Origin of the sequence: Xanthomonas cannabis pv. cannabis (assembly GCF_000802365.1) — a bacterium.
GTDB lineage: Bacteria > Pseudomonadota > Gammaproteobacteria > Xanthomonadales > Xanthomonadaceae > Xanthomonas > Xanthomonas cannabis.
In genome coordinates, this window is the sequence record NZ_JSZE01000018.1 from 1 (window position 1) to 57,671 (window position 57,671).

Below are 57,671 nucleotides of genomic sequence, written 5' to 3' on the forward strand. Positions count from 1 at the left end.
CCGGCGATCTGCGTCAGCGTCTTGTCGCGTCCGGCACCGTACACCAGGGTCGGACGCAGCACGGTGGCAGTGGCACCGCGCGCCTGCGCTGCGGAAAACAGCGCCTGTTCGGCATGGGCCAGTCGCTGCGCCACGTCGCGCTCGGCCGCATCGATGGAATGTTCCTTGACCTCCACGCTGGTGGAGCCAAACGCCACGATGCGCGGTGCAACCACCGGGTTTTCTGCATACCAGCGTGCGAAATGGTCCAACGGCCCGCAGCTGAAGATCACCTCGAACGCCTCGCCCGCGGCGGCCGGCATCGCCAGATCGCCTTGTCTCCAGATCAATCCAGCGCGCGCGGCGCGCGGCTGACGCGACCAGGCGGTGACCTGCCAGCCGCGACTCAGCAGACGGGTCAGCAGGCGCTCGCCAATCTGCCCGCTGCCACCGAACACGAGGGCGCGCGGCGCAGAAACGGCAGTGGTCGGAGCGGGATGGGGAGCGGTCACGGGGCAACGGCGCAGGCGGGCATGACGGCAGCATACCCAGTACACCGCGCAGTTGCGTAGCCATCTGGCGGCCCATCCGCGCGTGATGCAGCACCGGCGTTGACACGGACGTCAGTCAACGGTTTGTTAAGCTCTCTGGCCTGCTCGCGAATCTTGTGTTCCCTGCATGCCTTTTTCGTTGGAAATTCTGCTTGCGCTGCCATTCCTGATGGCGGCCGCCGTTGCGCTGTTCCGGCGCGCGCCGCGTTCGATCACCGCGTGGTTGGCTGCGGCCGCGCCGTTGGCGGGGTTGCTGGTGCTTGCTACACTCACGCCGGCAGTGCTGCGCGGTGAGGTGATTGCCAGCGAGCATGCATGGTTGCCGCAGATCGGCTTGCTGTTTTCGCTGCGGCTGGATGGCCTGGCCTGGATGTTTGCGCTGCTGGTGCTCGGCATCGGCGCCCTGGTGGTGCTGTATGCGCACTACTACCTGAGCGCACGCGATAGCGCATCGCGTTTTTTTGCGTATCTGCTGCTGTTCATGGGCGCGATGCTCGGCATGGTGCTGTCGGGCAATCTGCTGCTGTTGATGGTGTTCTGGGAACTCACCAGCATCAGCTCCTTCCTGCTGATCGGGTTCTGGTCGCATCGCCAGGATGCGCGCGAAGGCGCACGCATGGCGTTCGTGTTGACCGCCGGTGGCGGGCTTGCCCTGCTGGGCGGGGTCTTGATGATCGGCCGCATCGTCGGCAGTTTTCAGCTGGACGCGGTGCTGGCCGCCGGCAATGTGATCCGCGCCAGCCCGCTGTATCCGTATGCATTGGGCTTGGTGCTGCTGGGCATTTTGACCAAGAGCGCGCAGTTTCCATTCCATTTCTGGTTGCCGCACGCGATGGCGGCGCCCACGCCGGTGTCGGCGTATCTGCACTCGGCCACGATGGTCAAGGCCGGCGTGTTCTTGCTGGCGCGGCTGCACCCTGCGCTGGCCGGCAGCGACCTGTTTTTCTATACGGTTACCAGCATCGGAGCGATCACGTTGTTGGTGGGCGCGTGGTACGCGATCTTCCAGCACGATCTCAAGGGCGTGCTGGCGTACTCGACCATTTCACACCTTGGCCTGATCACGATGTTGTTCGGCCTGTCCACGCCGATGGCAGTGGTGGCTGGCGTGTTCCACATCCTCAACCACGCGGTGTTCAAGGCCTCGTTGTTCATGGCTGCAGGCATCATCGACCATGAAACCGGCACGCGCGACATGCGCAAGCTGGGCAATCTGCGCCGTTTGATGCCCGTCACCAGTGCGCTGGCGATCATCGCGTCGCTGGCCATGGCCGGCATTCCGTTACTCAACGGATTTTTGTCGAAGGAAATGTTCTTCGCGGTGGCGCTGGAAACCGAAGCGCCGCAGCTGATGCGCATCCTGGCGAGCATCGCCGCCTTGCTGGCCGGCGTGCTTGGCGTGGCCTACAGCCTGCGCTTCGTGCACGACACGTTCTTTGGCGATGGCCCGCTCGATCTGGACACCACACCGCACGAGCCGCCGCGCTGGATGCGCATCCCGGTGGATGTGCTGGTGCTGATTTGCCTGGCGGTGGGCATCGTGCCGGCCTGGACCGTGGCGCCGGTGCTGCGCGCCGGTGCCGGCGCCATTCTCGGCGATGCACTGCCCGAATACAGCCTGGCGCTTTGGCATGGCGTCAACTGGCCGCTGGCGATGAGCATCGCCGGCATGATCGGCGGGGCGCTGCTGTACGTTGCGATCCGTCGCATGCTGGATCTGTACGCGGTGCAGAACCGCTCGCCCGGCAAGGCCCTGTTCCACTGGAACCTGCGCACCTTGTTCAGCGCCACCGCCCGCATGACCGATGCGGTGACCAACGGCAACCTGCAGCGCATGCTGATGCTGCTGGTACTGAGCGCGGTGGTGGTGGCACTGGTGCCGTTCCTGCAAGGGGGCGCGCTGCCGGAGTGGCCTGCGCCTACGCCCATGCCGCTGCTGGGCTGGACGGTGTGGCTGCTGTTGATCGCGTGCGCGTTGGGCAGCCTGTTCCTGTACAAGCAGCGCCTGCTGGCGGTGCTGGTGCTTGGTGGCACCGGCCTGGCGGTCAGCCTGACCTTCGTGTTCCTGTCCGCACCGGATCTTGCGTTGACCCAGCTGTTGGTGGAGATGGTCACGCTGGTGCTGATGCTGCTGGCGATGAACTACCTGCCGGAGCGCTCGTTGCCCGAGCGCGCGCGGCTGCGCAAGTGTCGCGATGTCGCCATCGCAATCATTGGCGGCACCGGCCTGGCCGCGCTGGCGTATACCCTGATGACGCAACCCACCCACACCGTGGCCGGCGAGTTGCTGCAACGCGCGTTGCCCGAGGCGTATGGGCGCAACGTGGTCAACGTGATCCTGGTGGATTTCCGCGGCTTCGATACCTTCGGCGAGATCACCGTGTTCGCGATTGCCGGGCTGGTGGTGCATGCGCTGCTGCGACGCTCGCGGATGGCACCGGAGCGCACCATGCCGGGGCCGGCGATCCGGCTGCCGGTACCGGCGGATCTGGCGCAGATCATGTTCCCGCTGACGCTCACCGTGTCGCTGTTCCTGTTCTTGCGCGGCCACAACGCGCCTGGCGGTGGCTTCATTGCCGGCCTGGTGCTGGCGGTGCCGTTGTTGATGCAGTACGTGATCCAGGGCACCGCGTCGGTGGAGTCGCGCTTCGGCTTCGACTACATCCGCTTGATCGGTATTGGCCTGTTGTGCGCATTGCTGAGCGGTGCCGGTTCGCTGCTGTTCGGGCTGCCATTCCTGAGCAGCGGCCATGTCGATCTGCCGCTGCCGCTGCTGGGCGAGCTGGAGCTGGCCAGCGCCTTGGGCTTCGACGTGGGGGTGTACCTGGTGGTGTTCGGTGCGGCGATGCTGATGCTGTCGATGATGGGCACGATCAAACCGTCGCGCACGCGCAGTTCGCAACGCGGCGAAATCGATCCCACCCAACGTTCGACACGCACCGCGGAGCAGCATTGATGGAATTGGCATTGGCAAGCGCGATCGGCGTCCTCACCGCCCTGGCGATCTATCTGCTGTTGCGTGCGCGCAGCTTCGATGTGATCCTGGGGATGACCTTCCTGTCGTATGCGACCAACCTGCTGATCTTCGCCGGCGGACGGCTGCGCGCCGGTCAGCCGCCGGTCTTGCGCGACGGCGTGCCGGTGGATCTGGAGCACTACACCGACCCGCTGCCGCAGGCGCTGGTGCTGACCGCGATCGTGATCGCCTTTGCGATGACCGCGGTGAGCCTGGTGCTGGCGATCCGCAGCCGCAGCGACAATGGCAGCGACCACGTGGATGCGCATGAAGATGCCGCCACCGGTGTCGATACGCGGCAGGCGCGGCGATGAACCATCTGCTGATCCTGCCGATCCTGATCCCGATACTGGGGGCGTCGGCGTCGCTGTTTGTCGAGCACCGCCGCTACGGGCCGCGCGTGCAGCGCAGCGTGGCCTGGGTGAGCATGGGCTTGCTGGCCGCCGCGGTGCTGGCGCTGTTTGCCCGCGCTGCCGAGGGCAACGTGCTGGTGTACCTGCTGGGCGATTGGCCGGCGCGGTTGGGCATCGTGCTGATGGGCGACCGGCTGTCTGCGTGGATGCTGTTGACCACGCTGGTCCTGGGCACGGCCTGCCTGCTGCATGCCTGCGCCGGCTGGGACCGCCGCGCGCCGCACTTCCATGCGCTGTTCCAGTTCCAGCTGATGGGCTTGAACGGTGCGTTCCTGACCGGCGACATCTTCAATCTGTTCGTGTTCTTCGAAGTGATGCTGATCGCCTCCTATGGGTTGTTGCTCAGCGGCGGACGTGGCCTGCAGATGCGTGTGGGCCTGCATTATGTGGTGTTCAATGTGTGCGCCTCGACCTTGTTCCTGATCGGGCTGGGGCTGCTGTTCGGCGTGTTCGGCACGCTCAACATGGCCGAGCTGTCGCAGCGCATCGCCGAGCTGCCGGCGCAGGATGTGCCGATGGCCAAGGCCACGCTCGGACTGTTGCTGCTGGTGTTCTGCAGCAAGGCCGCCTTGTTGCCACTGTACCTGTGGCTGCCGGAGACCTACTCGCGCGCACCGGCGGCGGTGGCGGCGCTGTTTGCGATCATGACCAAGGTGGGCCTGTACGCGGTCTTGCGCGTGTCGAGCCTGTGGTTTGGCGCCGGTGCCGGGGCCTTGCACGGCTTCGGCCGGCACGCGTTGCTGTGGCTGGGCATCGGCACGCTGCTGATGGCCGCATTCGGGGTGATGGCCGCCTCGCGGCTGCGGGTGATGGTGTCGTATCTGGTGGTGTTTTCCGCGGCGACCCTGTTCATCGCCTTCTCGCTCGACGACGCAGGCGCGCTCGGCGCGGGCCTGTATTACCTGCCGCACAGCAGCTTCGTGGCCGCGGCGCTGTTCATGGTCTCGGACCTGATCCGGCGGCGGCGTGGCAGCGCCAGCGACCGCAAGGAAGTGGTGGCACCGCTACCGGGCCGCGCCATTCCGGGCACCATGTTCATGATCGCTGCCGTGGCCGTCGCCGGCCTGCCGCCGTTGTCCGGCTTCCTGGCCAAGGCCGCGCTGCTGCAGCACGTGCCCGCAGGCCTGGTGGCGCCGGTCTGGGGCGCGGTCCTTGGCAGCAGCCTGCTGGTGGTGATCGGCCTGACCCGCGCCGGCGTGCGCCTGTTCTGGCGCGTGCCGGCGGCGGTGGAAGACACGCCCGAGCTGCAACCGCAGCGCCGTGGCCGCATGCGCCCGGTGGAAACGGCCGCCACGTTGCTGCTGCTGAGCGGGCTGGTGGCAATGACGGTCTGCGCCGGACCGCTGATGCGCTACACCGACGATGCCGCCGCGCAGCTGCGCGACCCCGGCCGCTATGTGGAACAGGTGCGCGCGACCACCCCGCAACGGAGGCAGCCATGAGCGCACGCGTGCCGTGGCGGCGCCGGCTTTTTCCATCCGCGCCGTTGAGCGTGATGGTCTTCGTGTTCTGGCTGCTGCTCAGCGACAGCTTCGGCCCGCAGCAGTGGGTGCTGGGCGCGCTGCTGGGCGTGGTGGTGCCGATCTTCGCCGCACGGCTGGACCGCGAATTCGCCCGCATCGGCTCGCTACGCTCGGTGCCGCGCATGCTGCTGGTGGCCGCAGGCGACATCGTGCGCTCCAATATCAAGGTCGCGGTGCAGGTGCTCGGGCCGGAGTCGCGTATCCATCCCGGCTTCATCTGGGTGCCGCTGGATATCGCCAACATCCATGGCATTGCCGCGCTGACCAGCATGATCACGCTCACGCCCGGCACGGTGTCGGCTGCGCTGTCGGACGACCGCAAGTACCTGCTGGTGCATGTGCTGCATCTGGACGATCCGGACTCATTGATCGCCGAGATCAAGGCCCGCTACGAAAAGCCTCTGATGGAGATCTTTCCATGACCGGTCACATGTTCATCGAATCGACCATCGTCATCTGCATGCATGCGGTGGGCCTGGCCATCCTCATGGCACTGTGGCGACTGCTGCGCGGGCCGACGGTACCCGACCGCATCCTGGCGCTGGACACACTGTCCATCACCGCCATCGCCGAGTTGATGCTGCTGGGCATGTACCTGGATTCGCCGATCTACTTCGAGGCCGCGCTGGTGATTGCGATGCTGGGCTTCGGCAGTACCGTGGTATTGAGCAAGTACGTGCTGCGCCGGGACATCGTCGAATGATCGCGCTCACCGAATATCTGCTGAGCGCGCTGCTGCTGGTCGGCACCTTCTTCATCCTGATCGGCGCCTTCGGGCTGGTGAAGCTGTCGGACTTTTTCAAGCGCCTGCATGCGCCGACCAAGGCCAGCACCCTGGGCGTGGGCTGCGTGCTGCTGGGCTCGGTGGGCTATCACCTGTTCCTGGGCGTGGACCCGCAGCCGCGCGAGTTGCTGATCACCGTCTTCCTGTTCATCACCGCACCGATCAGCGCCCACATGATGGCCAAGGCCGCGCTGTCGCTGATGATGGAAGATCGCCCGGAAGTGCCCAATCACGGCGAGATGGAAAACGAAGGCCTGCCCACGCCGGCCAGCGACGGCGATATCGGCGAGAACGAGCAAACCGCCAGGCAGCACGAGCGGCCGTCGTCCGAGCCGCGCTGAGCGTGCGGCAGCGGCAGCTAGGGCTAGGACTAGGGCGCAGTGTTCTTGCTGCGCGTGGCATGCCGGAGTGCGCACGGCGACTGAGTCGGATCGCACACGCACACGCACACGCATCGTTGCAGGTGCGTCGCCGCCACGTTGTGTGACTGGCACGCATTGTTGTAATTGAGGCAACGCCCGCAGGTCGCGTGCCACGCGTCTGACCGATGGCGCCCCCTGCTCGCACGCAGGCGGCTAACCGCAGCCCTCGACGTAGTCCACCTGGGGCGGCTGCCCGACTCGCCAGCTGCTCACCCTGCCCTCGGCATCGGTCTCAAATATCAGCGCCGACGAGGTGGCGGCATCGGTATGCCGCAGCGTCTGCGCGCCCGGCAGGTATTTGTGCGGCTGCGCTTCAAGCCCCTGCGGATACAACGCGCGCAGCTGCGCCAGCGTCATGCCGACCTTGCCGCCCCCTGGCGCAACTTCCTTGGGCTCAGTGGTCTGGTAACGGACCAGGTGATCGCCTTCGAACATGAAACCGAATTCCCGTGCATCCTGGGCCCATTGCGGACGCAGCAGGTAGCAGCCGCCATCGCTGGCTGCACTGCCGCGCAGCTCGCCACCCCACGCCGTGCGCGCCTGCGTGGCATCCATGCCCAGGCGCAGGTCGCCGTAGCCATCCATCCGCGCAAGCGTGGTGGGCTGCGGCCGCACCTGCGGTGGAAACGTGCCCACCGGCGCCGTGGCCGGCGGTACCGCGTCCGCAGGCTGGTCGTTGGCGGACGCCACCGGCGTGTGGGCCGCCTCGGCCGGCGCTGCTGCGGCCGGCGTGTCGTCCGCGCGATGGCAGCCTGCAACGACCAGCACCATTCCCAGCAAGCCAGACAATCTGGATGTCATCGATATGCTCCTGTGCGTTGGCCAAGCGTACACAGCGCGCAGGGTGGCAATGTGGAGGTGGAGGTCATTGCCACCGATGTTGGCACTGGCATGTACGGTGCAAGGTGTCGCGCCAATGTCATCGGCGTTTCATTGGCAACGCTCACCCTGCCGGCTTCGCAGGATCGCCGCCATGACCCCACGCAAGACCGCACTCGCCCTGACTGCGCTGCAGTCGCATCGCAGCCCGCTGACCCTGCTGCAGCGCCGTGCGTTGATCCTGGCCGATGGCCAACGTGACTTGACCGCACTTGCGCAGTTGCTCGGCGACAACGGCGCCGCGCTGGTGCAGACGCTGTGTGCAATGGGCTATCTGACGCCTGCCGACGACAGCGCGAAGGCAGCCGTGCCCGAGACCGCTGCACGTACCGCAGCTTCCTTGATTGCAACGGCGCCCACGGTGGTTCAGACCCTGCAAGCGATGCCCACCGCCGACGACCTGCACCGCCAGCGCCGGCGCGCGGCCACAAACGCCCGGCTGTATCTGCTGGACATCCTGCAATTGCAACGCAACCCGGCCGCCGCAGCGCTGCATCGCCAGCTGCAGGCGGCGCGTGCGGACGACGAGATCGGCATCGCCATCGGCGTGGCATTGCAGGAGCTGCCGCAGTTCACCTCGGCCTCGTACGCCGAACGCGTGCGGGCGCGTATCGGCGAACTGCTTCCGGAGGCATTGCAGGCCGCCTGATTGCAGCCCGCTTGTCGATGCGTGGCGGTTGACGCAAGGACAGGGTCACTGGCGATCACGTGCTTGATCGCCTCTACGCCTCTGCGCCAGTTGGCGCGATCTGCATTCCCTGCGGCGCTGCTCAGTCCGTGGACGGATTGGTGAATGCAGCACGCAGCCCGGACCAGCACTGCTGATAGTCGCCCTGCCGATGACTGGCCTGCAGCGCCTGTTGGGTGGGCCGCAGCACCGCACGGGTTTCGAACATGAACGCCATGGTGTCTGCAATGACGTCCGGACGCGTGAGGTCCGCCTGCGAAGCCTTCTCGAACGTCGCCGCATCCGGGCCGTGCCCGCTCATGCAGTTGTGCAGCGATGCACCGCCGGGTGCGAACCCCTCGGCCTTGGCGTCGTAGACGCCCCGCACCAGGCCCATGAATTCGCTGGCCACATTGCGGTGGAACCATGGCGGGCGGAAGGTGTGCTGCGCCACCAGCCAGCGCGGCGGGAAGATGGCAAAGTCCATGTTTGCGGTGCCGTGCGTGTCGCTGGGCGAGGTCAGCACGGTAAAGATGCTGGGATCGGGGTGATCGAAACTGATCGAACCGATGGTGTTGAAGCGACGCAGGTCGTAGCGATACGGCGCGTAGTTGCCGTGCCAGGCAACCACATCCAGCGGCGAGTGGCCAATGTGGGCACGCCACAGATGACCCTGGAATTTGGCGACCAGTTCGAGCGCGCCTTCGCGTTGTTCGAAGGCCGCATGCGGCGTTTCGAAATCGCGCGGGTTGGCCAGCCCGTTGGAGCCGATCGGCCCCAAGTCGGGCAAGCGCAGCAGGCCACCGAAGTTTTCGCACACGTAGCCGCGTGCGGTGCCATCCAGCAATTCAACGCGAAACCGCACGCCGCGTGGAATCACGCCGATCTGCTGCGGCTCCAGGTCGAGCACACCCAGCTCGGTGCACACGCGCAGCCGGCCCAGCTGCGGCACCAGCAACAACTCGCCATCGGCGTTATAGAAGAACCGCTCGCGCATGGAGGCATTGGCGGCATACAGATGCACGGCCACGCCCGTCATCGCTTCGGGGCCGCCATTGCCTGCCATGGTGTACAGGCCATCGACAAAATCGGTGGGCACGGCTGGCAGCGGCAACGGGCTCCAGCGCAGCTGATCCGGCGGCACCGGGCCGATGCCGAAGGCGTTGTGCACGTGCGACTGCTCGATGAACGAGAAACTGCCATGCACGGCGGCCGGACGAATCCGATACAGCCAGCTGCGCCGGTTCTCGCCGCGCGGCGCGGTGAACGCGGTGCCGGACAACTGCTCGGCATACAGCCCATGCGCCACGCGCTGCGGCGAGTTCTGCCCGACCGGTAGAGCACCGGCAACGGCTTCGGTGGCGAACTCGTTGCCGAAGCCAGTCATGTAGCGCTGTAGGTTGTGCATGGCATGCGTCCGAATGAGCCCCAAGGAGGCTGGGATTTAAGCCCCTCTCCCACCGGGAGAGGGGTTGGGGTGAGGGTACGGGGTAGCGACTATTATGAAGATCGCCTCAACCACCGCAGAAGGCTGGGCTTGGGGTGGATCAAGCCCCTCTCCCGTCGGGAGAGGGGTAGGAGTGAGGGTACGGTATAGCGACTGTTTTGAAGATCGCTTCAACCACCGCGTCCAGCGAAAGCAGTACATCGTTGTTCCAAAAGCGCAGCACTGTCCAACCCTTCGATTGCAGCCATTGCGTTCTTGCTTGATCGCTGACTTCCTGATGTTGCGATCCGTCCAACGCAACAATCAACATTGCGTCGACACAACAGAAATCTGCGATGTACGGCGGAATCGGATGCTGCCGTCGGAACTTGAAGCCTCGGAGCTGATTCGCACGCAGACAGCGCCAGAGCGCGCGTTCTGCGTCGGTCATTGCTGTTCGTAACGCGCGCGCATTGGTGAGTCCAACGGTGGGTAATGGCGATTTGATTCGCATCGCTCCACCGTACCCTCACCCCAGCCCCTCTCCCGTCGGGAGAGGGGCTTTAAGCACGTGCGGTTTCATTGGCCTATGTTGTCAGGCAACCGCGTTACGGAGTGCGGGGGCTCCACTACGTGCCAATGTGCAGCTGACCCGAATCCCGAATCACCAATATCCAATCCCTGCCCTCAAAGCACCCCACGCTTGATCTGGTCGCGCTCGATGCTTTCGAACAGCGCCTGGAAATTGCCTTCGCCGAAGCCTTCATTGCCCTTGCGCTGGATGATCTCGAAGAAGATCGGGCCGATGCAGTTGGTGGTGAAGATCTGCAGCAGCTTGCGTTGCTTGGTATCCGGATCGGCGTCGATCAGGATCTTGTTGCGGCGCAGGCGTTCGACATCTTCGCCATGCTCGGGAATGCGCAGGTCCACCACGTCGAAATAGGTGTCCGGCGTATCCAGGAAGCTCACACCAGCCGCGCGCATCTTCTCCACGCTGGTATAGATGTCGTCCGTGAAGCAGGCGATGTGCTGGATACCTTCGCCCTGGTAGGCGTCCAGATACTCGTTGATCTGGCTCTTGGGATCGGACGATTCATTAAGCGGGATGCGCACGATGCCATCCGGGGCGGTCATCGCCTTGGACACCAGGCCGGTCTTGGCGCCCTTGATGTCGAAGTAGCGGATCTCGCGGAAGTTGAACAAGCGCTCGTAATAATCCGACCAGCGCTGCATGTTGCCGAAATACAGGTTGTGGGTGAGGTGGTCGATAAAGGTCAGCCCGAAGCCGGCCGGGTGCTGGTCGGCGCCTTCGATCGGTTCGAAGTCGGCATCGTAGATGCTGCCCGCCTCGCCGTAGCGGTCCACCAGGTACAGCATGCAGTCGCCGATGCCCTTGACCACCGGCGCTGGCACCGCGCGGGTGTCGGGCTTGTTCTGCACCGCTTCGCCGCCGTTGCCCAGCACCGTCTGCAGCACCGTGTCGGCCGGCGTGCGGAAGCGGATGGCAAAGCCGCAGGCGCAGGGGCCGTGCGCGGCGGCGAAATCGGCCGCAAACGAATCGGGGTCTTCGTTGAGCAGGAAGTTGACCCCGCCCTGGCGATAGACGGTAATGGGGCGGCTGCGGTGACGCAGCACGGCGCTGAAGCCCATCGCGCGGAAATAGTCGTGCAGCTGTGCCGCCTGGCCTGCCGGTGCGGCGAACTCGACGAATTCGAACCCGTCGATGCCCATCGGATTGTCGAAGGTGGTGACCTGCATACCCGGATCCGGGCGGGCTACAGTGGTGTTCGGTTGTGCGCTCATCGTCGTTTCTCCACGCTGGGGCGTCGCAGGGCTATGCGGACTAGCAGAAGACCCGCGAGAATGCGCAGGCCACCCTCCGTTTGTAGTTGCAAATGAAACCAAAATCAAGACACAGTGCAACATGAGCGATCACGACGCCCCCCATCCGCCGCAACACCCCGTGCTGCTCAACCTGGAGCAGTTCCTGCCGTATCGGCTGAGCGTGCTGTCCAACCGCATCAGCAGCAACATCGCCAAGGTATACGGCGATCGTTACGGCATGGCCATTCCGGAGTGGCGGGTGATCACCATCCTGGCGCTGTATCCGGGTTCTTCGGCCAGCGAGGTCTCCGACCGCACAGCGATGGACAAGGTGGCAGTGAGCCGCGCAGTGGCCCGGCTGCTGGAGCGCGGCTTCATCCGCCGCGAAACCCATGGCGACGACCGCCGTCGTTCGATGCTGGCACTGTCGCCGGCCGGGCGCCAGGTCTATGAGACCGTCGCGCCGCTGGTCAACGAGATGGAACAACGGCTGATGTCGGTGTTCAGCGACGAGGAACAGCAACTGCTGGAACGGCTGATCGACCGGCTGGCCAAGGATGGGCTACCACGCATGGCCGGCAAGGACTGAGGGCAGGCTTCGCTCGCCCCCATCCGCCCTGCGGGCACCTTCCCCCGCAAGCGGGAGAAGGAAGCGCTCGGCCGATGCGCTTCCAACCACGCTCCCTTTTCCCGCTTTCGGGAGAAGGTGCGCTCCGGCCAATGCGCAACCAACCACACTCTCTTTTCCCGCGCGCGGGAGAAGGCGCCAGGTTTACGAGACCGTCGCTGCGTTGGTCAGCGAGATGGACCAGTGGCTGATATCGATCTTCAGCGCCGATGGGCAGCCGTTGCTGAAGCACCTGATTGTTCGGCTGGCCAGGGACCGGCTGTCACGCATGGCCGGCAAGGACTGACGGCAGGCTTCGCTCGCCCCCATCCGCCCTGCGGGCACCTTCCCCCGCAAGCGGGAGAAGGAAGCGCTCCGGCCAATGCGCATCCAACCACGCTCCCTTTTCCCGCTTGCGGGAGAAGGTGCGCTCCGGCCAACGCGCATCCAACCACTCTCCCTTTTCCCGCTTGCGGGAGAAGGTGCGCTCCGGCCAACGCGCATCCAACCACTCTCCCTTTTCCCGCTTGCGGGAGAAGGTGCGCTCCGGCCAATGCGCAACCAACCACACTCCCTTCTCCCGCTTGCGGGAGAAGGTGGCGCAACGCGCCGGATGAGGGGCCGCTCCTCGGCGCATCCTCGCAGACACTGCCCGGCCACACGCTTGCGCACGCAGGCCGCACCGTGAGGCGCGCTCAGGCTTCCGGCGGTGCCCACTGCTTGAGGAAATCGAACAGCTTCTTGCGATCGAAACCCTCGCCCTTGCGCAACTCCGGGCCGGCCTGGGTGGTCAGCAGCTTGCCGTCGTTGTCCAGCACCAGCAGCGACGGGTAGTCGTTGAGCTGGGCAAACTGCGACAGGAACGCGGCGTTTTCATTGGCCGCATCGCGATTGACCTTGACCACCACGAAATGCGCATCGCGGAAGCTGCGCAGCTCGGCGTCGCCGCCCATCAGCTCGTCCAAGGCCTTGCACGGCTCGCAGGCGGCGTTGCCGACATTGAGCACGATGCGCTTGCCGCCGCGCTTGGCCTCGACCTTGGCGGTTTCCAGATCCGCCGCCGGATCGCGCGAGGGGTCGTACTGCGCGTTGAGTGCGGCCGCCGCGGCGATATCGGCCGCGGTCGGCGTGTTGCCCGAGGACACCGGCTGGCTGGGGTCGGCGCTGGGGGGTTTCTGCATCGACGTATCCAGCGGCCGTGGCGCCTCCTGTTGCTCGGTGGGCTGCCCGCAGGCGCTCAACAGGCCCGTCAGCAACAGGCCACAGACCAGGGGTTTGATCGGCATCGCTTTTCTCCTCACTTCACACCATGCATCAGTTTGTTGATCAGCGGCGCGATCAGGAACAGCAGCGCGCCGGCGCCCACCAGCGCCCAGAACCCGAAGGTATATCCGCCCAGCGCCGACGCCACGCTCATGCCTTCGCTTCCGCTGACATGCCCGGCAAAGATACCCGACAGGTTGTTGCCGATGCCGGTGGACAAAAACCAGCCACCCATGCCGAAACCGACCAGGCGCACCGGCGCCAGCTTGGTCACCATCGACAGGCCGATCGGCGACAGGCACAGCTCGCCCACCGACTGGATGACGTAGACCATGAACAAGGTCCAGAACGGGATCTTGCCGGCATCGCTCACCAGGCTGGACAGCGCGAACATCAGCAGCAGGAAGGCCAGGCCGTTGAAGATCAGCCCCAGGCCGAACTTGCGCGGAATCGACGGATTGAAGCGGCCGGACTTGACCCAGATCCAGGCAATGACCGGTGCCAGCGCGATGATGGCGATGGAGTTGACCGACTGGAACCACGCGGTCGGGAAGGTCCAGCTGCCGAAGTTGCGGTTGACGATGTTGTCGGCCAGGAAGGTGAACGAGCTGCCGGCCTGCTCGAAGAACATCCAGAACAGCACGTTGAAGGCGAAGATGATCAGCATCGCGATCACCTTGTCGCGCTGCACCTTGCCCTCGCGAATGCCTTCGACCAGCAGCATCACCGACAGGCCGATGAACAGCGCCGTCAGCACGATCTGCAATACGTCCGCACCCACGGCGAGCAGGAAGTACACACCCGGGATTGCCAGCAGGCAACCCACCAGCACCATCAGCACGCGGCCGAGGCCCTGCGCATGCGGTGCCGGCGCGCCGATGCCCTTGAGCTGGGCGCGGCCGATCCAGAACCACACCAGGCTCACCAGCATGCCCACGCCGGAGGCCATGAACACCATCTTGTACGCCGGCATCGCCTCGGTGCCGAACACCTTTTCGGCCAGCAGCTGGGTCAGCACCGGCGAGATCATCGCGCCCAGGTTGATACCCATGTAGAAGATGGTGAAGCCGCTGTCGCGGCGCGGATCGGCCACCGAATACAGCTTGCCGACCATGGTGGAGATGTTCGGCTTGAACAGGCCGTTGCCCACCACCACGGTGGCCAGGCCGATCTCGAACATGGTGTGGTCGGGAATGGCGATCAGGAACAGGCCGGTGGCCATCACCGCCGCGCCCACCAGGATCGAGCGTTGGTAGCCGAGCACGCGGTCGGCCACGTAGCCGCCGAAGATCGCCGCCGCATACACCAGCGCCAGATACGCGCCGTAGGTGCGCCCTGCCGGCGCCTGGCCGGTGGCATCGCCGCCGAAGAACTGCGCCACGATGTACAGCACCAGCGCCCAGCGAATGCCGTAGAACGCAAAGCGTTCCCAGAATTCGGTCATGAACAGCATCCACAGCGGCCGGGGGTGGCCGAGCAACGTGGGGAACTCGGGAGGCGCAGGCGGCTGCGGCGGAGTGGAAGCGGATGTCGGCGCAGTTGCGTCAACGCTCATGTGGAGTCCCTTGCGTATTCAGTAATGGCTGGGTGCACCAGGGCCGAACCCTGGGCGACGCGCGAGGATCACTTAGACGTCATGTACGCGTCAAATTCGCCGGAGTCGGCGGCTTGATGACAGTGGTTGGATTGGGCGCGATTTGGCAGCTGTGATGGGTCTCCCACCTGCGTGTGCGAGACCATTGCCTGGGCCCAGGATGGTGCCGAGGCGTCTGCGTCGGCAGTGACCACCATCCTTATCCCCTACCGCCGCCGCGCCGTCCCTTCTCCCGCCGGGAGAAGGTGCCCGTAGGGCGGATGAGGGTGCGGCGCCACTGGATGGTGCCGATTGCGGGACATGCCTCGGCTCTGGCTGATCCATAGGGATGAAGCCCGTACCCTCACCCCAACCCCCGGCCCGCGCCCGCGGCGCGGGCGCTCCAAGGCAAGCGCGCCCGTGCGCGCAAGCAATGCCTTATCGCCCCGCCGGGAGAAGGTGCCCGTAGGGCGGATGAGGGTGCGGTGCCGCTGGATGGTGCCGATTGCGGGACTCGCTTTGGCTCTGGCTGATCCAAGAGGATGAAGCCCGTACCCTCACCCCAACCCCCGCTCCGCGCCCCGGCCCGCGCTCGCGGCGCGGGCGCTCCAAGGCAAGCGCGCCCGTGCGCGCAAGCAATGCCTTATCGCCCCGCCGGGAGAGGGGCTTCAGCGCGCTCTAACGTACCGCACTGCCCTGCGGTGGGCGGCTGTCCATGCCCACCGACGTGCGCACGTCGAACAGTTCCGGGAAAAATGTCAGTGCCAGCGCCTGCTGCAAAAACCCCACGCCGCTGGAACCGCCGGTGCCGCGCTTGAAGCCGATCACCCGCATCACCGTGCGCATGTGGCGGAAGCGCCATAGCTGGAATTGCGTCTCCACATCCACCAGGTCTTCGCACAGCGAATACTCGCGCCAGTAGCGGTCGGTGTTTTCGTAGATGCGCTCGAACACCGGGCGCAGGCTGTCGTCGGCCACGTGCGCGGCGGTCCAGTCGCGCGCTTGATACTGCTGCGGAATCGCATGCCCAAAGCGCGCCAGATAGCGGAGGAATTCCTCGTATAGACTCGGCGCTTCCAGCACGTCGCGCAGTCGCGCCTGGCCCTGCGGGTCGTAGGCGAACACCTGCAGCATCTGCGGGTTCTTGTTGCCGAGCAGGAACTCGATGTAGCGGTATTGCAGCGATTGAAAGCCCGACGAGGGGCCGAGCACATCGCGAAAGCCCATGTACTCGCTGGGCGTGAGCGTCTCCAGCACCGACCACTGTTCGGTGAGCTGGCGCAGCACCTGCTTGCTGCGCGCCAGCACCTTGCGGCATTGCCAGACCTCGTCGCGCTGCAGGTGCACGATGGCCGCGCGCAGTTCGTGCGCCAGCAGCTTCAGCCACAGCTCGGAGGTCTGGTGCTGGATGATGAACAGCATTTCGTCGTGATGCGCCGGCTCGGACAGCGGCTGCTGCGCGGACAACAGCTGGTCCAGCCGCAGATAGCCGCCGTAGGTCAGCCGCCCCTCCAGATCGGTGTGGATGCCGGGTTCCAGGTCACGCAGGTTCTTGTCGACGGGCATGGCGCAGCGCTGAAGATCGGGCCACGCAGGGTAGCGCAGCGGCCGGGATTCGGGATTCGGGATTCGGGATTCGGGATTCGGGATTCGGGAATGGGGAATGGGGAATGGGGGATGAGGAATGGCGGATGGCGGATGGCGGATGGCGGATGGCGGGGAGTATTCGGCCATGGCCATGTCGGCCTTGGCTTGGCTGCTTGCAGCCCCGGCGGGCTTCCCTGAGGGGATCGGGGCCAGCGAGATACCTGCGCAGGTACCTCGTAGAAAACCCGTACGCACGAGTGGCACGCTCGGCCCTCCGCGTCGAGGCCGCTTCTTTCATCTCTGAGCCACTCAGCAGGGGTCCGGCGCAGTCGCATCCACTGCGCCGCTGTCACCCTATCGTCAACCTAGGTCTGCAAATTCATGCAGAATCGAACGGCGCTGCCGGCCAGGGACGTGGCCGGACCAGGGGAGCGCTTCACGTCTCAAGGATCCAGGGGACTCTCATCTCATGCCAGTGTTGCAGTGTCGTGCAGCCTTACTTTTGTGTGGGCTGGCGCTAGCCGGCCATGCCAATGCCCAGGTCGTCATCAGCCAGGTTTACGGCGGTGGCGGCAATAGCGGCGCCACCCTCCGCAGCGATTTCATCGAGCTGCACAACATCGGCAGCAGCACAGTCAGCCTGGACGGCTGGTCGGTGCAGTACGCCTCGGCTGCCGGTAGCAGCTGGCAGGTCACCCCGTTGGCAGGCAGCGTGCCGGCCGGCGGCTACTACCTGGTCAAGCAGGCCGATGGCAGCGGCGGCAGCGTGGCGCTGCCCACGCCCGATGCCACCGGCACGCTGGCCATGAGCGGCACCGCCGGCAAGGTGGCGCTGAGCAATAGCGCCTCTGCGCTGAGCGGCACCTGCCCCACCGGTTACGCGGATCTGGTCGGCTACGGCAGCAATGCCAGCTGCGCCGAAGGCAACGCACCCACGGCAGCGCCCAGCAACACGCTGGCGGTGCTGCGCGGCAATGAAGGCTGCACCGACACCGACAACAACGCAGCCGATTTCGCCACCGGTGCGCCGGCACCGCGCAATAGCGCCAGCGGTGCGCGCCTGTGCAGCGGCGGCGGCCAACCGATCGCTACGCTGGCCGATGTCAGCCAGGCCGAGGGCAATACCGGCACCCGCAGCGTCGTGTTCACGCTGAGCCTGAGCCAGCCGGCCGGTGCCGGCGGGGTGAGCTTCACCGCTGCCACCGTCGATGGCACCGCCACCGCCGGCAGCGACTATGTCGCCCTGCCCGCCACTGCCCTGCGCATCGCCGCTGGCGAACGCACTGCCAGCATTGCGGTGGACGTGGTAGGCGACACCATCGCCGAGCCGGATGAAAGCTTCCGCCTGCAGATCAGCGCGGTTACCGGTGCGCTGCCGGCCACGCTCAGTGCCACCGGCACTATCCTCAACGACGACTTCAGCCTGCTGCCGATCCACGCCATCCAGGGCAAGGGTGCCCGCTCGCCGCTGGACGGCCAGGTCGTCGCCACCTCGGGCATCGTCACCGCACGCCGTAGCGCCGGGTTCTTCCTGCAGGCGCCGGATACCGAAGCCGATGGCGACCCGGCCACCTCCGAAGGCGTCTACGTCTACACCGGCAGCGCACCGCCGGAAGCGGCCGCCATCGGCAACCGGGTGCGCGTGCAGGGCACGGTGATCGAATACGTGCCCACCGCCGACCCCACCCAGCCACCGCTGACCGAAATCGGCGGCAGCGTCACCGTGCTGGCCGATTCCACCGGCAACCCGTTGCCTTCGCCGATAATCCTGCGCCCCGACTTCCCCAACCCCAACGGCGCCTATGACCAGCTCGAAGCGCTGGAAGGCATGCGCGTGGCCGCCGCCAGCCTCACCGTCAATGCGCCCCCCGGCGGCAGCGTCAACGAGACCAATGCCACGGCCACCAGCAATGGCGTGTTCCATGCGGTGGTTACCGGCGTGCCGCGCGCCTTCCGCGAGCCGGGCGTGCAGTTGCCCGACCCGCTGCCGGCCGGGTCGCCAGCCGGGGTGCCGCGTTGGAATACCAACCCGGAAGTGATCGCGGTCGGCAGTGCCGGCGTGGGTGGCGAGCGGCTGGATCTGGCCTCCGGCTGCCTGGTGTTCAATGTGGTCGGCCCGCTGGATTACAGCTTCCGCCGCTACACGCTATACCCGGAACGTACCCCGCAGGTGAGCTGCAACGATGCGGATAAACCGCGTCCGGCACCGCTGCCGCAGCCCGACGATGTGGCCGTGGCGACCTACAACATGGAACGCTTCTTCGACGACCAGAACGACCCGGCGATCGGCGAACCGGTACTCACGCCGGCCGCGTTCCAGGCCCGCCTCAACAAGGCCTCGCTGGCGATCCGCCGTTATCTGCATCTGCCCGATATCCTGGGCACGGTGGAAGTGGAAAGCCTGAGCGTATTGCAGGCGTTGGCGGCGCGCATCAATGCCGACGCAGTGGCCGGCGGGCAGTCCAATCCGCAATACGTGGCTTACCTGCAGGAAGGTAACGACGTCGGCGGCATCGACGTCGGCTTCCTGGTCAAGACCGCCTGGGTCGCCGGCGGCGTGCCGCGTGTAGAAGTGCTCTCCATCGCGCAGGAAGGCAAGACCGCCACCTGGACCGAACCGGGCGGTGGCGTGAGCCTGCTCAACGACCGCCCGCCACTGGTGCTCAGCGCCAACGTGCATCAGGCCGATGGCCGCACGCTGCCGCTGACCGCCATCGTGGTGCATCAGCGCTCGCTCAACGGCGCCGACACCGACGACGCGGCCGGCACCCGCATCCGCGCCAAACGCCAGGCCCAGGCCGAGTATCTGGCGCGCCTGCTGCAGACGCGTCAGCAACTGAACCCTGACGAAAAAGTGCTGGTGATGGGCGACTTCAACGCCTTCGAATTCAACGACGGCTATGTGGATGCGATGGGCACCGTCACCGGCAAACCGGCGCCGGATGCGCAGACCGTGGTGGCCGGCGATGGCGCCGATCTGGTCAACCCGGATTACACCGACCTGACCTGGTTCAACACGCCCGACCAGAGCTACTCGTACGCCTTCGACGGCAACGTGCAGTCGCTGGATCACATCCTGGCCAACGACGCCCTGATGCGCACGCCGCAGATCGCCTCGCTCTCGGTCGGCCACGCCCGCATCAATGCCGACTTCCCCGGCACTGCGCGCAACGATGCAAATACGCCCACGCGCCTGTCAGATCACGATCCCACCGTGGTGCTGTTGCGGATGACCAAGCAGGTCAATGCGGACCTGGGCGTGGCAGTCACGGCCGCACGTGCGCAGGTCACCGAAGGCGAGCGCATCGACTACACCGTGGATGTGGAAAACCGTGGGCCGGATCGGGCACCGTTCACAGCACTGGCGCTGGTGTTCGACCTGCCGGTGCGGGCACGTATCACAGCGCCGACCGGTTGGATTTGCCAGAACCAGACCAATGCCACGCAGACCACGTTCACCTGCAATCTGCCCGCATTGAACCCCGGCGCCATGCAGAGCTTTGCGGTGCAACTCGATACTGGCTCGGAACTGGCAGGCCGCACCGTGATGCTGGCCGGGTCGGTCGCCTCGCAGTCTCCCGACCCGCAGCCGGACAACAACACCGACACCGCGACGGTCTCGGTGCAGGCACGGCCGCAACCCCGCAGCGACCTGGCGGTGCGTTTCGACGGCCCCACCAGTCTGCCGACCACCGCCTTCAATGCCAGCTACCGCGTGCTGTTGAGCAACATCGGCGCCGCACCGGCGCAACGCCCCAGCCTGGTGATCGAAGGCAACACGGTGTCGGCGTTGTCGCAGCTGGTGGCCACGCAGGGCTGGCGTTGCGACAAGCAGGTGCAATCGCTGCGCAGCGCCCGCTTCGTCTGCAGCACTGCGGCGGTGGTATTGCCCGGCGCGCAGGCCGCCTTCCAGCTGACCGTGGCAACCAAGCCACTCCCGGCCGAAGGCGCGGTGCGGGTGCAGGCCACGGCCAGCTCCAGCTCGCCCGATGCCAATCCGGCCGACAACACGGCGCTGATCGTCACCCCGATCGGCGGGGGCAACAGCCGCCGCTGATCGCACTGCAACACGTCGCAGTGGGTTACTGCGACAAAGGGCGCGGCCTGGTCCGCGCCCTTTTTTTTGTGCATCCCAGCATCATTGTGTGCTGCGGTGCAGGACAGCGTTTTGCTCCGCCGTCCTTAACATGGCAACTCATATCATTTGAAACTTCTTGATGAAGGTGTCGCCGCAATGAGCGTAGCCGCGCAGTTCCAGATCGACTATCTGCAATACATGGATGCGGACGGCAACCTCGTCCGCGACGACCTTCCGGCCGACGCCGCCAATCCGCAGACCCTGCTCGCCCTGTTCAAGCGCATGCTGTTCGTGCGCACCTTCGACACCAAGTCGGTGGCCCTGCAGCGCACCGGCAAGCTCGGCACCTACGCGGCCAGCCTTGGCCACGAAGCCACCCACGTGGGCATCGGTGCATCGATGCGCAGCGGCGATGTGTTCGCGCCCAGCTATCGCGAGTACGGCACCATGTTCGAGCGCGGTGTGCGCCCGCGCGATGTGCTGCTGTACTGGGGTGGCGACGAGCGCGGCAGCGACTATCCGCGCGACGCCGATGCGGCCATCGACTTCCCGATCTGCGTGCCCATCTCCACCCAGTGCCTGCATGCAGCCGGCTCGGCGCTGTCGTTCAAGCTGCAGAACAAGCCACAGGTGGCGGTCGCTTGCTGCGGCGACGGCGGTAGTTCCAAGACCGACTTCTATGCCGCACTGAATTCGGCCGGTGCCTACAAGCTGCCGCTGATCCTGTGCGTGATCAACAACGGCTGGGCGATCTCGGTGCCGCGTTCGGCGCAGACCGGCGCGCAGACCCTGGCGCAAAAAGGCCTGGCCGGCGGCCTGCATTGCCTGCAGGTGGACGGCAACGACCTGATTGCGGTGCTCGAAGCCATGCGCCAGGCGCGCGTGCGTGCGCTGGCCGGCGACGGCGGCACGGTGATCGAGTTCATGACCTACCGCCTCACCGATCACACCACGGCCGACGACGCGCGCCGCTATCGTGGCGAAGACGAGGTCAAACAGGCCTGGACCCGCGAGCCGCTGCTGCGCCTGCGCCGCTATCTCACCGCGCAGGGCCTGTGGGACCAGGCGCAGGAAGACGCGTGGAAAGCCGAATGCGGCGCGCGCATCGACGAAGAGGTCAACGCGTATCTGAACACGCCGGTGCAACCGGTGGAGGCGATGTTCGATTACCTCTATGGCGACCCGCCGGCCGCATTGCTGGCACAGCGCGCCGAGGTGATGGCCCTGGAGACGCGTCATGGATGAGCTCAAGCATGCGCCCGCCGACACGTCGCAGCACGCCAGTGCCCCTTACAACGCCGCTGCAACGCGCGGAGAAATCGCCATGAGCTCGCCCATCACCCTGATCGAAGCCATCACCCAGGCGCTGTCCTGGGAGCTGGAACACGACCCCGCGGTGCTGGTGCTGGGCGAGGATGTCGGCGTCAACGGCGGCGTGTTCCGCGCCACCGCCGGCCTGCAGCAGCGCTTCGGCAGCGAACGCGTGCTGGACACTCCGCTGGACGAAACCACCATCGCCGGCCTGAGCGTGGGCCTGGCCGCGCAGGGCATGAAGCCGGTGGCCGAAGCGCAGTTCGATGGCTTCGTGTATCCCATGGTCGATCATCTGATCTGCCACGCCGCGCGCCTGCGCAACCGCACCCGTGGCCGTCTGCATTGCCCGATGGTGTTGCGCGTGCCGTGGGGCGGCGGCATCCGCGCACCGGAGCACCACAGCGAAGCCAACGAGGCCATCTTCACCAACGTGCCCGGCTTGCGCGTGGTGTTGCCGTCCTCGCCGCAGCGCGCCTACGGCCTGTTGCTGGCCGCCATCCGCGACCCGGACCCGGTGATCTACATGGAGCCCAAGCGCATCTACCGCCAGTACAAGGAAGTGGTGGCCAACGACGGCGAGGCGCTGCCGCTGGATGTGTGCTTCGTGCTGCGCGACGGCACCGACGTCACCCTGGTCACCTGGGGCGCGCAGGTCAAGGAAGCGCTGGAAGCGGCCGACGCACTCGCCGGCGACGGCATCAGCGCCGAAGTGATCGACGTGGCCACGCTGCGCCCGCTGGACTTCGACACCATCGCCGAATCGGTGGCAAAGACCGGCCGCTGCGTGATCGTGCAGGAAGCCCCGCGCACTGCCGGCTTCGGTGCGGAAATCGCCGCGCAGCTGGCGGAAAAATCCATGTACGACCTGCGCGCTCCGGTCGAACGCGTCACCGGCTACGACACGCATATCCCGCTGTTCCGGCTGGAAATGAAGTATCTGCCCAGCGTGGAGCGCATCGTCACTGCCGCACGGCGCGCCGTGGCTGCCGGCTGACATGCGCGCCCGTCTGCTCTGCACGCACCGCGCCGCCTACGCCAACCCGGTCCGCTTCCAGGCCGGCCAGCGGGTCAGCGTGGGTGTACGCGATGAAGAATGGCCGGCGTTCGCCTGGGTCACCACCGACGACGGCCGTGCCGGCTGGGCGCCGCTGGCCTGGCTGCGCCCGTTGGGCGACGGCATGGCCGAAGCGCTACACGATTACGACGCACGCGAACTCACCGCCGACACCGGCGAGGACGTGTTGCTGCACCACGAACATGGTGGCTGGTGGTGGTCCGAGCGTGCCGATGGCGCGCAGGGCTGGCTGCCGGCGGCCGATCTGGAACTCCTCGACGACACCACGCCGCACGTGCCTGCGGCGCAAGAGAATCTGCCATGAGCGAAAGCAAGACGTTTCATCTGCCGGACCTGGGCGAAGGCCTGCCGGATGCCACCATCGTCGAATGGTTCGTCAAGGAGGGCGACAGCGTGCGCCTGGACGAGCCACTGGTGTCGATGGAAACCGCCAAGGCGGTGGTCGACGTGCCCTCGCCGTTCTCCGGCACCGTGGTCAAGCTGGCCGGCGCGGCCGGCGATGTGATCGTGACCGGTTCCATGCTGGCGCAGTTTGCGCTGGATGCCTCGCAGCCGCAGCGCGCCGATGGCCAGGACACCGGCCACGGGCATGGTCACGGCGCCGCCCAGGCCACGACACCGAGCACCGGCCAGAGCGCGGCCGGCCCCACCGAGCGCGTGGTGGCCTCCGATGACGGCGGCGAAATTGCCGATGCCGACGCCGGCACCGGGCAGCGCGACGACGCCGGCACCGTGGTGGGCGCGATGCAAAGCTCCGACACCGTGCAGAGCGAGCAGGCCATCGCCGTCGGCGGCGTGCGCGCGATGCCGGTGGTGCGGGCACTGGCGCGCAAGCTGCGCGTGGATCTGGCGCAGGTGCGTGCCACCGGACCGGACGGCACGGTCACGCTGGCAGATGTGAAGCAGGCAGCCGCCGCCGGCACCGCGCAGCCCTCACCCGGCGCGCATGGCGCGCCGACCTCTCCCGCAAGCGGGAGAGGTGGTGCAATCGCTGGCGGTGGGAGAGGCGGCTCGATCGGTGACAGTGGGAGAGATGGTCCGATCGGTGACGGTGGGAGGGGTGGTTCGATCGGTGGCGGTGGGAGATATGATTCGATCGCTGGCGGTGGGAGAGCCGCTGGGATCGCTGCCGACGGCAGAGCAGCGACCCTTCTCCCGCCTGCGGGAGAAGGTGCCCGCAGGGCGGATGAGGGCAGCTCTGCCCGCTCGCCGCTCTCAGCCAGCGGCAAGCCGATGCGCACCCAATCACCCGGCATCAGCGCCAAGGGCCAGCCCGAACAGCTCAAGGGCGTGCGCCGCAACATGGCACGTGTGATGGCCGATGCGCACAGCAAGGTGGTGCCGACCACGCTCAACGACGACGCCGACCTGCATGCCTGGCAGCCCGGTAACGACGTCACCGTGCGCCTGGTGCGCGCCATCGTGCGCGCGTGCCAGGCAGTGCCCGCGCTCAACGCCTGGTTCGATGGCGATGCACTCAGCCGCACCCTGCACCATCAGGTCGATGTCGGCATCGCAGTGGACACCGAAGAAGGCCTGTTCGTGCCCGCGCTGCGCAATGCCGACATGCTCGACGCGCACGGCATCCGCGAGGGCGTCAACCGCCTGCGCCAGCAGGTGGAAAGCCGCAGCATCGCCGCCTCCGAACTGAGTGGTTACACCATCTCGCTGTCCAACTTCGGCATGTTCGCCGGCCGCTATGCCACACCGGTGGTGGTGCCGCCGTGCGTGGCGATCGTGGCTGCCGGCCGTGCGCGCTATCAGCTCACCCCGGTCATGGGCGGGGTGGAAACCCACAAGGTCATGCCGCTGTCGCTGACCTTCGATCACCGCGCCGCCACCGGCGGCGAAGCGGCGCGCTTCCTGCGCGCGATGCTGGACGATCTGGCGCTGGCCAGCTGAGGCGCAGCGGGCAACTGGCCTTGCCCATCGCTGGATGGGCGCGGCTAGCCTGGCGGCTGCCATCCGCACGCCAACGATTCGGCGGTTGCGAGCCTGGATTGTCGCGCGGCTGAGTTGTCGAGCGGCGATCTGCGGCCTGGCGGCAAGGCCGCTGCGGACCGACGCAGTGTTCGCCGGACACCCCGATCGAGGGGGCGACCAAGCGATTGCAGTGCAATGCCTGGATAATCGGCGCATGTCATTTTCCAATCTCTCGCTGTCGCCGCAGCTGCAGCCGTTCTTCGACACCGCGCTGGCCAAGGCCGGCGTGCGCACGCCCACGCCGATCCAGCAACAGGCCATCGGGCCGATGCTGGCCGGACGCGATCTGATTGCGATGGCGCAGACTGGTTCGGGCAAGACCCTGGCCTATGCGTTGCCGCTGCTGCAGCAACGCATGCTGGCGCCGGAGAGCGCACCGCGCGTGCTAGGCGCGCTGGTACTGGTGCCCACCCGCGAGCTGGCTGCACAGGTGGACGACACGCTGCGCCAGCTGGCGGCGCATCTGCCGCGGCGCCTGAAGACGGTGCTCGCCACCGGCGGCAGTTCGATCAATCCGCAGCTGCTCGCACTGCGCGGTGGCGCCGACATCGTGGTAGCCACGCCAGGCCGGCTGCTGGATCTGGTCGATCACAACGCGCTGCGCCTGAGCGGGGTAGCCACGCTGGTGCTGGACGAAGCCGACCGCCTGCTGGAGCTGGGCTTCGGCGCCGAGCTCGATCGCATCCTGGCGTTGCTGCCTGCGCAGCGGCAGAGCGTGCTGTTTTCGGCCACCTATCCGCCGGCCATCGCCGCGCTGGCAAAACGCCGCCTGCGCGACCCGCTGCGCATCACCATCGAGGCCACGCCGGAGCAGGCACCGGCAATCGCACAGCGCGCGATCACGGTGGATGCCGGCCAACGCACGCAGTTGCTGCGTCATCTGCTGCAGGAACACGCATGGCCGCAGCTGCTGGTGTTCGTCGCCAGCCGCCACACCGCCGAGAAGGTCGCCGAAAAACTGGGCAAGACCGGCATCACGGCCCAGCCGCTGCATGGCGACCTGAGCCAGGGCCGCCGCGAACGCACGCTGCGCGCGTTCAAGCAGCACGAGGTGCAAGTGCTGGTGGCCACCGATCTGGCCGGGCGCGGCATCGACATCGACGCGCTACCGGCGGTGCTCAATTACGACCTGCCCCGCTCCACCGTCGACTACACCCACCGCATCGGGCGCACCGCACGCGCCGGCGCCAGCGGCGTGGCAATCAGCTTCGTCACCGCCGACAACGCCCAGCAATGGCGGCTGATCGAAAAACGCCAGGCGCTGCGTGTCGCCCCCGAGATCGTCCCCGGCTTCGAACCGACGCCCGGCGACGCGCCCGCTGCGGGCGCGCCCATCCGCGCAGCCGACGACAACGGCGGCATCAAGGGCAAGCGGCCCAGCAAGAAGGACAAGTTGCGCGCGGCTGCGCAGGCTGCGGGCAAACCGGACTGACGCGCCAGCAGCGCGGCACATCGCGTTGCGCAGGCACCTCGATCCGCGGGCGACGCGCGGTGACAGGACCCCGTTGCCGCAGTACAGCCGCGCAGGTCCGGTTCGCCGCTAACCACATGGCGACAAATGCCGCCTTGTGCGGAGCGCGACGAAGCTGGCGTACAACCTGGCGAGCCGCATCCGTCAGCTACGGACGCCGCAGCGCAACCTCAGCGCCTGCAGGGTGCAGCCGTTTTCCGGCCTGCAGCATCGCCTGCCCGGCCGCTGCGCAACCGCGATGAAAGCCGCGCTTCAAGCGCACGACAGCAGCCAACAGCTAGGAGTGGACGCTGCAAGGGCACTGCGCTGCACGCGTGTTAGATGCCGGTCCAGTGCACCGGCCGCGCCGTCATGGCGGCGGCGCAGTCGTCATGAGAGCGGCGCTCAGTCCTGCTCGAAATCCAGCTCACCGCCGGCCAGCGCATCGCCGTCGGTGCGCGGGGTACGCTTGGCGGGCTTGCGCAGGATTTCCACGAAGAACTGGTCGCCACCTTCGCTGGTGAGCGTGTTGATCGCGCGGATCAGCTCTGCCGGCGGCAGCGGCTGCGCACTGGCTTCGTCCACGCCAAAGCGCATGTCGAAGTCCCAGTAGTCCGCACCTTCCGGCAACTCCTTGCGGCGCTCGCGACGGATGTACTTGCGGATATCGTGCTTGCTGGACTCCAGCAGACGATCGCGGTTCTTGCCTTCAAGGTTGAGCTGGTAGGTCTTGCGCATGGCGAGATCGGTTGGGAACTGGCCGCCTATTGTGAGGCCACGTGGCCGGTCTGGGTGAATCGTGGCGCGGCGGTGCCGGCGCGCCCTCACCACCGCCAACCTGGCGGCACCCTGCGATCGCCGGTAGACGGGGCTCAGCCCGGCACCGGGCCGTTGCGGTACGGCAGGCCGAGATGGTCACGCAAGGTCTGCCCGGTATAGCGCTGACGAAACAGGCCACGCGCCTGCAGGATCGGCACCACCTGCTCCACGAAATCGGTCAGGGCACCCAGGCCCGCGTCGGGGAGAATGGTGAACCCGCCACCGATGTCGGCGCGAAACCAGGCTTCCAGGAAGCGTGCCGATGGCGACGGGGTGATGGCCGAGTACGCCATGCGCAAGGATGTCGTGCAGCGACCACCCCTGCAGCGCCAGCACGTAGGCGCGTTGCGCACGCGGATCGGCGCTGGCGGGAACCGGCTGCGGCAGCCTCTGCACGGGGATCGGCCGGTCGGGGTCGAGCTGCTCGGCCTCCACCCCGAGCATCGCCGCGAGCTGGCGCAGGCGTGCCTGCGGGTTGCCCAACGCGTCCAGTGCAGCGCGACGGTCGAGCGCCTCACGCTCGCTGGACGCCAGCGAGGTGACCACGGAGGAGAACACGGTCACCTCGTCCGGCGCACGCGACTGGCGCCGCAGCGCCTCGGACAGCGTGCGCCAGTAGCGGCGTGCCGCGGCCAGATCCAGCGGTTGGTTGTAGACCGCCTCCACGCCCGGTGCGGCAAACCGGAATCCATACGGACCATCGCCGGGCGCGAACACCACCGGCATGCCCTGCGGCGAAGGCGGCAGGCCCAACGGCCCGCGCGATGCGACATGGCGGCCACGGAAGTTGATCGGACGCAGCCGGTGCATCGCCGCAAAGCGGCCGGCCGCGACGTCCAGCAGCAGGGCATCGTCGGGCCAGCTCCCCCACAGCGCCAGCACGGCCTGCCAGACTTCGCGCGCGCGCACATGCTTGTGCTCGGGTCGGGGCGCGCTTGCCAGATAGTTCTGCAGTGCCGCCGGCGCATTGGTGGTCACCACGTTCCAGCCCATGCGCCCCTGGCTGAGATGGTCCAGCGAGCGCAATTGCCGGGCGATGGTGTAAGGCTCGTTGACACTGGTGGAGACGCTGGCGACCAGTCCGACACGTTCGGTGGCCGCCGCCATCGCCGCCAGCACCACCAGCGGGTCCAGCCCGCTGTGCGGCGGCTCGCCGGACAGATCGTTGGTAATGCCGGGACGATCGTCCATGAAGAAGGCATCGACCAGGCCCCGCTCGGCGATCCGGCCCGCCTTGACGAAGGTGTCCACGTCGATGAACGCCGCCGGGTTCTCCCCTGGCCAGCGCCAGCTTCCCGGTTCCACCCCGTATCCGGCCGCCATCTGCACGGTGAGGTGCATGTGCGGTTTCATCGCACTCCCGGCAGCTGCCGCACTGCCCGCAGTGGCCTGAACCGTCCGCGCCCAGGGCGATGCAGTGATGCGCCGTCGCCGGGACCGCGCGCCGGCGCGGATGCCGCATGGCATCGCGGGGCGGCAGGCCGGGCCGGGTGGTCGGCTGCGGCGAGCCATCCCGCCGCGCCGGCGTATGGCTGGTCCAGGACGCGGCCCGGTGCAGGGCCGGCGCTGCACTCGGCGGGCGTCACGATGCACGCAGTGGCTGGCACGACGCGGCCGCCACGCGTCAGCGCAGACCCAGCTGCTTGCGCAGGCTGCCATCCACCGCACCGGCGGGCATGAAGCGGCGCAGCTTGCGCAGCAGCGATGCCTGCCCGGGGGGCGTGCGACGCATGCGCCATGTACCCAGCGCGGCGTCCACCACGGTGCTGGCCACGTCCTGCGGTTCCGGTGCGTTGTCGATATGGCCGGTGACCGCACGGCTGACCACGCCACGTTCGCGGTCGTACACGGCAATCGGGGTCTGCGCCACTGGCGAATTGCTGCCCAGGCTGGTCTTGGTATACGCCGGCTCCACCAATGTCACCCGGATACCGAACTGGCGCAGCTCATGGTCCAGCGATTCGGACAGCCCTTCCACCGCGTGCTTGGAGGCGGCGTACACGCCCATGTACGGCGCCGGCAGAAACCCCAGCACCGAGCTGACATTGACGATGCGTCCCGCACGTTGTGCACGCATGTGCGGCAGCACCGCCTGGAGGGTGCGCAGGATGCCCAGCACATTGGTGTCCAGCAGTGCGGCGGCCTCTTCGACACTGGTTTCCTCCACCGCGCCGACCAGGTTGGCGCCGGCATTGTTGACCAGCACATCGATGCGGCCGCTGTGCCCGACGATGCCATCGACGACCCGTTTGATGGACGCTGCATCGCGGATATCCATCTCCACCAGCTCCACGTTCGGCAGCGACGTTGCGTTAGCGCGGTTGCGCACCGTGCCGTAGACGATGCAGCCACGCGCGGCAAAACGCGCGGCGGCCACGCGCCCGATCCCGGACGAGACGCCGGTGATCAGCACCACAGTCTGTTGTTGCATTGCAGGTTCCTCGAATGAAAAAGAGAGCAGCGTGCGCTTGCGCAGCAAGGCCGACGCGGGCGCCGCGGTTCGAAAGAGATGCAAGGACCACACGCCTGGGCGACGGCAGCACCGCTGCCGCCGCCCGGCGCCTTACGCGTGCCGTGCCACCGCAGGCTTACTCCCGGTGGTGTCGGGCCGGATCTTGAACCAGATCGAATACATCGCCGGCAGGAACACCAGGGTCAGGATGGTGCCGGCCAGGGTGCCGCCGATCAGCGTGTACGCCAACGTGCCCCAGAACACCGAATGGGTGAGCGGGATGAATGCCAGGATCGCGGCCAGCGCGGTCAGGATCACCGGGCGCGCACGCTGCACGGTGGCTTCCACCAAGGCATGGAACGGGTCCAGTCCTTCGGCTTCGTTGTGATGGATCTGCCCGATCAGGATCAGCGTATTGCGCATCAGGATGCCCGACAGCGCAATCAACCCCACCAGCGCATTGATGCCGAACGGCTGCTGGAACAGGATCAAGGTCGGCACCACGCCGATCAGGCCGAGCGGGCTGGTCAGGAACACCATCACCATCGCCGAGATCGAGCGCACCTGCAGGATGATGATGAGCAAGGTGGCCGCCAGCATGATCGGGAACAACGGCAGCATGGCGGTGGTTGCCTTGCCGGATTCCTCGATGGAGCCAGCCTCCTTGATCTGATATCCACTGGGTAGCTTGTCGATGATCGGCTGCAGCTGCTTGGTGATCGCTGCCGAGACATCCGGCGGCTGCAGCTGGTCGTCGACATCGCCACCCACGGTGATCGTCGGCACCCGATCACGGCGACGCATGACCGGCTCTTCCATGCGCACATCCACCTTACCCACCTGCGACAGCGGCACGCGTTGGCCATTGCCACCGGCCAGGGTGAAGTCGGCGATGCGGGCCGGATCGAAGCGCGTGTCGCCGGCCGACCGCGCCACCACCTGCACGCTGCGGATATCCTCGCGCACCAGCGTGACCGGCACGCCGGTCAGCAGGAACTGCAACTGCTGGGCAACCGCGGTCGAGGTCAAGCCCACTGCCTGCAGGCGGTCCTGGTCCAGGCTGAAATGCAGCGTCGGTGTGCGCACGCCCCAGTCGGTATTGACGGTGCGCAGCATCGGGCTGTCCTGCATGACCTGCTTGACCTGTGCAGCGATGCCACGCAGCACCTGCGGGTCGGGACCGCTCACCCGGTAGGCCACCGGAAACTGCGAGTACGGGCCGAAGGTCAGTTGCGTCACGCGCACGCGCGCTTCCGGTGCCAGACCTTGCGCGATCGCCTCACGCAAGCGCAGCTTCAGCGCATCGCGCTCGTGCTGGTCGTCGGTACGCACCACGATCTTGGCGAACGAGGGGTCCGGCAGTTCCGGGCCCATCGCCAGGAAGAAGCGCGGCGCACCCTGACCGATGTACGCGGTCACGATCTTCGCTTCCTTCTGCCTGGACAGCCAGGCTTCCACCTTGGCGGCCGCCGCACTGGTCTGGGTGATCGAGGTGCCGTACGGCAGCTGCACTTCCACCAGCACTTCGGGGCGGTCGGAGATCGGGAAGAACTGCTTCTTGACGATGCCCATGCCGACGATCGCCAGCACGAACAGTCCCACCACCGAACCGGCCACCAGCCACTTGCGCGCAATCACGCGGCCCAGCGCATCGCGAAAGCGGTTGTAGCGCGGCGTGTCGTACATCGCCGCGTGCCCGCCTTCGACCTTCTTCAGGTCGGGCAGCATCTTCACGCCCAGGTAGGGCGTGAACACCACCGCCACCACCCACGACACGATCAACGCGATACCCACAATCCAGAACATGTTGCTGGTGTATTCGCCGGCGGTGGAGGCAGCAAAGCCGTTCGGCATGAAGCCGACTGCCGTGACCAGGGTACCGGACAACATCGGCGCAGCGGTGTGGCTCCACGCGTACGCCGATGCGGCGACGCGGCCATAGCCTTCTTCCATCTTCACCACCATCATCTCGATCGCGATGATGGCGTCGTCCACCAGCAAGCCCAGCGCCAGGATCAGCGAGCCCAGCGTGATGCGGTCGAAATTCTTGCCGGTGGCCAGCATCACCACGAACACTGCTGCCAGTGTCAGCGGCACGGCTGCCGCCACCACGATGCCCACCCGCCAGCCCATGCTGACGAAGCACACCAGCATCACCACCAGCAGCGCGACGAAGAACTTGGTCATGAACTCGCCGACCGACGCGTCGATGTTGACCGCCTGGTCGGTCACCTTGCTCAGGCTCATGCCCAGCGGCAGCTCGGCATTGATTGCGCTGACTTCGCTGTCCAGCGATTTGCCCAGATCCAGGCCGTTCCAGCCATCGCGCATGATGATGCCCAGCAGCAACGCCGGTTCGCCGCCGCTGCGGATCATGAAGGTGGACGGATCTTCGTAACCGCGTTTGACGGTGGCGATATCGGACAATTTTAGCGTGCGGCCCTGCACCACCAACGGGGTGTCGCGGATCTTCTGCAGGCTGTCCAGCGCGCCATCCAGGCGAATGAATACCTGCGGCCCGCGCGTTTCCACCGACCCGGCGGCATTCAAGGCGTTCTGTGCGTTGAGGGCGGCAAACACGTCCTGCGGACTGACACCCAGCGTGGCCAGACGCTCATGCGAGAACTCGACAAAGATGCGCTCGGGCTGCTCGCCGATGATGTTGACCTTCTTGACGCCCGGCACGTGCAGGATGCGCTGGCGCAGGGTCTCGGCATCGCGTGCCAGCAACCGCTGCGGCTCGCCCTTGGCCTTGAGCGCGAACAGCGCAAAGGTGACGTCGGCATATTCGTCGTTGATCAGCGGCCCGATCACCCCGGCCGGCAGGTTGGCCACTTCATCGCCGGCTTTCTTGCGCGCCTGGTAGAACTGCTCCTGCACTTCACCGGGCGGAGTGCTGTCCATCAAGGTCAGCGTCGTGAACGCAAGACCGGGGCGCGTGTAGGTTTCGGTACGGTCGTACCAGCGCAGCTCCTGCATGCGCTTTTCGAGCTTCTCGGCCACCTGGTCCTGCATTTCCTGCGGCGTGGCGCCCGGCCAGGCCGTTACGATCGTCATCACCTTGATGGTGAAGGCCGGGTCTTCGGCACGCCCGAGCTTGAGAAGCGCCACCAGGCCGGCCAGCGAAATCAGGAAGATCAGAAACAGCGTGATGGAGCGCTCGCGCACGGCGAGCGCCGAGAGATTGAACCGGCCCTCGCTCACGGCTGCCCCCCTGCCGCCTTGGCGGTGTTGCCAGCGGTGTTGCCAGCGGTGGCGGCAGTGCTGCCGGCAGCGCTGGCACCGGCGATGCGTACCTGCGCACCGTCGCGCAGCAGGTGTGCACCCAACGCCACGATGCGCTCGCCGCGCGCCAGCGTGCCGGCGACATTGGCATGGTCATCGTCCAGCCCCAGCACCGTCACCGGCCGCCAGCTCACCTTGGTCGGGTTGCCGGCAATTACCCACACGCCCGGGCCCTTGCCGGCATCGAACAGCGCGGCCAGCGGCACCTGCAGGCCAGACTGGGTGCCGGCTGTAGTGGTGCCGGGAACGCGCACGCTGACCGTGGTGCCAAGCGGCGCCTGCGCCAGCGCGCCGTCGAGCACGTAGCGTGCCTCGAAGGTGCGCGTGAGCCGGTCGGCACTCTCGGACAGCTGGCGCAAGGTGGCCGGCACGCTGACACCGGCATTGCCGAACAGCGTGGCCTGGGCCACCGAGCCGACCTGCGGGCGCAGGGTTTCCGGCAGCTGGATCACCGCCTCGCGCGGGCCGGCATGCGCCAGCCGCACCACCGGCTGCCCGGCCGCGACCACCTGGCCCGGCTCGACCAAGGTCTCCATCACCACGCCATCGGCATCGGCTAGCAGGTCGGAGTAACGGTTGGCGTTGCGCGCCACGTCGGCCTGGGCCTGGGCGGCGCTCAGCTGCGCCTTGGCCGCATCGGCGGCGGCCTTGATCTGGTCGTAGGCCGAGGCCGAGATGGCACCGGTGCCGCGCAGGTCGCGGTAGCGGGCCTCGTCGTCGATGGCCTGCTGGGCGCGGGCACGCGCGGCGGCGACCGCGTCCTGCTGCGCACGGGCAGCCAGCTGCAGATCCACCGGGTCGATGCGCATCAACGGCTGCCCGCGCTTGACGCTCTGGCCGGCATCGACCAGCCGTTCGGACACCTTGCCGGCCACCCGGAAGCCCAGGTCGCTCTGGACCCGCGCCGCGACGGTGCCGGAAAAGCTGCGCGCCGCACTGCTGGCGCCGCCCACCGTGGCTACCCGGACCAGCGGGGTGGCAGTGCGTGGATCAGGCTGTGCCTTTCCGCCGCAGGCACTCAGTGCCAGCGGCAGGACACACAGGACGGTGGAGGTAACGAGGCGGCGCCGAAGCATGGGAATCCCGAAGCGATCTGATGAAGGCTCGCATCCTGGGACTTGTGACCAAATCAGTCAATAGTCACAACGCAATTTATGGCGACAGGCTGCGCAGCACCAGACCCGACAGCAGCACCGGCATGTCGTCGACCTGCTCCAGGTTGTACTGGAGCATCGCCGGATTCATGTACGGGCGCAGCACCGCGTAGACGGCCTGGGCGGCCTCGTCCAGCGGCGTCTTGCGCTCGAAATCGCCATTCAGGCGGCCCTGCTGCAGCACATCGTGCACCAGCTTCTGCATGCGGACCTCGTAGGCCACGACCGACTGCCAGCGCTCGGTGGCGGCCGACGCCGCAATCTCATAGAGCTTGCGGTCCTGGAAGCACAGCCGCAGGCTGGCCTCGGTAATCACCTTGAAAAGTCGACGGATTTTCTCCGGCGCCTGGTCGGTTTCGTCCATTGCGGCGCAGACCTCGGTCTCGATCTGGCGCATGCAGTTGGTGCAGATCGACTCGCCAATGGCCTGCTTGGACTCGAAGAACTTGTAGATGTAGGCCTTGGAGAACCCGATCGCCTTGGCCAGGTCCGAGACAGAGGTCTTTTCATAGCCATAGCGGCTGAAGTGGTCGGTGGCGGCGACGACGATCTGGTCGCGCACGTCGTGATCGACCGGGCCCCGGCCGGAAACTGGGTAACTGGATGCTTTGTTCATTTCGACAGCTTAGCGCTGTCGCCCCCGACTTACAAAAGTGACCATTTCGTATTACAGTCACTCACCGTCCCGTCACCCTGGTCCCGTCATGCCGTCACTCCGCACCCTTGCAGCGCTTATCGCCGCCAGCCTCGCCGCAGGCTGTGCGGTGGGCCCCAACTACGCTCGTCCGGATGCCCCCCTGCCCGAGCACTATCTCGGTCAGGCCGCCGTGGCTGAACGCCAGGCCAGCACGCAGGCCGATCTGGATAGCTGGTGGATCGGCTTCAACGACCCGGACCTGAGCCGCTACGTCACCGCCGCACTGGCGCAGAACCTGGACCTGGCGCAGGCCACCGCGCGGGTGACCCAGGCCCGTGCCGGGCTGACCGCCGCTACCGCCGCGCTGCTGCCTTCCGGCAACATCAACGGCAGCGCGACGCGCGCCTACCAGTCGCTGGAGACGCCGCAGGGCCAGGTGCTGAACAGCCTTCCCAACTTCGATCGCTACGCGAGTATCTACGAGGCCAACCTGGGCGCCAGCTGGGAGCTGGACCTGTTCGGCGGGCTGCGGCGTGGGCGCCAGGCCGCGCTGGCCGACTACCAGGCCACCGACGCCGGCGCCGCAGCCACGCGCCTGGCAGTCGCCGCGCAGACCGCCGACATCTACATCGGCATCCGCGGCCTGCAGGCACGGCTGGACGTGGCCCAACGCCAGGTCGCCACCCAGCAGGGCCTGGTGTCGATGGTGACGCTGCTGCACGGCAAGGGCCTGGCGGCCGAACTGCAACTGCAGCAGGCCCAGGGTGCACTGGCCCAGGCCCAGGCCACGGTGCCCGCGCTGGAGGCCGGGCTGGTGGCGGCCATGAACGCGCTGGATGTAATGCTGGGCGCGGCGCCCGGCACCCACCGCGCGGAGCTGGCGGCCAGCAAACCCATCCCGGCTGCGCCGCAGGTCGCCGACAGCGGCACGCCGGCCGACCTGCTGCGCCGCCGTCCAGACCTGATCGTGGCCGAGCGCCGGCTGGCCGCGGCCAATGCGCGCATCGGCGTAGCGATGGCCGAGTACTACCCCAAGTTCTCGCTGAGCGGCCTGCTTGGCAGCGCCACCGCCATCTCCGGCGGCAATCTGTTCACCGGCGATGCCGCGCAGTCGTCCGGCGTGCTGGGGCTGCGTTGGCGGCTGTTCGATTTCGGCCGCATCAACGCGCAGATCGCGCAGGCCAAGGGCCAGGAAGCCGAGCAACTGGCTGCGTACCGTCTGGCTGTCCTGCGCGCCACCGAAGATGTGGAAAACGCCTTCACCGCGCTGGTCAAACGCGAGCAGCAGGCCAACGTGCTGACGCAGGGTGTGGAGGCGTTGGGCAAGGCGCGCGGCGCCTCGGCGCTGGCCTACGAAAAAGGCACCGTCAGCCTGATCGAAGTGCTCAACGCCGACGACAGCCTGCTGCGCGCGTCCGATGCGCAGGTGCAGGCGCGCACCGAGGCTGCGCGCAGTGCGGTGGCGACGTTCAGGGCATTGGGTGGTGGCTGGCAGACCGGAGGCAATGCGGCGGTGGCGGTGCAGCGGCAATAGCAATAGCGGTAGAGCGCGTGTGGCTTCACCCCGTACTCTCACCCCAACCCCTCTCCCGCAGGAGAGGGGCTCCGGCTGCGTGCACTGCGCCGCACAGTGAAAAGACGTCCCTTTTACCATCGGCACCTTCTCCTCCTTCATGGAGGAGAAGGTGCCCCGCAGGGGAGGATGAGGGTACGTGCGAAGCCCGGATTGCTTGCGCACCTTTTCATTACCCCACGAGCGTCGCCGTACTGCGTCTCGCTACAACGTTGCGAGTCCTAACGTACAACTTCGACGCGTGCAACTTCGATGCACAACTTCGAGCTTCCAACGCGGGTAGCGTGTAGCGCGTTGACCGCAATCAATCGGCATGAAACCGAATGCCCTCATTGATCGCGCATTGATACGCCAGCACCGGCCCGCGCTGCTGCAGTGCCGGCAGGTCGTACATGTAGGTGGTGAAACGCACGCTGCCATCCGGGCGCAGCTGGTAACGCATGAACTGCTGAATCGGCTTGCCATCGTTGGCCACGGTGAAATGCGAGCCAGAGAATGCGGCGGTGCCATCGTCGGTGATGCGATAGGCATCGATATGGCGGCCACCGCGGGTCCTGCTGATCGGCGTGCCTTGCTCGGGCGTGCAGCGACTGAGATCAGTCGTCAGGCTGACGTCGTAACCGGATTCCAATGCGGCAATGACGTCGGCTCGCGTCTTCAGCGAGTCGCTGGCCAATGCAGGCAATGCACTGGCGCACAGTACAGCGGCAACCACAGCGGGGATAAGGCGGGACATGGCGAACTCCAGGCAGAGGAGGGAAAAAGTGCCCTGGACGTTGGTCAGCCCAGGGCGGACACCATGCGCCAGTCGCGCCCGCCGCCGCGCGCCGCGCTACGCATTGCGCGGCATGTTTGCGCTGCGCGACCACGCGCGGGCACGGCGCACAGTTTGGTTATGCCTTTCTGCGCAGAGGCTGTTCTGACTTCTCGCCACGCGAGCATGCCGCGGCGCGGCGTCACTGACGGCGTTGCCTCAGCGGATCGGCAAGAACATGCCGGACAAACTGGTGATCACCGCTGCATCCCCGGATCGACACGGGCCGCGGAGACACCCCACGCAAGACCTGCGGGCGCGCTGTTTTGCCAGGCGTAGCGCTGCCGGGCGTCGGCGCGCCGTCCGCACCATCCGAGCAGCACTCGCCATGGTTTGTCATGGCTGCTGAGCCAGGGGGAGAAGGCCCGGCACGCCCCTACAACCGCGCATTGACCTCGCGCGGCACCTGTTCCGGTTCCGGCTGTAACGCCGGTGTTGCCCCCAACAACAAGCGCTCGGCGAGCGCGCGCGTGGCCACACGCAATTCGGGGACGGCGGTGATTTCCCAGTAACGCCCACGCAGCAGCGGACCCACGCAATACAGCCCCGGCACGATCTGCCCGGCGCCATCGCGCACGCGCAGCTGCGCATCGGTGTCCACCCCCAGGCCCAGTGGGTCGGCGCGCAGCAGGCCCGCTTCGCGCATGCCGGCGATCAACGGGTCGCTGGTGCGGTCGATATCGGTATCCAGACCCGTGGCGCGAATCACCGCGTCGTAATGGCCCGTCTGTGCATCGGCAGCGCCGCGCGGGCGGATCACCGCTTCCACCCCGTCCGGCACCCAGCGTGCGCGCAGCAGCCGCGCTGCCGCCACCTGCAGCTGTCCGGATGCCTGCAGCTGCGCCAACTGTTCGGCCGCGCCCGGCGCCACCCGATGCCGCGCCACTTCCCAATACGGGCGCAGATGCCGCAGGAAGCGCGCACGCTGGGCAAGGTCCAGCCGCTGCCACAGCGGTTGCAGATGCGGGCGCAAGGCATCCACCACGCGACGCCAGTCGTCGACCACCGCACTCAGCTGGCACACCCCGCGCAGCAGGCCACGCAGGTCGGCATCCTTGAGCGCACGTTGCAGATGCGGCGGCAACTCCAGCGCTGCGCCGGGCTGGCGCAGATGCGCCTGCGGTGCCAGCCCACGCCGGGAAATCGCCAACATCCGCCCGCGGTGTCCGCGCGTGTGCAGGGTCAGGGCCACATCCACCATGGTCAGCCCGGTACCCACGATCAGCACGTTGTCGTCGGGCGCCAGCCGCGACAACGCATCGCCCTGCCACGGCCAGCCGATGTAGCGCGGGTGCACGCTCAGGCGCGGGCCAATACCCGCCAACGCCTGCGGTTGCAGCGCGCCCACCGCCAGTACCACGCGGTCGCTGTGGAAGGCATCGCCATTGGCAAGGAACACCCGAAACCCCGTGCGTGCGCGCTCCACCGCCACCGCTTCCTGCGACAGCCGCATGACCGAGGCCTGCGCGCCGCTCACCGCCGCATCCAGCTCGCTGCGCAAGTAGTCGCCGTAGGCAAGGCGCGGCAGGAACTCCAGCCGCCCGCTCTCGCCCAGATGCAAGGTGTCGGCAAAGGCGCCGGGCGCCTGTGCATCGATGCCCAGATCCTTGGCGCGCACGTTGAGCAGATGCTCCGGCCGCGCCGCGCCATAGGCAATGCCGCTGCCGAAGGTCTCGGCCACGCCCACCAGGGTGATGCGTACCTGCGCATCGGCCGTCTGCGCCAGTGCACGGACCAGCGCGGTGCCGCAGAAGCCGGCCCCGATGACGGTGATATGGGTTTCCATGTGCAACTCCCACTGAATGACCCGCACGTTGTGCCCGCAGCGCGGCGCCGGTGTGTAAACGTTTGGTTAGCGGCGCGCGGCCGAAACGGCATGAGCACATCGCCAGCGGTGATGAGGCTTGTGGCGCAAGCAACGGCTGTCGTACATGGCAGCGATATGACAGCGGCCGCCACTGCACGCGCTGGTGTCGGCAGCGGCTGCGCGCGGCTGTTTGCTGCGGCGCTGCGCAACGGCAGCCCCGTCTGTCGCGGCGAACTTGCTGGTGCAGTTCGAGCACGGACGAGTGTCGTTGAGCGTGCCAGGCTGACCATGCATGAGGCGACCGTATCGCCCAGCTGTCTGATAATGCAGCTTTCCAATCCGAGCGCCCGTCATGTCCACTCCCGCTGTTCGCCCGCAACGTGTGCTGATCGCTGGCGGCAGCCGTGGCATCGGCCTGGCGATCGCCGAGGCGTTCGTGCGTCACGGCGCGCAGGTCTCGATCTGCGCACGCACTGCCACTGGCCTTGCACAGGCTGCGAGCGCATTGGCGGCGCATGGCGCGCCGGTGCACACACTGCCCTGCGACCTGGCCGACGCCACCCAGATCGATGCCTATGTGCAGGCCGCCGCGCAGGCATTGGGTGGCCTGGACGTGGTGATCAACAACGCCTCCGGCTACGGGCATGGCAACGACGATGCGAGTTGGCAGGCCGGACTGGATGTCGACCTGATGGCCGCGGTGCGCTGCAATCGCGCCGCGTTGCCGTATTTGCGCAGCAGCGATGCAGCAGTGATCCTCAACATCAGCTCGATCAACGCACAACGCCCAACCCCACGTGCCATCGCCTATTCCACCGCCAAGGCCGCGCTCAATTACTACACCACCACGCTGGCCGCAGAGCTCGCCCGAGAGCGCATCCGCGTCAACGCCATCGCACCGGGCTCGATCGAGTTTCCTGACGGGTTATGGGCGCGGCGTCGCGATGAAGAGCCGGAGCTATATGCCCGCATCCGCGACAGCATCCCATTCGGTGGATTCGGGCAGGTACAGCACATCGCCGACGCCGCACTGTTTCTTGCCTCGCCGCAGGCGCGCTGGATCACCGGCCAAGTGCTGGCAGTGGATGGCGGGCAATCGCTGGGGGTGTGAGCAGGCATTACGCGATTGCACGTAATCCGTAGGAGCGCGCCTGAGCGCGATGGGCATTACCGGTAAGGCTTCATCGTGCTCAGGCGCGCTCCTACAAGAGCTGATTCTGGCGACGTTCGGTCGGCGCTTCTATGTCAGCTGCGCCGCCTCAACCGTATGCTCGCCGCGCGCCGGTGCCAACGCTGCGCCTACCATCGCCGCGGCAATCCGCTCGGCCGGGTTGATCCGGAAGCGGCGTGGCAGGAGCGGGCCGAGTGCACCCAGCACGAGGCCGCCAAGGTGTTCGCCGGTGCGGCGTTCGTCACGCTCGCCGCCGATCAGTCCCGGGCGGACGAAGGTCAGCGACGGGAAGCCAATCGTCCGCAGATCGCGTTCCAGTTCGCCCTTGACGCGGTTGTAGAAGATACGCGAGTGCGCATCGGCACCGGCCGCCGAATTCAGCACGAACACCGAGGTGCCCTGCGCGCACGCCGCGCGTGCCAGCGCCATCGGGTAATCGTGATCGATGCGGTAGAACGCCTTGCGCGAGCCGGCTTGCTTCATGGTGCTGCCCAGCGCGCAGATCGCCGCTTCCATGCGCGGGGCGGTCCAGTGCTCCAGGCGTTCGAAGTCGATCACCTGGTTGCGCAGCTTGGGATGGATCTGCGTCAGCGGCCGCCGCGTCAGCGCCACCACGCCCGTGCAGCGCGTATCGGCGAGCAATTGCTGCAGGACCTGCTTGCCAACCAGGCCGGTCGCCCCCGCCAATAACACATCCATCAGCGTGCACCCTCGGAAACGATGCGTGCACTGCTGATCACGCGATCACGCTCCACCGCCAGCAGGGTGAGCGAATGGGCGGGCGCCTTCCATTCGCTGCCACCGGCCACCACGCGGCCGCCGTGACGCGCGGTATCGACCAGCACGCGCCAGTGTTCGTCATGCATGGCCGGCAGGATGAACGACACGCTGGTGGAGGCGGCATTGATCAGCATCAGCAAGGTGACGTTGGCGGCGATCTCGCGCAGGCCGGTTGTCGGCGAGCGGCCGTCCAGGCGCAGCATCAGGGCGCGTGCCTCGGGGTCGTGCCAGGCGGCTTCGTCCATCTCGGTACCGTTGGGCGCCAGCCAGGTGAGATCCTTCAGACCCAGCGCTTCGTCGAATTTGCCGTCGAAAAAGCGTGCGCGATGCAGCAGCGGGTAACGCTGACGGATGCGGATCAGGCGGCGCACGAAGGCGGCCTGATCGGCCGCCGCGGCCTTGGTGGCGGCGGTCCAGTCGATCCAGGTCAGCTCGTTGTCCTGGCAATACGCGTTGTTATTGCCATTCTGGCTGTGCCCGAACTCATCGCCGGCCAGCAGCATCGGCGTGCCTTGCGACAGCAGCAAGGTGGCCAGCAGGTTGCGCATCTGCTGCCTGCGCAGCTGCTTGATCGCCGGGTCGTTGGTGTCGCCTTCCACGCCGTAGTTGGCGGAGATGTTGTGGTCGCTGCCGTCACGGCCGTCCTCGCCGTTGGCCATGTTGTGCTTGCCTTCGTAGCTGACCAGATCGCGCAGGGTGAAACCGTCGTGCGCGGTGACGAAGTTGACCGAGGCGGTCGGGCGGCGGCCGCTGTGGTTGAACAGGTCCGCAGAGCCGGTGAGGCGCGTGGCCAGCTCGGCCAGCTGGCCGCCGTCGCCGCGCCAGAACGCACGCACGTTGTCGCGGAATTTGTCGTTCCATTCCACCCAGCCGGGCGGGAAATTGCCCACCTGGTACCCGCCCGGTCCGATATCCCACGGCTCGGCAATCAACTTGGTCTGGCTCAGCACCGGGTCCTGGCGCACCGCGTCCAGGAAGCTGCCGGAGGGATCGAAGCCATAGCGTTCGCGGCCGAGGATGCTGGCCAGATCGAAGCGGAAGCCGTCGACATGCATTTCCTGCACCCAGTAGCGCAGCGAGTCCATCACCATGCGCAACGCGCCGACGTTGGTCAGATCGAAGGTGTTGCCGGTGCCGGTGTCGTTGATATAGAAGCGGCGATCGTCGGCCAGGCGGTAATAGCTGGCGTTGTCGATGCCCTTGAACGAAAGCGTGGGCCCGAGCTCGTTGCCTTCGGCGGTGTGGTTGTAGACCACGTCCAGCAACACCTCCAGCCCGGCGTGATGCAGGCGCGCCACCATCTGCTTGAACTCGGCCACGGTACGCGTGGACATGTAACGCGCCTGCGGCGCGAAGAAGCCCAGCGTGTTGTAGCCCCAGTAGTTGCGCAGGCCTTTTTCCAGCAGGTATTGATCGTCGACGAAGGCGTGCACCGGCAGCAGTTCCACCGCGGTCACACCGAGTGAGCTGATGTGGTCGATGAGCTCATCGGTCTTCAAGGCCGAGAAGGTACCGCGTTCGTCCAGCGGCACCGCCGGATGCAGCATGCTCAGGCCGCGGACGTGCGCTTCGTAGATCACCGTGCGGTTCCAGGGCGTCTGCGGCGGGCGGTCCTGGCCCCAGGTGAACGCCGGGTCGATCACCGCGGATTTGGGCATGAACGCCGCGCTGTCACGGCGATCGAAACTCAGGTCCTTGTCGCGGTGGCCGATGGTGTAACCGAACAGGTGCGGCGCCCATTTGAGTTCGCCGACGATTTGCTTGGCGTAGGGGTCCAGCAGCAATTTATTATGGTTGAAGCGATGCCCCGCGTCAGGGGCATAAGGGCCGTGCACACGGTAGCCGTACAACTGCCCGGGGCGGGCGTCGGGCAGGTAGCCGTGCCAGACCTCGTCGGTGTATTCGGGCAGTGCGATGCGCTCCTGCTCGCGGCCACGTTCGTCGAACAGGCACAGCTCCACGCGGGTGGCATTGCGCGAATACAGCGCGAAATTGACACCCAGGCCATCCCAGGTGGCGCCGAGCGGGTTGGGACGGCCTTCGCGGATGCGCGAGCGCTGGGTGAACTTGCGAGTGGCCATCGGTGACTCCTTAGAACGGTGAACTCAAGACGGTGTGCGATTGCAATTGCCGGCGGGCCCACCCGCACGGCGCGCCACATGGCGCCCGTGCAAGGTGCCCGGGACCACGTTACTGGCGTGCCGCGATGGGTGTGGCCGCAGACTCGGCGGCCTGCTCGGCGGCGCGTTCTTCGGCATCCACCAACCGCTCGGCCATGGCCCAGTGGCGGTCCGGATGCCCATCGGGGCGGCCTTCGGCCTCCCAGATCTCCTGTGCCAACTGGCGAAGCCGCGCCTGCCGTTCCATGTCGTTCATTGCGTACGTTTCTCTCGATGTCGATTACTGGGAAGTCAACAACACTGCCACTGGCGAGCGTGCAAACAGCGTTGACAGTGCCACACGGCCGCGTTGCGGCTGCAGCGTGCTGCCGTCGAGCACATTACGGTATGTGCCCTCGGCCAATGCCAACGACGCCTGACCCCAGGTCGCCGGCGGCACCAGCAACGGCAGATCGCCCTCGTGTTGATCACCGGCGCCCAACCGGGTGACTGCGACCACCAGCGCCTGCCCACGGTACTGACGACGGAATGCCAGCACCTGCGCATCGCCACTGACCGCCACGTTCAACGGCTGATAGTCGCCCTTCGCAAACAGCGCCGGATGTTCGCCACGCAGCTGCAACAGCAGCGCGGTGAGCCGCGCCTTGACCGCGCCATCGCGCCAGCCGCGCAGCAGGCTGTTGAAGTCGCGCGCCTGCTCCAGCCACTGCTGGCGCTGGGCGTAATCGACCGGGCGGCGGTTGTCCGGGTCCACCAGCGACAGATCCCAGCCTTCGGTGCCCTGGTACAGATCGGGCACGCCAGGCACGGTCAGACGCAGCGTGGTTTGCACCAGCGCATTGCGCGCGCCGGCCGCGGCGATGTGGTTGCTGGCGCGCAGCAAGGCGCGGCGCAGCGGCAACCCGGCGCGGCTGGTCAGCACCTGCTCCACGGTGGCCTGCACGGCCTGTTCGTAGGCGGCCGAACCGTCGGTCCAGCTGGTATGCAGCTTGGCTTCGCGCACCGCCTTGAGCAGCCACTGCGCCACGCGCTCGGCATACTCGGCCAGCGGCTCGGCCTGGTCGGCGCCCAACCCGATCGGCCATGCGGCCACCAGGGTCTGCCACAGCATCTGCTGGTCGCCGCCGGCCAGCGCGGGCGATTCCAGTGCTTCGGCCAGGGCATCGAACTGGGCGCTCTGCTCGATCCACCACCGCGGCTGTTCGGACAGCACCGCCAGCCGCATGCGCAGGTCTTCGCCACGCTTGTGATCGTGCGTGGCGGTGGCCAGCAGCGCGCGCGGGTAATGCTTGGCACGCTCGGCATTCTGCGCGTGGAACTCGGCGGCCTCGTTGGCGAAATGGGTCGGATGGCTGCCCACCTCGTTACGCGAGAGCAGCACGCCATGCCGGTAGAACGCGGTGTCTTCCACCGCCTTGGCATTGAGCGGCGCAGACAGCTGCTCCACACGCCGGCGCAGGATGCGTCGCAGCGCGATCTGCGCACGGTCGGCACCGCTATCGTCGAGCAGCCAACGCTCGATCGCATCCACGGCCGCCACGATCGACTCGGGCATGCCCTCGCGCGCCTGCGCAGCGGTGGCACGCAGCCGCTCTGCCTCGCTGCCGACGATGCCCTTGGCACCGGCGTAAGTGCGGTACACCGGGAACCAGCGCAGCAGCACGCATAAACCGCGCGCCAGCATCTGCGGGCTGAACTCGCGCGTGGGCGGGTCCAGCCGCGCCAGGGCCGACAGCGCACCGACTGCGCGATTGAATTCGGTCTGCAGCGGGCCACGCAGCATCTCGTCGCGTGCAGCGCGCTCTTCCTGCGCGAAATCGCCGCTGCGTCCGCTCACCCGCTGCCAGGCACGCGCCAGTGGCTTGAAGCCGGCTGGGTCGTGCAGCACGCCGCCGACCTGGTCCATGAAGTCGTAGCCGGTGGTGCCATCGCAGGGCCAGTCGGCCGGTAGGTGCTCGCCGGGGGCGAGGATCTTTTCCAGATACAGCCCCAGCGTGCCGGGCTTGAGCCCGCGCGTACGCCCGGCCGCATCCAGCCGGCTGCGCAACTTGCGCACATACCCGGTGGGATCGGTGAGCCCGTCCACATGATCGATGCGCAGGCCATCCAGATGGCCTTCGGCCACCAGCCGCAGCGGCAGCGCATGCACCGCGTCGAACACGGCCGGCAGTTCCACCCGCAACGCCACCAGCGAGGTGATGTCGAAGAAGCGGCGGTAGTTGAGCATGTCGTTGCCCACACGCCACCAGTTCAGGCGATACGGTTGGCGTTCGATCAACTTGTGCAGCCGGCCATCGCCGCGCCTGGCGCCATCGTTGTAGTCGCGCAGCCACTGCGCGCGTGCCGCTTTGTCCGGCACCTCCAGCGTCTGCGCCCGGATCGGGTAGCGCTGGTCGTAATGCGCCAGCGCGGGGCTGCCATCGTCTTCGATCACCAGGGTGATCAGACCTTCGGCCAGCGCGGTGGCATACGGGCGATCCAGCACTGCCAGCCACAACTTGCCGTCGCGGCCCGGTGCGCGCCAGTCGATGTCGAACCAGTCGGCATGCTTGGCGCTGCGGCCGTTGCGCAACACATCCCACCACCAGGCGTTTTGCGCGTGCGTGGCCATGTGGTTGGGCACGATGTCGGCGATCAGGCCCATGCCGTGTTCGCGTGCGGCTTGCGAGAGCGCGATCAACGCGTCTTCGCCGCCGAGCTCGGGGTTGACCACGGTCGGGTCGATGTTGTCGTAGCCATGCGTGGAGCCCGGCACCGCGGTGCCGATCGGCGACAGATACAGATGGCTGATGCCAAGGCCGGCGTAGTAAGGCACCTGCGCGAGCGCGTCGTGCAGGGTGAACCCGGCATGCAGCTGCAGGCGGGCGGTGGCGCGAAGGTCGATCATGGGTGCGGTTCCGTAACGGCCGCGACGCGACGCGCCTCGGCAAAGCCCTGCAGCGCCGTACTCAGGCGCGCATGCGGCAAGGGATCGGGCAGGCGTCGACGCCAGTTGGGATGGACCTCGACGGTACCCGGCAGATTGGGTTGTTCTTCCAGCGCCAGCGCGTCCTCCACCGGCAGCAAGGCCAGTGGCGAGACGCTGGTGGCGGTAAAGCGCAGCGCGCCCAGCAGCGGGTCGCCCGCAGCAGCCAAGCCGGCGTGTTCGACCGCCGCGTCCAGCCGCGCGACGTCCTTGCTGCGGTCGTTGGTGTCGCCGTCTGCCTGCGCAGGCGCGATCAATTCCAGCGTGCGGCGCCATTCGATGTCGCGGCCCGCACGCCAGCCGGTGAGCGTGGGCAGATCATGCGTGGTGGTGGTGGCGATGGCATCGGGCCGCCACAAAGACGGCGCGACGAATGCGCCGTCTTTGTCGCGGGTGAACATCAATACATCGATGCCCATCACCCCACGCTGCGAAAGTTCCTCGCGGATGCCCGGCGGCACCACGCCCAGGTCCTCGCCGATCACGATGGCGCGATGCCGCCACGATTCCAGCGCCAGCAGATTGAGCAGATCGTGCAGCGGGTAAGCCAGATACGCGCCTTCGTTGGAGCCGGCGCCATCGGGTACCACCCACAGCCGCATCAGGCCAAGAATGTGATCGATACGGATCCCGCCGCGGTCGCGCAACACCGCGCGCAACAGCGCGATATACGGCGCAAACCCACTGCGCCGGAGTGCGGTGGGCGAATACGCACCGATGCCCCAATGCTGGCCATCGGCATTGAAGGCATCCGGCGGCGCGCCCAGCACCAGGCCACGCAACACGGTGTCTGCAGCGGCCGCGGCTTCGGCACCGTTGGGGTCGAAGCCCACGGCCAGATCGGCAATCAGGCCGATCTTCATGCCGCGCTCGTGCGCTTCGCGTTGCGCATCGGACCAACTGCGCGCGGCCAGCCACTGGGTGAACACATGCAGCTGCGGGTCGTTGTCGCCAAAGTCCTGCGCGGCGAAGCGTGCGAAGCCCTCCAGCGCCTGCCCGCCCGCGTTGCGGAACGCGAGCAGATCGGGGTGGTCCGGCGCCACCCGCGTATGCAGGTGGCGCAGCAGTTCCCACTTGGCCTGGGCCGAGGCCGGCCAGTCGATCAAGCCATTGGCGTGCAGCGTGTCGAAACGCTGGCGCAGGCCGTCGACCTCGTCGATCGCCTGCAGCGCCAGTTCGCCCAGCACGCGTACCGGCGCGGCATGCAGCGGGTCGAAAAAGCGCCGGTCGCTGGGCGAATACGGGCTGTAACCGCCGGTGACCGGGCGCGAGGCATGCACTGGACTCAGGGCCAGTGCATCGGCGCCGGCCAGTGCCGCATGCCGCAACCATTCCACTGTAGCGGCAGCATCGCCGATCCCGCCGTCATCGAGACTGCAGGCCGAGTAGACCTGCAACGCCATGCCCCAGGCACGCGGCGCCGGCTGGCCGCAGGCGTCGGCCACGCTGAAGCAGCGTTGCGGGGCGACGGCCACCTGCTGGGTCAACCCGCCGATCTGCAGCGTCCAGTAACCGAAGCGCTGCGGTGCGCGCAGCTGCCCTTGTGCGTCGGCACGCGCGTCTTCGCTGCCACCCGCCTCATCGGTCCAGCGGCCGCTGGCGTTGGCGGCCACCCGCAACGCCAGCGGCTCGCCCACCTGCACGGTGAGCAGCGGCGCCACTTCGTCGGACTGCGCCTTGCAGCGGCGCAGGCTGTCTTCGCGCTGACTGGCGGTGGCGGCAGGCAGGTCCAGCGCGGTGAGCACCGCCTGTACCGATGCCTCGGATACCTGCCGCGGCTGGTCGCTGGCATCCACCCAATCCACCATCACCCCGGCCGCGGCGGCCAGGGTGTGCAAGGGGTTCGTGCTCATGTGCGGTCCTCGTGCCAGGCGATGAAGCCGTCGACCGGCAACTGCTGCGCATCGGCATCGACATTCTCGGCATACGCCACGCGTCCGCGCAGTGGCGGCAGCGGCACTGCAGCGGCGCCAACGTTGAAGGCGACATGCCACAGCCCATCCGGCAACTCCCAGGTCGTGGTCAGCGCGCCCTCGGCCAGCACGCTGGCGCGCAGCGCGCGCGCTTCGGCCAGTCCCGGTACCAGCCACTGACGCCGCACGCCCAGCAACGCGGTGAACCACGCCGTCCAGCGCGCACCATCGCCGTGCGCGGCATCGGCGATCGGCGATCGCGACGCTTCGAACGTGGCATGGCTGTTGGGGTCGGGAATGGTGGCGCGCTGCGCTTCGTCGGCAAACGCGGCAAAGTGCGCAAACTCCTTGCGGCGGCCTTCGCGCACCGCATCGTCCAGCGGCGGGCCGAAGTCGGTGAAGAACAGGAACGGCTGCGTAGCGCCCCACGGCTCGCCCATGAAGAACAGCGGGATCATCGGCGTCAACGCGGTCAGCGCCAATGCGGCACGCAGGCGTTTGGGCGCCACCAGCACGCTCAGCCGTTCGCCGCGGGCACGGTTGCCGATCTGGTCGTGGTTCTGCGCAAACACCACGAACTTGTGCGGCGGCAATGCACCACTGGGCTCGCCGCGCACATGCCCACGCGGGTCGGGCTCGCCCTGGTAGGCAAATCCTTCGCCCAGCACACGCGCAAGATGCTCAGTCGGCTTGTCGGCGAATGCGGCGTAATAGCCTTCTTCTTCGTCGGTCAGCAGCACATGCAGGGCGTTGTGGAAGTCGTCGTCCCACTGCGCGGTGTAGCCGCGTTGCAGCTGCGAGGCCTGGTTGGCCTCGTTTTCCAGCACCAGGTGCACGTGGCGCCCCGCCGGCAGGCTGGTCTCCACGGTCTCGCGCAAGGTGTCCAGGAACGCATTCGGGGTGATCGCATGCACCGCATCCAGGCGTAGCCCGTCGAAGCGGTATTCGTGCAGCCACATCAGTGCGTTGTCGAGGAAGTAGCGCTGCACCGGCGGCTTGCGGAAGTCGATCGCGGCGCCCCACGGCGTGGGCTTGTCTTCGTTGAAGAACGGGCCGGCATAACTGTGCAGGTAATTGCCGTCCGGGCCAAAGTGGTTGTAGACCACATCCAGCAACACCATCAGGCCGTGTCCGTGCGCGGCATCGATCAGCGCCTTGAGCGCGTCCGGGGTGCCGTAGGCGTCGGCCGGCGCATACGGCAGCACGCCGTCGTAGCCCCAGTTATGCGCACCTGGAAACGCACTCAATGGCATCAGCTCGATGGCGGTGATGCCCATCGCCGCCAAGTGCGGCAACTGCGCCTGCACTCCGGCATAACCGCCGCAGGTGCCCACGTGCAGCTCGTAGATCACCGCCTCGTCCCAGGGCCGTCCCTGCCACTGGGTGTTCTGCCAGGCATAGCCGTCGGTGGGCTGGACCGCGCTGGGGCCGTGCACGCCTTCGGGCTGCCAGCGCGAGGCCGGGTCCGGCACCGGCTCGCCGCCGTCCACGCTGTAGCGATACCGCGCATCCGCCGCGCAGGCGAACGTGGCGGTAAAAAAGCCGTCCGCTCCGGCCTGCAGCGCGTGGCGGGTGCCATCGTCGAAGACCACCTCCACGCGCGTGGCGTCCGGTGCCCAGAGCGCGAAGCGCACCTGTCCCTCACCCGCTGGCCATGCGCCCCAGGCCGGGGTGGTGTCGTTGCGCTGGTTCATCGTTATTTCTCCGCTTGCAGATAGAGCGTGGCCAGCGGCGGCAGGGTCAGGCGCAGGGATTGCGCATGCCCATGCATGCCCATCGGTTCGGTCGCCAGACGACCGCTGTTGCCGAGGTTGCTGCCGCCGTAATGGGCACTGTCGGTGTTGAGGATCTCGCGCCAGAGGCCGGCACGCGGCACCCCCACGCGATAGTCGTGAAGCGGCTGCGGAGTGAGGTTGCTCACTGCCAGCAGGGGCGGCGCACCGCCGTCGGGGTCGTGACGGATGAAGGCGAGCACGCTGTTGCGTGCGTCATCTGCCACGCTCCAGTCGAACCCGTCAGTGCGATGGGTGCCGCGATACAGCGCGGGCACCCGGCGCAAGTTGGCGTTGAGGTCGCCCACCAGTCGCTGCACGCCGCGATGTGGCGCACCGTCGAGCAGATGCCAGTCCAGCGACTGATCGTGGTTCCAGTCCACCCACTGGCCGAATTCGGCGCCCATGAACACCAGTTTGTCGCCGGGGTGCGCCCACATCAGCGCCAAGTAGGCGCGCAGGTTGGCGAAGCGGCGCCAGTCGTCGCCGGGCATCTGCCCGAGCAGGCCGCCGCTGCCATGCACCACCTCGTCATGTGACAACGGCAGCACGAAGCGTTCGTCGAAGGCGTACACCAGGCCGAAGGTGAGCTGGCTGTGGTGTTGCGCACGGTCGGCCGGATCGCGCTGCATGTAGCTCAGCGTGTCGTGCATCCAGCCCATGTTCCACTTGTGGGTGAACCCTAGCCCGCCGTCGCTGATCGGCGCGGTCACCCCCGGCCAGGCGGTGGATTCTTCGGCGATGGTCAGCACGCCGGGATGGCGCGAGGCGATCTCGCGGTTGAGCTGGCGCAGGAAGGTCACCGCCTCCAGGTTCTCGCGGCCGCCATGGGCGTTGGGCACCCACTCGCCTTCGGCACGGCCGTAGTCGCGATACAGCATCGAGGCCACCGCATCCACGCGCAGGCCATCCAGATGGTAGTGGTCGACCCACTCCAGTGCGCTGCCCAGCAAATAGGCGGTCACTTCGGGCCGGCCATAGTTGTAGATCAGCGTATTCCAGTCGCGGTGCACGCCTTCGCGCGGGTCGGCATGCTCGTAAAGCGCAGCGCCATCGAACTGCGCCAGGCCGTGGGCGTCATCGGGAAAATGCGCGCTGACCCAGTCCAGGATCACGCCGATGCCGGCACGGTGGCAGGCATCGACGAACTGCGCAAAGCCGTCCGGGCTGCCGTGACGCGCAGTGGGTGCATACAGCCCCAACGGCTGATAGCCCCAGGAGCCTCCGAACGGGTGTTCGGTGATCGGCAGCAGCTCGATATGGGTGAAGCCTAGCTCCTGCACGTACGGGATCAGCTGCGCGGCCAGCGTGGGCCAGTCCAGTGGCTGGTTGTGCCCATCGCGGCGCCACGACGCAGCGTGCACCTCGTAGATGGACAGCGGCGCCGGCATCGCCTGCGCATTGCGCTTGCCCATCCAGTCGGCATCGGTCCACGCAAACGCGGCGGCACCCGGCACCACCGAGGCGGTGGCCGGCGGCAGCTCGCTCTGGCGCGCGACCGGATCGGCCTTGAGCAGGACCCGGCCATCGGCAGCGGTAATCGCATATTTGTAGCGGGCACCGGCTTCCACGCGCGGCAGGAACACTTCCCAGAAGCCGCCGATCCGCTGCCGCATGGGATGCCGCCGCGCGTCCCAGCCGTTGAAGTCGCCCACCACGGCCACGCGCTGTGCATGCGGCGCCCATACCGCAAAGCGCACTCCGGGCACATCGGCGCACTGCAGGTGCCGGGCGCCCAAGGCGCAGCGCAGCGCCTGCCCGTCGCCGGCGGCGATCTGCAGCAGCATCGATTCGTTCAGGGTCGGGCCAAACGCGTACGGGTCTTCGATCTCCTGCACCGCCTCCGGCCAGACGATGCGCAGCCGGTACGGCCCCTCGACCGCCAGCTCGCCTTCGAACACGCCGTCGAACGCGCCCGGCTGCATGCGTGCGAGCAATTTGCCACGCGGATCGATCAGGCCCATTGCCTCGGCGCCCGGTGCCAGCACACGAACCCGGCGGCGGCCATCGGCCTGCAGGTGCGGGCCCAGCACGGCAAATGCATCGGCCGGCGCGCCGTCGGCCAGGGCCTGCAAGGCGTGCATGACGTCAGACATCCCTTCCGTGGTCACACCGTCTTCCGTGTGTTGCCCCTGCACGCCCTGCCGTTCGCTCATGACACCGTCGCAAGCGCAGGCGCGGTTGCAGCGGTGTGTTCGTAGAGGGAAAGATATTTCTTGCCGGCCACATCCCAGCCGCTGGGCCGCAGCATCGCCGCGCGGCGCATCGCCGACAGCAGGCTGGGCAGGCGGAAGGTGCGGAACGCGCGCTCCAGGCAGCGGCGCAGGGCCTCCACGCTGGCGTGCTGGAACAGGAAGCCGGTCACGCCATCGTCCACGGTGTCGATCAGCCCGCCGGTGGCATGGGCGATCGGCAGGCAGCCGAAGCGCTGCGCGTACATCTGGCTCAGGCCGCACGGCTCGAAGCGCGACGGCATCAGCAGGAAGTCGGCACCAGCAAACATGCGCCGCGCCAAGCCTTCTTCAAAACCGATGAAGGCACCGACCTGGCCGGGATACCGGCGGGTCAGCTCGGCCACCTGGTGTTCAATCTCCGGCTCGCCACCACCGATCACCGCGATCTGGCCGCCGGCCGCCACGATCTGCGGGGCCACCTCGCAGATCAGGTCCAGACCCTTCTGGTGCACCAGCCGCGAGACCACCGCAAACAGCGGGCCGGTGCTCTCGCGCAGGCCGAACGCCTTGCGTACCTGGGCCGCGTTGGCCTGGCGGCCCTGCCACTGGTTCACGCTGAAATGCGAATCCAGGTGTGAGTCGGTCCGCGGGTCCCAGCTGGCGTCGATCCCGTTGACGATGCCGGTCAGCGCGCCCTTGGCCGCGCGGCCGGCCAGCAGCCGGTCCAGCCCGCAGCCCTGGGCCGGGCCGGTGATCTGCTTGGCGTAGCTGACGCTGACCGTATTGACGTGGTCGGCATTGACGATGCCCCCGCGCAGGAACGACATCTGCCCATAGAACTCCAGCTCGGCCACACGCTCGGCCGGGATGCCCAGTGCGGCAGCCATCGAATACGGCACCAGGCCCTGGTAGGCCAGGTTATGGATGGTCAGCAGGCAGGGCGTGGTGCCGCCGGACCAGCGCACATAGCCGGCCGCCAACGCGCACGGCCAGTCGTTCAGATGCAGCAGGCGCGGCTTCCAGCCCAGCCCGGCATGGCCGGCAGCGATCTGCGCGGCGGCATGCGACAGGGTGGCGAAGCGGATGGCGTTGTCTTCGAACTCCGAGCCGCTGGTGCTCACATACGGCGAGCCATCGCGTTCGAACAGTTCCTTGGACAGCAGGATATAGATGGGCAGCCCGTCGGACTGCACGATGCGCCCGATGTCGCAGGCCGGCAGCGCGGCATGCGCCAGCACGCGGCCCACGATCTCGACCTTGCCGGCACGCTCGAGCACCGCGCGGTAGCCGGGGATCAGCACGCGCACGTCGTAGCGGTGACGCAGCGCGCGCGGCAGCGCGGCCGCCACATCGCCCAAGCCACCGGCCTTGATGAAATCCGCCATCTCCGACACCACGAACAGCGCCCCACGGGTATCGGCCAGGGACACCGGCAGACGCTCGTGATGACGGATGAATCGCCCGCGCGCATCGCGCGGCCGCCCGCTCTTTTTCAGCGTGGGGAGCAACGTGCTGCGATCCAAGCGTGCAGTAGTGGCGTGAAGCGGCATCATGGCAACCATCTAAACGTCCGTCGTAAAGTGGGTGGAGACGGAAAACGGCGAAGCGAAAACCATCGTCTGCCGATCCGGCCAGACGACCTGCTGCGAATGAGGAGCGGGGCCGACGCGCGTACTCCACGTCGTCCTTGCTGACGAATCTACACCCCGTCCAAATAAAATATGCGTGAACATGTGCTGACTTTTCTGCGACAGCCCACATTCCGTTACGCACGGTTGCGTATGTCTGCCGGCATAAGCGATGCATTGCAGGGCCATGAGATCCCCGTATCGGTGCATCTGCACTGCAACGCACCGAATGCGGGAGCGCATGGCCGCGTTCGCCGTCATCCGCGTAACCGGTTCATGCGCGCCAACCCATGCGCAGTCAAAGCCGTGATGCGCTCGCGATTCCTGACCGAGGGGGTGATCAATTGAGCCGCGACAGGGCCTGAGCCCGCTCAAGCGACCCGCGCGCGGGCCGATAACCCGCCATAGCACGTCGACCTTCGAGACCTGGCATGGCTGACCAGCCTGAACTTCCAACCCGCCCGCGTGGCGGGCTGCGCCGTCTGTTGCCGTGGGGCGGCACCGACAGCGCGCGCACGACTGCCGCGCTTCCCAGCGTGCGCGGCAGCACGCATGGCGGGCATGGGCTGGCAGCCCATCAGTTGGTGCCGGCCAAGGCCAAGTCGGGCGCGCCCGACCCGGCAGCCGCCACCGCCATGCTGATCCGGCTGTTCTCGCATGCTGCGCATCCGGAGGCCCTGCTGCTGGCGTTTGCCGAAGGCATTGCCAGCCTGCACGGCGAGCTCGGCGACATGGGCGTGCGCCTGAGTGCGGCCTACGCGGCTGGCGACTGGCTGGGCTACGGCCGCACGCTGCGGCAGTTGATCGACAAGTACATCCGCACCATCGACATCGGCGATTCGCTGGCCGAAGGCCGCACCGAAGCCGAACAGCTGCGCGACCTGCTCCGGCACGCCCTAGGCAATGCTCTGGCCACCCTGCTGCAACGCAGCCCGGAGCTGGCCGAGGAAGCGCAGACGCTGGCCTCGGCGCTACGCCATTGGCGCCCCGGACACGAGCTGATCACGCTGGAGCAGCGCCTGCGCGAGCTCAGCCACCAGATCGGCCTGCGCGCCGAGGATGCCAGCGAACAGCAGAATCTGTTGCTCGGGTTATTCGACCTCTTGCTGGAGAACGTCGGCGAACTCCTGGACGATCGCAGCTGGTTGCAGGGCCAGATCTCGGTGGTACGGCAGCTGCTGGCCGGCCCGCTGGACGGGGAGTCGATCGAGCAGGCGCGCGGCACCCTGCGCGAGGTGATCTACAAGCAGGGCCTGCTCAAGCAGGGCATTGCCGATTCCAAGACCGCCATGCGCGAGATGATGGTGTCCTTCGTCGACCGACTCGATGGCATGGCGACCAGCACCGGCGAATATCACGACCGCGTTGCCGGCTATTCGCAGGCGATCGGCGACGCTCGCAGCATTCCCGACCTCAATCGCCTGTTGCAGGATGTGCTGCAGGACACTGCTGGCGTCCAGGCGCAGGCGCTGGCTGCACGCGACGAACTGCTGTCGGCACGCCGCCAGGTGGAAGACGCCGAACAGCGCATCGCCTCACTCGAACAGGAGCTCAATGCCGTCGCCGGGCTGGTGCGCGAGGACCAGCTCACCGGGGCGCTCAACCGGCGCGGTTTCGAAGAACTGTTCCAGCGCGAGGCCGCCCGCACCCAACGTGGCGGGCAGCCGCTGTGCGTGGCGCTGCTGGACCTGGACGACTTCCGCCGGCTCAACGAGGCCCACGGCCACGCTGGCGGCGATGCCGCGCTACGCCACACCGTGGACGTGGCCAAGGCGGTGTTGCGCACGACCGACGCCGTCGCCCGGTTCGGGGGCGAGGAATTCGTGTTGCTGTTGCCGGACTCCACCATCTTCGAAGCCAGCGCGGCGGTCATCCGTCTCCAGCGCGCCCTGGCCCAACGCTCGCTGCTGCACGAGGACGTGCGGATCTTTGTCAGCTTCAGCGCCGGCGTGGCGCTGCGGCATACCGACGAAACCCAGGACGACCTGGTCCGCCGCGCCGACCGCGCCATGTACGACGCCAAGGCCGCCGGCAAGAACCGGGTGATCAGTGCCGACTGATGCTCAGCGCCCGGCATGTGCATCGCTGGCGGGGCAGGCCGGGCGCGTTCAAGCGCGAATCCCCGCCGAGGTGACCAGGCCGGCCCGGGCGATACGGCATTGGTCAGGACGCCACTGCGGCGCCCGACCGACGCCGGCGCCAGGCATCAATGGGCCGCCTTGGTCCCGCGCAGCTTCTGGAACCCGGTGACCGCCGCCAGCACCACCGCGCCGGCGACCACGCCGACCAGCATGTTGCCCAGCGCTTCGACCAGCCAGCCCAGGCCACCGGCCGACGTGGCCAGGTCCACGACCAGGTGATGCAGCACCGGGATGTTGTGCACCAGAATGCCGCCGCCGACCAGGAACATCGCCAGCGTGCCGGCCACCGACAGGAACTTCATCAGCCACGGTGCGGCCACCAGAATGCCGCGACCGAACGCCGCCAGTGCGGCGCCCTTGCTGGTCAGGTACAGGCCGAGGTCGTCCAGCTTCACGATCGCCGCCACCAGGCCGTACACACCGATGGTCATCGCCAGCGCGATCGCCACCAGTACCGCCACCTGCTGCCCGAACGACACGCCCGCCACTACCCCTAGCGACAGCACGATGATCTCGGCCGACAGGATGAAGTCGGTGCGGATCGCGCCCTTGACCTTGTCCTTTTCCAGCGCCACCACGTCGACCTGTTCATCGGCCAGGGCACGGGTGCGCTCGGCATGCCGCTGCGCCTCTTCCTCTTCGTCATGCAGGAACTTGTGCGCCAGCTTTTCCACGCCTTCGAAGCACAGATAGGCACCGCCGATCATCATCAGTGGCATCACCAGCGGAATGTTGTAGCCGCGCCCGCGCAGCCAGGCCTCCAGCGCGCTGATCGCCAGCGCCGCCGGCACCAGGATCACCTTGTTGACCAGCGAGCCCTTGGCCACCGCCCACACCACCGGCAGCTCGCGGTCGGCGGTGACCCCGGTCACCTGCTGCGCGTTGAGCGCCAGATCGTCGCCCAGCACGCCGGCGGTCTTCTTGGCCGCGACCTTGGTCAGGATGGAAACGTCGTCCAGCAACGTGGCGATGTCGTCGAGCAGGGTGAACAGGCTGGCACCGGCCATGCGGAGGTCCTTGGGGTGGTCGTGCGTGGGTGGGCGTGAATTCTCGCCGATCCCGCCCGCGCGTGGGGTGATGGCAGACCATTGCGCGATCGTTGCGCGCCGTTGCGCGGCCGATGCCGGCAGTGGTCTGCATCGCAGGCGCATCCTGCGGCGGGCGCCGGCAGCGCTCGCACCACGGCTGCGGGCGGGCCCGGATTCACCGCCTGACGACCCGGCGCTGGCCACACTCGCCGCTTGCATGACGCACCGGAGATGGCCTTGAGTCCCAACGACCCGCACCGCACACCGGCCTCGGCCGCGACCCCGGCCGAACATGCCGTGGTGGGCGGCATGAGCCGGCGCACGCAGATCCTGCGTCTGTTGCTGCGCTATCGCGGGTCGGGTGTGTTTGCCGGCATGAACCTGGACCCGGGTGCCATCAACGAGTACGAAGTGCCTGCCGAAGGCACCCCGGACCAGTTCGTCTCGGACCTGGAATCGCTCGGCCCCACCTTCGTCAAACTGGGCCAGATGCTGTCCACGCGCCCGGACATCGTGCCGCCGGAGTTCGCCACCGCGCTGGAACGCATGCAGGAGAACACCAGCTCGGTGCCGGTGGAGCGCATCCGCCAGATCATCGAGGAAGAGCTCGGCGTGTCGGTCAACAAGGCCTTCTCGCACTTCGACCCGGTGCCGCTGGGCTGCGCCTCGCTGGCGCAGGTGCACCGCGCCGCATTGCGCGATGGCACGCCGGTGGCGGTCAAGGTGCAGAAGCCTGAAGTGGCCGCGCAGGTGCGCTCGGACCTGGACGTGCTCAAGAGCTTTGCCACCGCCGCCGACCGGCTGACCGGCATCGGCCGGCGCGTGCGCTTTGCCGACTGGCTGGGCGAATTCGGCAAGACCCTGCGCGCCGAGCTCAATTACGAGGACGAAGCCGAGACCCTGGTGCGCTTTGGCAAGCACCTGGAGCCGTTCCCGTTGTTGTGGGTGCCGCGGCCGATCTGGGACCTGAGCAGCCGCAAGGTGCTGACCATGCAGCTGGCCGAAGGCGTGCGCGTGGACAAGA

Annotated in this window: 43 protein-coding genes (1 of these 43 running past the window's edge); 18 read left to right on the forward strand and 25 right to left on the reverse strand. The window is 67.2% G+C overall.

Annotated features, from left to right (window positions below; genetic code table 11):
• The coding region (locus OZ10_RS04500) for an NAD-dependent epimerase/dehydratase family protein (protein WP_039564043.1) at positions 1 to 491 on the reverse strand (491 nt) is incomplete at its 3' end.
• Between the two features lie 166 nt (positions 492 to 657).
• On the opposite strand from OZ10_RS04500, the gene OZ10_RS04505 reads away from it, so the two are divergent.
• From OZ10_RS04505 to OZ10_RS04530, 6 genes are read left to right on the forward strand one after another with little or no spacing between them, the layout of a single operon-like run.
• A complete protein-coding gene (locus tag OZ10_RS04505) occupies positions 658 to 3,486 on the forward strand; it encodes a monovalent cation/H+ antiporter subunit A (RefSeq protein WP_039412726.1) in 2,829 nt (942 codons plus the stop codon).
• On the forward strand, positions 3,486 to 3,860 hold the full coding sequence (locus tag OZ10_RS04510; protein WP_039412723.1) for a Na+/H+ antiporter subunit C: 375 nt from the start codon (positions 3,486 to 3,488) through the stop codon (positions 3,858 to 3,860). The genes OZ10_RS04505 and OZ10_RS04510 overlap by 1 nt, the downstream gene beginning before the upstream one ends.
• Complete coding sequence (locus OZ10_RS04515; protein WP_039412720.1) at positions 3,857 to 5,401, forward strand: monovalent cation/H+ antiporter subunit D; 1,545 nt, start codon at positions 3,857 to 3,859, stop codon at positions 5,399 to 5,401. The genes OZ10_RS04510 and OZ10_RS04515 overlap by 4 nt, the downstream gene beginning before the upstream one ends.
• Positions 5,398 to 5,904, forward strand: coding sequence for a Na+/H+ antiporter subunit E (locus OZ10_RS04520; protein ID WP_039412717.1), 507 nt, complete (start codon positions 5,398 to 5,400; stop codon positions 5,902 to 5,904). Before OZ10_RS04515 ends, OZ10_RS04520 begins: the two co-directional genes overlap by 4 nt.
• Positions 5,901 to 6,185 carry a K+/H+ antiporter subunit F gene (locus tag OZ10_RS04525; protein ID WP_039412714.1) on the forward strand — a complete coding sequence of 95 codons (285 nt, stop codon included), beginning with the start codon at positions 5,901 to 5,903 and terminating at the stop codon, positions 6,183 to 6,185. The genes OZ10_RS04520 and OZ10_RS04525 overlap by 4 nt, the downstream gene beginning before the upstream one ends.
• Positions 6,182 to 6,607, forward strand: coding sequence for a Na+/H+ antiporter subunit G (locus tag OZ10_RS04530; protein WP_039412712.1), 426 nt, complete (start codon positions 6,182 to 6,184; stop codon positions 6,605 to 6,607). Before OZ10_RS04525 ends, OZ10_RS04530 begins: the two co-directional genes overlap by 4 nt.
• Before the next feature lie 234 nt (positions 6,608 to 6,841).
• Here OZ10_RS04530 and OZ10_RS04535 read toward each other — a convergent pair whose 3' ends face one another.
• Positions 6,842 to 7,489: a hypothetical protein gene (locus OZ10_RS04535; protein WP_039412709.1), complete on the reverse strand. Its 648-nt coding sequence runs from the start codon at positions 7,487 to 7,489 to the stop codon at positions 6,842 to 6,844.
• A 172-nt stretch (positions 7,490 to 7,661) separates the two neighbouring features.
• Here OZ10_RS04535 and OZ10_RS04540 point away from each other — a divergent pair, with 172 nt between their 5' ends.
• On the forward strand, positions 7,662 to 8,216 hold the full coding sequence (locus tag OZ10_RS04540; RefSeq protein WP_039412706.1) for a hypothetical protein: 555 nt from the start codon (positions 7,662 to 7,664) through the stop codon (positions 8,214 to 8,216).
• A gap of 121 nt (positions 8,217 to 8,337) precedes the next feature.
• Here OZ10_RS04540 and hmgA read toward each other — a convergent pair whose 3' ends face one another.
• The 3 genes from hmgA to hppD form a co-directional block, all read right to left on the reverse strand.
• Complete coding sequence (gene hmgA, locus OZ10_RS04545; RefSeq protein ID WP_039412703.1) at positions 8,338 to 9,642, reverse strand: homogentisate 1,2-dioxygenase; 1,305 nt, start codon at positions 9,640 to 9,642, stop codon at positions 8,338 to 8,340.
• Positions 9,643 to 9,781: 139 nt separating this feature from the next.
• A complete protein-coding gene (locus tag OZ10_RS20990) occupies positions 9,782 to 10,174 on the reverse strand; it encodes an endonuclease domain-containing protein (RefSeq protein WP_081419306.1) in 393 nt (130 codons plus the stop codon).
• 173 nt (positions 10,175 to 10,347) lie between these two features.
• Positions 10,348 to 11,463: a 4-hydroxyphenylpyruvate dioxygenase gene (gene hppD / locus OZ10_RS04550; protein ID WP_039412701.1), complete on the reverse strand. Its 1,116-nt coding sequence runs from the start codon at positions 11,461 to 11,463 to the stop codon at positions 10,348 to 10,350.
• A 121-nt stretch (positions 11,464 to 11,584) separates the two neighbouring features.
• On the opposite strand from hppD, the gene OZ10_RS04555 reads away from it, so the two are divergent.
• Positions 11,585 to 12,073 carry a MarR family winged helix-turn-helix transcriptional regulator gene (locus OZ10_RS04555; RefSeq protein ID WP_039412698.1) on the forward strand — a complete coding sequence of 163 codons (489 nt, stop codon included), beginning with the start codon at positions 11,585 to 11,587 and terminating at the stop codon, positions 12,071 to 12,073.
• 713 nt (positions 12,074 to 12,786) lie between these two features.
• Here the strand turns inward: OZ10_RS04555 and OZ10_RS04560 are convergent.
• From OZ10_RS04560 to OZ10_RS04570, 3 genes are all read right to left on the reverse strand, one after another.
• Positions 12,787 to 13,377 carry a thioredoxin family protein gene (locus OZ10_RS04560; protein WP_039412695.1) on the reverse strand — a complete coding sequence of 197 codons (591 nt, stop codon included), beginning with the start codon at positions 13,375 to 13,377 and terminating at the stop codon, positions 12,787 to 12,789.
• Between the two features lie 11 nt (positions 13,378 to 13,388).
• Positions 13,389 to 14,909 carry a peptide MFS transporter gene (locus OZ10_RS04565; RefSeq protein WP_039412692.1) on the reverse strand — a complete coding sequence of 507 codons (1,521 nt, stop codon included), beginning with the start codon at positions 14,907 to 14,909 and terminating at the stop codon, positions 13,389 to 13,391.
• A 696-nt stretch (positions 14,910 to 15,605) separates the two neighbouring features.
• Complete coding sequence (locus OZ10_RS04570) at positions 15,606 to 16,493, reverse strand: tryptophan 2,3-dioxygenase (RefSeq protein ID WP_039412771.1); 888 nt, start codon at positions 16,491 to 16,493, stop codon at positions 15,606 to 15,608.
• A gap of 490 nt (positions 16,494 to 16,983) precedes the next feature.
• Between OZ10_RS04570 and OZ10_RS04575 the strand changes: the two genes are divergently transcribed.
• The 6 genes from OZ10_RS04575 to OZ10_RS04600 all read left to right on the forward strand — a co-directional run bounded on the left by OZ10_RS04575 (position 16,984) and on the right by OZ10_RS04600 (position 26,396).
• Positions 16,984 to 20,571 (forward strand): lamin tail domain-containing protein, encoded by a 3,588-nt coding sequence (locus tag OZ10_RS04575; RefSeq protein ID WP_039564019.1) that lies wholly within the window; start codon positions 16,984 to 16,986, stop codon positions 20,569 to 20,571.
• A gap of 177 nt (positions 20,572 to 20,748) precedes the next feature.
• Positions 20,749 to 21,837 (forward strand): pyruvate dehydrogenase (acetyl-transferring) E1 component subunit alpha, encoded by a 1,089-nt coding sequence (pdhA, locus tag OZ10_RS04580; protein WP_039407955.1) that lies wholly within the window; start codon positions 20,749 to 20,751, stop codon positions 21,835 to 21,837.
• Positions 21,830 to 22,900 (forward strand): alpha-ketoacid dehydrogenase subunit beta, encoded by a 1,071-nt coding sequence (locus tag OZ10_RS04585; RefSeq protein WP_039407951.1) that lies wholly within the window; start codon positions 21,830 to 21,832, stop codon positions 22,898 to 22,900. Before pdhA ends, OZ10_RS04585 begins: the two co-directional genes overlap by 8 nt.
• Position 22,901: 1 nt before the next feature.
• Complete coding sequence (locus OZ10_RS04590; protein WP_039407948.1) at positions 22,902 to 23,285, forward strand: SH3 domain-containing protein; 384 nt, start codon at positions 22,902 to 22,904, stop codon at positions 23,283 to 23,285.
• Positions 23,282 to 24,883, forward strand: a complete 1,602-nt coding sequence (locus tag OZ10_RS04595) for a dihydrolipoamide acetyltransferase family protein (RefSeq protein WP_039564020.1) — start codon at positions 23,282 to 23,284, stop codon at positions 24,881 to 24,883. The genes OZ10_RS04590 and OZ10_RS04595 overlap by 4 nt, the downstream gene beginning before the upstream one ends.
• Positions 24,884 to 25,118: 235 nt before the next feature.
• A complete protein-coding gene (locus OZ10_RS04600; RefSeq protein ID WP_039564021.1) occupies positions 25,119 to 26,396 on the forward strand; it encodes a DEAD/DEAH box helicase in 1,278 nt (425 codons plus the stop codon).
• Between the two features lie 423 nt (positions 26,397 to 26,819).
• Here OZ10_RS04600 and OZ10_RS04605 read toward each other — a convergent pair whose 3' ends face one another.
• The 6 genes from OZ10_RS04605 to OZ10_RS04630 form a co-directional block, all read right to left on the reverse strand.
• Entirely contained in the window at positions 26,820 to 27,152 is a 333-nt protein-coding gene (locus OZ10_RS04605) for a DUF6172 family protein (protein WP_039407940.1), read from the reverse strand.
• A gap of 177 nt (positions 27,153 to 27,329) precedes the next feature.
• A complete protein-coding gene (locus OZ10_RS22810) occupies positions 27,330 to 28,586 on the reverse strand; it encodes an LLM class flavin-dependent oxidoreductase (RefSeq protein ID WP_052209966.1) in 1,257 nt (418 codons plus the stop codon).
• Between the two features lie 271 nt (positions 28,587 to 28,857).
• Complete coding sequence (locus OZ10_RS04615; protein WP_039407960.1) at positions 28,858 to 29,664, reverse strand: oxidoreductase; 807 nt, start codon at positions 29,662 to 29,664, stop codon at positions 28,858 to 28,860.
• A 132-nt stretch (positions 29,665 to 29,796) separates the two neighbouring features.
• Positions 29,797 to 32,889: an efflux RND transporter permease subunit gene (locus OZ10_RS04620; RefSeq protein WP_039564022.1), complete on the reverse strand. Its 3,093-nt coding sequence runs from the start codon at positions 32,887 to 32,889 to the stop codon at positions 29,797 to 29,799.
• Complete coding sequence (locus OZ10_RS04625; RefSeq protein ID WP_039407934.1) at positions 32,886 to 34,046, reverse strand: efflux RND transporter periplasmic adaptor subunit; 1,161 nt, start codon at positions 34,044 to 34,046, stop codon at positions 32,886 to 32,888. The genes OZ10_RS04620 and OZ10_RS04625 overlap by 4 nt, the downstream gene beginning before the upstream one ends.
• A gap of 76 nt (positions 34,047 to 34,122) precedes the next feature.
• Entirely contained in the window at positions 34,123 to 34,740 is a 618-nt protein-coding gene (locus OZ10_RS04630) for a TetR/AcrR family transcriptional regulator (protein WP_039407931.1), read from the reverse strand.
• 88 nt (positions 34,741 to 34,828) lie between these two features.
• Between OZ10_RS04630 and OZ10_RS04635 the strand changes: the two genes are divergently transcribed.
• The gene (locus tag OZ10_RS04635; RefSeq protein WP_039564023.1) at positions 34,829 to 36,295 is read left to right on the forward strand and encodes an efflux transporter outer membrane subunit; all 1,467 of its coding nucleotides are present in this window, start codon (positions 34,829 to 34,831) and stop codon (positions 36,293 to 36,295) included.
• A gap of 343 nt (positions 36,296 to 36,638) precedes the next feature.
• On the opposite strand, the gene OZ10_RS04640 is transcribed toward OZ10_RS04635, so the two are convergent.
• Both OZ10_RS04640 and OZ10_RS04645 read right to left on the reverse strand, forming a co-directional pair.
• Positions 36,639 to 37,070 carry a VirK family protein gene (locus OZ10_RS04640; protein WP_039407926.1) on the reverse strand — a complete coding sequence of 144 codons (432 nt, stop codon included), beginning with the start codon at positions 37,068 to 37,070 and terminating at the stop codon, positions 36,639 to 36,641.
• Positions 37,071 to 37,524: 454 nt separating this feature from the next.
• Positions 37,525 to 38,934, reverse strand: coding sequence for an FAD/NAD(P)-binding protein (locus tag OZ10_RS04645; RefSeq protein WP_039407923.1), 1,410 nt, complete (start codon positions 38,932 to 38,934; stop codon positions 37,525 to 37,527).
• 373 nt (positions 38,935 to 39,307) lie between these two features.
• On the opposite strand from OZ10_RS04645, the gene OZ10_RS04650 reads away from it, so the two are divergent.
• Positions 39,308 to 40,066, forward strand: a complete 759-nt coding sequence (locus OZ10_RS04650) for an SDR family NAD(P)-dependent oxidoreductase (RefSeq protein WP_039407920.1) — start codon at positions 39,308 to 39,310, stop codon at positions 40,064 to 40,066.
• 129 nt (positions 40,067 to 40,195) lie between these two features.
• Here OZ10_RS04650 and OZ10_RS04655 read toward each other — a convergent pair whose 3' ends face one another.
• The 8 genes from OZ10_RS04655 to glgA form a co-directional block, all read right to left on the reverse strand.
• Positions 40,196 to 40,825 (reverse strand): NAD(P)H-binding protein, encoded by a 630-nt coding sequence (locus OZ10_RS04655; RefSeq protein ID WP_039564024.1) that lies wholly within the window; start codon positions 40,823 to 40,825, stop codon positions 40,196 to 40,198.
• Entirely contained in the window at positions 40,825 to 42,987 is a 2,163-nt protein-coding gene (gene glgX, locus OZ10_RS04660) for a glycogen debranching protein GlgX (protein WP_039407915.1), read from the reverse strand. The genes OZ10_RS04655 and glgX overlap by 1 nt, the downstream gene beginning before the upstream one ends.
• 109 nt (positions 42,988 to 43,096) lie before the next feature.
• Positions 43,097 to 43,282: a DUF2934 domain-containing protein gene (locus tag OZ10_RS04665; protein ID WP_039564025.1), complete on the reverse strand. Its 186-nt coding sequence runs from the start codon at positions 43,280 to 43,282 to the stop codon at positions 43,097 to 43,099.
• Positions 43,283 to 43,306: 24 nt separating this feature from the next.
• Complete coding sequence (gene treY / locus OZ10_RS04670) at positions 43,307 to 45,913, reverse strand: malto-oligosyltrehalose synthase (protein ID WP_039564027.1); 2,607 nt, start codon at positions 45,911 to 45,913, stop codon at positions 43,307 to 43,309.
• The gene (gene malQ / locus OZ10_RS04675) at positions 45,910 to 47,844 is read right to left on the reverse strand and encodes a 4-alpha-glucanotransferase (protein ID WP_039564028.1); all 1,935 of its coding nucleotides are present in this window, start codon (positions 47,842 to 47,844) and stop codon (positions 45,910 to 45,912) included. Before malQ ends, treY begins: the two co-directional genes overlap by 4 nt.
• Positions 47,841 to 49,598, reverse strand: a complete 1,758-nt coding sequence (treZ, locus tag OZ10_RS04680) for a malto-oligosyltrehalose trehalohydrolase (RefSeq protein WP_039564029.1) — start codon at positions 49,596 to 49,598, stop codon at positions 47,841 to 47,843. The genes malQ and treZ overlap by 4 nt, the downstream gene beginning before the upstream one ends.
• A gap of 2 nt (positions 49,599 to 49,600) precedes the next feature.
• Positions 49,601 to 51,832 carry a 1,4-alpha-glucan branching enzyme gene (locus tag OZ10_RS04685; RefSeq protein WP_039564030.1) on the reverse strand — a complete coding sequence of 744 codons (2,232 nt, stop codon included), beginning with the start codon at positions 51,830 to 51,832 and terminating at the stop codon, positions 49,601 to 49,603.
• A complete protein-coding gene (gene glgA, locus OZ10_RS04690) occupies positions 51,829 to 53,412 on the reverse strand; it encodes a glycogen synthase GlgA (RefSeq protein WP_039564031.1) in 1,584 nt (527 codons plus the stop codon). The genes OZ10_RS04685 and glgA overlap by 4 nt, the downstream gene beginning before the upstream one ends.
• Positions 53,413 to 53,909: 497 nt before the next feature.
• Here glgA and OZ10_RS04695 point away from each other — a divergent pair, with 497 nt between their 5' ends.
• Positions 53,910 to 55,538: a GGDEF domain-containing protein gene (locus tag OZ10_RS04695; protein ID WP_039564032.1), complete on the forward strand. Its 1,629-nt coding sequence runs from the start codon at positions 53,910 to 53,912 to the stop codon at positions 55,536 to 55,538.
• Between the two features lie 146 nt (positions 55,539 to 55,684).
• Here the strand turns inward: OZ10_RS04695 and OZ10_RS04700 are convergent, their stop codons facing one another.
• On the reverse strand, positions 55,685 to 56,626 hold the full coding sequence (locus tag OZ10_RS04700; protein ID WP_039564033.1) for a DUF808 domain-containing protein: 942 nt from the start codon (positions 56,624 to 56,626) through the stop codon (positions 55,685 to 55,687).
• 252 nt (positions 56,627 to 56,878) lie between these two features.
• Between OZ10_RS04700 and OZ10_RS04705 the strand changes: the two genes are divergently transcribed.
• Positions 56,879 to 57,671, forward strand: partial view of an ABC1 kinase family protein gene (locus tag OZ10_RS04705; RefSeq protein WP_039406028.1) — the start only. The gene runs 932 nt beyond the window's last position; only the first 793 of its 1,725 coding nucleotides appear in the window; its start codon is at positions 56,879 to 56,881; its stop codon lies off the right edge, out of view.

Bases quoted from the DNA above. Each gene is read 5' to 3' on its own strand.
- OZ10_RS04560 (WP_039412695.1), bottom strand. From the start codon at position 13,377: ATGCCGATCAAACCCCTGGTCTGTGGCCTGTTGCTGACGGGCCTGTTG.
- malQ (WP_039564028.1), bottom strand. From the start codon at position 47,844: ATGAGCACGAACCCCTTGCACACCCTGGCCGCCGCGGCCGGGGTGATG.
- OZ10_RS04540 (WP_039412706.1), top strand. From the start codon at position 7,662: ATGACCCCACGCAAGACCGCACTCGCCCTGACTGCGCTGCAGTCGCAT.
- OZ10_RS04685 (WP_039564030.1), bottom strand. From the start codon at position 51,832: ATGAGCGAACGGCAGGGCGTGCAGGGGCAACACACGGAAGACGGTGTG.
- OZ10_RS04630 (WP_039407931.1), bottom strand. From the start codon at position 34,740: ATGAACAAAGCATCCAGTTACCCAGTTTCCGGCCGGGGCCCGGTCGAT.
- pdhA (WP_039407955.1), top strand. From the start codon at position 20,749: ATGAGCGTAGCCGCGCAGTTCCAGATCGACTATCTGCAATACATGGAT.
- OZ10_RS04535 (WP_039412709.1), bottom strand. From the start codon at position 7,489: ATGACATCCAGATTGTCTGGCTTGCTGGGAATGGTGCTGGTCGTTGCA.
- glgX (WP_039407915.1), bottom strand. From the start codon at position 42,987: ATGGCCACTCGCAAGTTCACCCAGCGCTCGCGCATCCGCGAAGGCCGT.
- OZ10_RS04575 (WP_039564019.1), top strand. From the start codon at position 16,984: ATGCCAGTGTTGCAGTGTCGTGCAGCCTTACTTTTGTGTGGGCTGGCG.
- OZ10_RS04645 (WP_039407923.1), bottom strand. From the start codon at position 38,934: ATGGAAACCCATATCACCGTCATCGGGGCCGGCTTCTGCGGCACCGCG.
- OZ10_RS04505 (WP_039412726.1), top strand. From the start codon at position 658: ATGCCTTTTTCGTTGGAAATTCTGCTTGCGCTGCCATTCCTGATGGCG.
- OZ10_RS04625 (WP_039407934.1), bottom strand. From the start codon at position 34,046: ATGCTTCGGCGCCGCCTCGTTACCTCCACCGTCCTGTGTGTCCTGCCG.
- glgA (WP_039564031.1), bottom strand. From the start codon at position 53,412: ATGGTTGCCATGATGCCGCTTCACGCCACTACTGCACGCTTGGATCGC.
- OZ10_RS22810 (WP_052209966.1), bottom strand. From the start codon at position 28,586: ATGAAACCGCACATGCACCTCACCGTGCAGATGGCGGCCGGATACGGG.
- OZ10_RS04510 (WP_039412723.1), top strand. From the start codon at position 3,486: ATGGAATTGGCATTGGCAAGCGCGATCGGCGTCCTCACCGCCCTGGCG.
- OZ10_RS04555 (WP_039412698.1), top strand. From the start codon at position 11,585: ATGAGCGATCACGACGCCCCCCATCCGCCGCAACACCCCGTGCTGCTC.
- OZ10_RS04530 (WP_039412712.1), top strand. From the start codon at position 6,182: ATGATCGCGCTCACCGAATATCTGCTGAGCGCGCTGCTGCTGGTCGGC.
- OZ10_RS04605 (WP_039407940.1), bottom strand. From the start codon at position 27,152: ATGCGCAAGACCTACCAGCTCAACCTTGAAGGCAAGAACCGCGATCGT.
- OZ10_RS04515 (WP_039412720.1), top strand. From the start codon at position 3,857: ATGAACCATCTGCTGATCCTGCCGATCCTGATCCCGATACTGGGGGCG.
- OZ10_RS04600 (WP_039564021.1), top strand. From the start codon at position 25,119: ATGTCATTTTCCAATCTCTCGCTGTCGCCGCAGCTGCAGCCGTTCTTC.
- OZ10_RS04615 (WP_039407960.1), bottom strand. From the start codon at position 29,664: ATGCAACAACAGACTGTGGTGCTGATCACCGGCGTCTCGTCCGGGATC.
- OZ10_RS04695 (WP_039564032.1), top strand. From the start codon at position 53,910: ATGGCTGACCAGCCTGAACTTCCAACCCGCCCGCGTGGCGGGCTGCGC.
- OZ10_RS04565 (WP_039412692.1), bottom strand. From the start codon at position 14,909: ATGAGCGTTGACGCAACTGCGCCGACATCCGCTTCCACTCCGCCGCAG.
- OZ10_RS04635 (WP_039564023.1), top strand. From the start codon at position 34,829: ATGCCGTCACTCCGCACCCTTGCAGCGCTTATCGCCGCCAGCCTCGCC.
- OZ10_RS04590 (WP_039407948.1), top strand. From the start codon at position 22,902: ATGCGCGCCCGTCTGCTCTGCACGCACCGCGCCGCCTACGCCAACCCG.
- OZ10_RS04665 (WP_039564025.1), bottom strand. From the start codon at position 43,282: ATGAACGACATGGAACGGCAGGCGCGGCTTCGCCAGTTGGCACAGGAG.
- OZ10_RS20990 (WP_081419306.1), bottom strand. From the start codon at position 10,174: ATGCGAATCAAATCGCCATTACCCACCGTTGGACTCACCAATGCGCGC.
- OZ10_RS04700 (WP_039564033.1), bottom strand. From the start codon at position 56,626: ATGGCCGGTGCCAGCCTGTTCACCCTGCTCGACGACATCGCCACGTTG.
- OZ10_RS04525 (WP_039412714.1), top strand. From the start codon at position 5,901: ATGACCGGTCACATGTTCATCGAATCGACCATCGTCATCTGCATGCAT.
- OZ10_RS04520 (WP_039412717.1), top strand. From the start codon at position 5,398: ATGAGCGCACGCGTGCCGTGGCGGCGCCGGCTTTTTCCATCCGCGCCG.
- OZ10_RS04595 (WP_039564020.1), top strand. From the start codon at position 23,282: ATGAGCGAAAGCAAGACGTTTCATCTGCCGGACCTGGGCGAAGGCCTG.
- OZ10_RS04570 (WP_039412771.1), bottom strand. From the start codon at position 16,493: ATGCCCGTCGACAAGAACCTGCGTGACCTGGAACCCGGCATCCACACC.
- OZ10_RS04640 (WP_039407926.1), bottom strand. From the start codon at position 37,070: ATGTCCCGCCTTATCCCCGCTGTGGTTGCCGCTGTACTGTGCGCCAGT.
- OZ10_RS04585 (WP_039407951.1), top strand. From the start codon at position 21,830: ATGGATGAGCTCAAGCATGCGCCCGCCGACACGTCGCAGCACGCCAGT.
- hmgA (WP_039412703.1), bottom strand. From the start codon at position 9,642: ATGCACAACCTACAGCGCTACATGACTGGCTTCGGCAACGAGTTCGCC.
- treZ (WP_039564029.1), bottom strand. From the start codon at position 49,598: ATGAACCAGCGCAACGACACCACCCCGGCCTGGGGCGCATGGCCAGCG.
- OZ10_RS04655 (WP_039564024.1), bottom strand. From the start codon at position 40,825: ATGGATGTGTTATTGGCGGGGGCGACCGGCCTGGTTGGCAAGCAGGTC.
- treY (WP_039564027.1), bottom strand. From the start codon at position 45,913: ATGATCGACCTTCGCGCCACCGCCCGCCTGCAGCTGCATGCCGGGTTC.
- hppD (WP_039412701.1), bottom strand. From the start codon at position 11,463: ATGAGCGCACAACCGAACACCACTGTAGCCCGCCCGGATCCGGGTATG.
- OZ10_RS04650 (WP_039407920.1), top strand. From the start codon at position 39,308: ATGTCCACTCCCGCTGTTCGCCCGCAACGTGTGCTGATCGCTGGCGGC.